Origin of the sequence: Marinicella meishanensis (assembly GCF_019931145.1) — a bacterium.
GTDB lineage: Bacteria > Pseudomonadota > Gammaproteobacteria > Xanthomonadales > Marinicellaceae > Marinicella > Marinicella meishanensis.
Genome location: NZ_JAIOUV010000010.1, coordinates 111780 through 169450 on the forward strand (window position 1 = coordinate 111780; position 57671 = coordinate 169450).

Annotated in this window: 57 protein-coding genes and 1 tRNA gene (2 of these 58 cut by a window edge); 30 read left to right on the top strand and 28 right to left on the bottom strand. The window is 50.3% G+C overall.

Features of this window, described 5'->3' with window-relative positions:
* Positions 1 to 438: the 3' portion of a sigma-70 family RNA polymerase sigma factor gene (locus tag K7G70_RS16055; RefSeq protein WP_348525089.1), read on the top strand. 102 nt of this gene lie to the left of the window's left edge; 438 of the gene's 540 nt are visible here — the last part of the coding sequence; the start codon falls outside the window, past its left edge; its stop codon occupies positions 436 to 438.
* Positions 435 to 1148: a DUF3379 family protein gene (locus K7G70_RS16060; RefSeq protein ID WP_223789674.1), complete on the top strand. Its 714-nt coding sequence runs from the start codon at positions 435 to 437 to the stop codon at positions 1146 to 1148. The genes K7G70_RS16055 and K7G70_RS16060 overlap by 4 nt, the downstream gene beginning before the upstream one ends.
* Positions 1149 to 1190: 42 nt before the next feature.
* On the opposite strand, the gene K7G70_RS16065 is transcribed toward K7G70_RS16060, so the two are convergent.
* Complete coding sequence (locus K7G70_RS16065; protein ID WP_223789675.1) at positions 1191 to 1565, bottom strand: hypothetical protein; 375 nt, start codon at positions 1563 to 1565, stop codon at positions 1191 to 1193.
* Here K7G70_RS16065 and K7G70_RS16070 point away from each other — a divergent pair.
* Both K7G70_RS16070 and K7G70_RS16075 read left to right on the top strand, forming a co-directional pair.
* Positions 1564 to 3876, top strand: a complete 2313-nt coding sequence (locus K7G70_RS16070) for an Ig-like domain-containing protein (RefSeq protein WP_223789676.1) — start codon at positions 1564 to 1566, stop codon at positions 3874 to 3876. The genes K7G70_RS16065 and K7G70_RS16070 overlap by 2 nt on opposite strands.
* A gap of 4 nt (positions 3877 to 3880) precedes the next feature.
* Entirely contained in the window at positions 3881 to 4150 is a 270-nt protein-coding gene (locus tag K7G70_RS16075; protein ID WP_223789677.1) for an Hpt domain-containing protein, read from the top strand.
* An 8-nt stretch (positions 4151 to 4158) separates the two neighbouring features.
* Here the strand turns inward: K7G70_RS16075 and xrtH are convergent, their stop codons facing one another.
* Positions 4159 to 4707, bottom strand: coding sequence for an exosortase H (xrtH, locus tag K7G70_RS16080; RefSeq protein WP_223789678.1), 549 nt, complete (start codon positions 4705 to 4707; stop codon positions 4159 to 4161).
* Between the two features lie 331 nt (positions 4708 to 5038).
* Between xrtH and K7G70_RS16085 the strand changes: the two genes are divergently transcribed.
* From K7G70_RS16085 to prmC, 6 genes are read left to right on the top strand one after another with little or no spacing between them, the layout of a single operon-like run.
* Positions 5039 to 5725 carry a response regulator transcription factor gene (locus K7G70_RS16085; RefSeq protein WP_223789679.1) on the top strand — a complete coding sequence of 229 codons (687 nt, stop codon included), beginning with the start codon at positions 5039 to 5041 and terminating at the stop codon, positions 5723 to 5725.
* Positions 5709 to 7001: a HAMP domain-containing sensor histidine kinase gene (locus K7G70_RS16090; protein WP_223789680.1), complete on the top strand. Its 1293-nt coding sequence runs from the start codon at positions 5709 to 5711 to the stop codon at positions 6999 to 7001. The genes K7G70_RS16085 and K7G70_RS16090 overlap by 17 nt, the downstream gene beginning before the upstream one ends.
* 56 nt (positions 7002 to 7057) lie before the next feature.
* Positions 7058 to 8641: an ankyrin repeat domain-containing protein gene (locus tag K7G70_RS16095; RefSeq protein WP_223789681.1), complete on the top strand. Its 1584-nt coding sequence runs from the start codon at positions 7058 to 7060 to the stop codon at positions 8639 to 8641.
* 5 nt (positions 8642 to 8646) lie between these two features.
* On the top strand, positions 8647 to 9195 hold the full coding sequence (locus tag K7G70_RS16100; protein ID WP_223789682.1) for an RNA polymerase sigma factor: 549 nt from the start codon (positions 8647 to 8649) through the stop codon (positions 9193 to 9195).
* A gap of 24 nt (positions 9196 to 9219) precedes the next feature.
* Entirely contained in the window at positions 9220 to 9753 is a 534-nt protein-coding gene (locus K7G70_RS16105; protein ID WP_223789683.1) for a hypothetical protein, read from the top strand.
* A 23-nt stretch (positions 9754 to 9776) separates the two neighbouring features.
* The gene (gene prmC, locus K7G70_RS16110; RefSeq protein WP_223789684.1) at positions 9777 to 10631 is read left to right on the top strand and encodes a peptide chain release factor N(5)-glutamine methyltransferase; all 855 of its coding nucleotides are present in this window, start codon (positions 9777 to 9779) and stop codon (positions 10629 to 10631) included.
* 8 nt (positions 10632 to 10639) lie between these two features.
* On the opposite strand, the gene K7G70_RS16115 is transcribed toward prmC, so the two are convergent.
* The gene (locus tag K7G70_RS16115; protein WP_223789685.1) at positions 10640 to 10954 is read right to left on the bottom strand and encodes an Mpo1-like protein; all 315 of its coding nucleotides are present in this window, start codon (positions 10952 to 10954) and stop codon (positions 10640 to 10642) included.
* A 129-nt stretch (positions 10955 to 11083) separates the two neighbouring features.
* Here K7G70_RS16115 and K7G70_RS16120 point away from each other — a divergent pair, with 129 nt between their 5' ends.
* From K7G70_RS16120 to metX, 9 genes are all read left to right on the top strand, one after another.
* Positions 11084 to 12889, top strand: a complete 1806-nt coding sequence (locus tag K7G70_RS16120; protein ID WP_223789686.1) for an ABC transporter substrate-binding protein — start codon at positions 11084 to 11086, stop codon at positions 12887 to 12889.
* Positions 12889 to 13860 (top strand): ABC transporter permease, encoded by a 972-nt coding sequence (locus K7G70_RS16125; protein ID WP_223789687.1) that lies wholly within the window; start codon positions 12889 to 12891, stop codon positions 13858 to 13860. The genes K7G70_RS16120 and K7G70_RS16125 overlap by 1 nt, the downstream gene beginning before the upstream one ends.
* The gene (locus K7G70_RS16130; protein ID WP_223789688.1) at positions 13857 to 14747 is read left to right on the top strand and encodes an ABC transporter permease; all 891 of its coding nucleotides are present in this window, start codon (positions 13857 to 13859) and stop codon (positions 14745 to 14747) included. Before K7G70_RS16125 ends, K7G70_RS16130 begins: the two co-directional genes overlap by 4 nt.
* Positions 14737 to 15183: a hypothetical protein gene (locus tag K7G70_RS16135; protein ID WP_223789689.1), complete on the top strand. Its 447-nt coding sequence runs from the start codon at positions 14737 to 14739 to the stop codon at positions 15181 to 15183. The genes K7G70_RS16130 and K7G70_RS16135 overlap by 11 nt, the downstream gene beginning before the upstream one ends.
* A gap of 97 nt (positions 15184 to 15280) precedes the next feature.
* Entirely contained in the window at positions 15281 to 15487 is a 207-nt protein-coding gene (locus tag K7G70_RS16140) for a hypothetical protein (protein ID WP_223789690.1), read from the top strand.
* 1 nt (position 15488) lies between these two features.
* The gene (locus tag K7G70_RS16145) at positions 15489 to 15860 is read left to right on the top strand and encodes a GntR family transcriptional regulator (protein ID WP_223789691.1); all 372 of its coding nucleotides are present in this window, start codon (positions 15489 to 15491) and stop codon (positions 15858 to 15860) included.
* Positions 15857 to 16717, top strand: coding sequence for an ABC transporter ATP-binding protein (locus K7G70_RS16150; protein WP_223789692.1), 861 nt, complete (start codon positions 15857 to 15859; stop codon positions 16715 to 16717). The genes K7G70_RS16145 and K7G70_RS16150 overlap by 4 nt, the downstream gene beginning before the upstream one ends.
* Positions 16714 to 17664, top strand: coding sequence for a hypothetical protein (locus tag K7G70_RS16155; RefSeq protein ID WP_223789693.1), 951 nt, complete (start codon positions 16714 to 16716; stop codon positions 17662 to 17664). Before K7G70_RS16150 ends, K7G70_RS16155 begins: the two co-directional genes overlap by 4 nt.
* 112 nt (positions 17665 to 17776) lie before the next feature.
* Positions 17777 to 18871, top strand: a complete 1095-nt coding sequence (gene metX / locus K7G70_RS16160) for a homoserine O-acetyltransferase MetX (RefSeq protein ID WP_223789694.1) — start codon at positions 17777 to 17779, stop codon at positions 18869 to 18871.
* A 3-nt stretch (positions 18872 to 18874) separates the two neighbouring features.
* Here metX and pth read toward each other — a convergent pair whose 3' ends face one another.
* The 8 genes from pth to K7G70_RS16200 form a co-directional block, all read right to left on the bottom strand.
* The gene (gene pth / locus K7G70_RS16165) at positions 18875 to 19438 is read right to left on the bottom strand and encodes an aminoacyl-tRNA hydrolase (protein WP_223789695.1); all 564 of its coding nucleotides are present in this window, start codon (positions 19436 to 19438) and stop codon (positions 18875 to 18877) included.
* Positions 19439 to 19500: 62 nt separating this feature from the next.
* Positions 19501 to 20178, bottom strand: a complete 678-nt coding sequence (locus K7G70_RS16170) for a 50S ribosomal protein L25/general stress protein Ctc (protein WP_223789696.1) — start codon at positions 20176 to 20178, stop codon at positions 19501 to 19503.
* A gap of 59 nt (positions 20179 to 20237) precedes the next feature.
* Complete coding sequence (locus K7G70_RS16175; protein WP_223789697.1) at positions 20238 to 21191, bottom strand: ribose-phosphate diphosphokinase; 954 nt, start codon at positions 21189 to 21191, stop codon at positions 20238 to 20240.
* Between the two features lie 54 nt (positions 21192 to 21245).
* Positions 21246 to 21321 (bottom strand) — tRNA-Gln (locus tag K7G70_RS16180).
* A 175-nt stretch (positions 21322 to 21496) separates the two neighbouring features.
* A complete protein-coding gene (gene ispE / locus K7G70_RS16185; RefSeq protein ID WP_223789698.1) occupies positions 21497 to 22342 on the bottom strand; it encodes a 4-(cytidine 5'-diphospho)-2-C-methyl-D-erythritol kinase in 846 nt (281 codons plus the stop codon).
* Complete coding sequence (lolB, locus tag K7G70_RS16190; RefSeq protein ID WP_255590462.1) at positions 22336 to 22881, bottom strand: lipoprotein insertase outer membrane protein LolB; 546 nt, start codon at positions 22879 to 22881, stop codon at positions 22336 to 22338. Before lolB ends, ispE begins: the two co-directional genes overlap by 7 nt.
* An 80-nt stretch (positions 22882 to 22961) precedes the next feature.
* Positions 22962 to 23696, bottom strand: a complete 735-nt coding sequence (locus tag K7G70_RS16195) for a hypothetical protein (RefSeq protein WP_223789700.1) — start codon at positions 23694 to 23696, stop codon at positions 22962 to 22964.
* Between the two features lie 214 nt (positions 23697 to 23910).
* Entirely contained in the window at positions 23911 to 26280 is a 2370-nt protein-coding gene (locus tag K7G70_RS16200) for a Lon protease family protein (protein WP_223789701.1), read from the bottom strand.
* Positions 26281 to 26457: 177 nt separating this feature from the next.
* Between K7G70_RS16200 and K7G70_RS16205 the strand changes: the two genes are divergently transcribed.
* The 4 genes from K7G70_RS16205 (at position 26458) to K7G70_RS16220 (ending at position 31070) form a co-directional block, all read left to right on the top strand.
* Complete coding sequence (locus tag K7G70_RS16205; protein WP_223789702.1) at positions 26458 to 28998, top strand: bifunctional aspartate kinase/diaminopimelate decarboxylase; 2541 nt, start codon at positions 26458 to 26460, stop codon at positions 28996 to 28998.
* 136 nt (positions 28999 to 29134) lie between these two features.
* Positions 29135 to 29446 (top strand): hypothetical protein, encoded by a 312-nt coding sequence (locus K7G70_RS16210; protein ID WP_223789703.1) that lies wholly within the window; start codon positions 29135 to 29137, stop codon positions 29444 to 29446.
* A gap of 192 nt (positions 29447 to 29638) precedes the next feature.
* The gene (locus K7G70_RS16215) at positions 29639 to 30295 is read left to right on the top strand and encodes a glutathione S-transferase family protein (protein WP_223789704.1); all 657 of its coding nucleotides are present in this window, start codon (positions 29639 to 29641) and stop codon (positions 30293 to 30295) included.
* Positions 30296 to 30311: 16 nt separating this feature from the next.
* Entirely contained in the window at positions 30312 to 31070 is a 759-nt protein-coding gene (locus K7G70_RS16220) for a MipA/OmpV family protein (RefSeq protein ID WP_223789705.1), read from the top strand.
* Between the two features lie 15 nt (positions 31071 to 31085).
* On the opposite strand, the gene glnD is transcribed toward K7G70_RS16220, so the two are convergent.
* Positions 31086 to 33674 (bottom strand): [protein-PII] uridylyltransferase, encoded by a 2589-nt coding sequence (gene glnD, locus K7G70_RS16225; protein ID WP_223789706.1) that lies wholly within the window; start codon positions 33672 to 33674, stop codon positions 31086 to 31088.
* 3 nt (positions 33675 to 33677) lie between these two features.
* A complete protein-coding gene (gene map / locus K7G70_RS16230; RefSeq protein WP_223789707.1) occupies positions 33678 to 34448 on the bottom strand; it encodes a type I methionyl aminopeptidase in 771 nt (256 codons plus the stop codon).
* Positions 34449 to 34541: 93 nt separating this feature from the next.
* On the opposite strand from map, the gene hemB reads away from it, so the two are divergent.
* On the top strand, positions 34542 to 35531 hold the full coding sequence (hemB, locus tag K7G70_RS16235) for a porphobilinogen synthase (RefSeq protein ID WP_223789708.1): 990 nt from the start codon (positions 34542 to 34544) through the stop codon (positions 35529 to 35531).
* Positions 35516 to 36313, top strand: coding sequence for a shikimate dehydrogenase (gene aroE, locus K7G70_RS16240; RefSeq protein WP_223789709.1), 798 nt, complete (start codon positions 35516 to 35518; stop codon positions 36311 to 36313). The genes hemB and aroE overlap by 16 nt, the downstream gene beginning before the upstream one ends.
* On the opposite strand, the gene nth is transcribed toward aroE, so the two are convergent.
* The 10 genes from nth to K7G70_RS16290 form a co-directional block, all read right to left on the bottom strand.
* Positions 36297 to 36950, bottom strand: a complete 654-nt coding sequence (gene nth, locus K7G70_RS16245; RefSeq protein WP_223789710.1) for an endonuclease III — start codon at positions 36948 to 36950, stop codon at positions 36297 to 36299. The genes aroE and nth overlap by 17 nt on opposite strands.
* Positions 36947 to 38200, bottom strand: a complete 1254-nt coding sequence (locus tag K7G70_RS16250) for a sulfotransferase (protein ID WP_223789711.1) — start codon at positions 38198 to 38200, stop codon at positions 36947 to 36949. Before K7G70_RS16250 ends, nth begins: the two co-directional genes overlap by 4 nt.
* The gene (locus K7G70_RS16255; RefSeq protein ID WP_223789712.1) at positions 38190 to 39551 is read right to left on the bottom strand and encodes a sulfotransferase family protein; all 1362 of its coding nucleotides are present in this window, start codon (positions 39549 to 39551) and stop codon (positions 38190 to 38192) included. Before K7G70_RS16255 ends, K7G70_RS16250 begins: the two co-directional genes overlap by 11 nt.
* On the bottom strand, positions 39535 to 40824 hold the full coding sequence (locus K7G70_RS16260) for a glycosyltransferase family 4 protein (RefSeq protein ID WP_223789713.1): 1290 nt from the start codon (positions 40822 to 40824) through the stop codon (positions 39535 to 39537). Before K7G70_RS16260 ends, K7G70_RS16255 begins: the two co-directional genes overlap by 17 nt.
* Positions 40825 to 40837: 13 nt before the next feature.
* Positions 40838 to 42157: a hypothetical protein gene (locus tag K7G70_RS16265; RefSeq protein WP_223789714.1), complete on the bottom strand. Its 1320-nt coding sequence runs from the start codon at positions 42155 to 42157 to the stop codon at positions 40838 to 40840.
* An 81-nt stretch (positions 42158 to 42238) separates the two neighbouring features.
* The gene (locus tag K7G70_RS16270; RefSeq protein WP_223789715.1) at positions 42239 to 43624 is read right to left on the bottom strand and encodes a hypothetical protein; all 1386 of its coding nucleotides are present in this window, start codon (positions 43622 to 43624) and stop codon (positions 42239 to 42241) included.
* Between the two features lie 64 nt (positions 43625 to 43688).
* Entirely contained in the window at positions 43689 to 44399 is a 711-nt protein-coding gene (locus K7G70_RS16275; protein ID WP_223789716.1) for an ABC transporter ATP-binding protein, read from the bottom strand.
* Positions 44400 to 44401: 2 nt separating this feature from the next.
* Positions 44402 to 45184, bottom strand: coding sequence for an ABC transporter permease (locus K7G70_RS16280; protein ID WP_223789717.1), 783 nt, complete (start codon positions 45182 to 45184; stop codon positions 44402 to 44404).
* A 275-nt stretch (positions 45185 to 45459) separates the two neighbouring features.
* A complete protein-coding gene (locus tag K7G70_RS16285; protein ID WP_223789718.1) occupies positions 45460 to 46548 on the bottom strand; it encodes a PilT/PilU family type 4a pilus ATPase in 1089 nt (362 codons plus the stop codon).
* Positions 46549 to 46566: 18 nt separating this feature from the next.
* On the bottom strand, positions 46567 to 47019 hold the full coding sequence (locus K7G70_RS16290) for a tellurite resistance TerB family protein (RefSeq protein ID WP_223789719.1): 453 nt from the start codon (positions 47017 to 47019) through the stop codon (positions 46567 to 46569).
* Positions 47020 to 47088: 69 nt separating this feature from the next.
* On the opposite strand from K7G70_RS16290, the gene K7G70_RS16295 reads away from it, so the two are divergent.
* Both K7G70_RS16295 and K7G70_RS16300 read left to right on the top strand, forming a co-directional pair.
* On the top strand, positions 47089 to 48384 hold the full coding sequence (locus K7G70_RS16295) for a transglycosylase SLT domain-containing protein (protein ID WP_223789720.1): 1296 nt from the start codon (positions 47089 to 47091) through the stop codon (positions 48382 to 48384).
* Complete coding sequence (locus tag K7G70_RS16300) at positions 48378 to 50150, top strand: ArnT family glycosyltransferase (protein ID WP_223789721.1); 1773 nt, start codon at positions 48378 to 48380, stop codon at positions 50148 to 50150. Before K7G70_RS16295 ends, K7G70_RS16300 begins: the two co-directional genes overlap by 7 nt.
* A 9-nt stretch (positions 50151 to 50159) precedes the next feature.
* Here the strand turns inward: K7G70_RS16300 and K7G70_RS16305 are convergent, their stop codons facing one another.
* The 3 genes from K7G70_RS16305 to K7G70_RS16315 form a co-directional block, all read right to left on the bottom strand.
* Positions 50160 to 51167: a DUF2333 family protein gene (locus K7G70_RS16305; RefSeq protein ID WP_223789722.1), complete on the bottom strand. Its 1008-nt coding sequence runs from the start codon at positions 51165 to 51167 to the stop codon at positions 50160 to 50162.
* A gap of 168 nt (positions 51168 to 51335) precedes the next feature.
* Positions 51336 to 51770 (bottom strand): pilin, encoded by a 435-nt coding sequence (locus K7G70_RS16310; protein WP_223789723.1) that lies wholly within the window; start codon positions 51768 to 51770, stop codon positions 51336 to 51338.
* A gap of 227 nt (positions 51771 to 51997) precedes the next feature.
* Entirely contained in the window at positions 51998 to 52690 is a 693-nt protein-coding gene (locus tag K7G70_RS16315; protein WP_223789724.1) for a hypothetical protein, read from the bottom strand.
* Between the two features lie 232 nt (positions 52691 to 52922).
* Between K7G70_RS16315 and K7G70_RS16320 the strand changes: the two genes are divergently transcribed.
* Positions 52923 to 54563, top strand: a complete 1641-nt coding sequence (locus K7G70_RS16320) for an ArnT family glycosyltransferase (protein ID WP_223789725.1) — start codon at positions 52923 to 52925, stop codon at positions 54561 to 54563.
* Positions 54564 to 54916: 353 nt separating this feature from the next.
* Here K7G70_RS16320 and K7G70_RS16325 read toward each other — a convergent pair whose 3' ends face one another.
* Positions 54917 to 55531 carry a peptidylprolyl isomerase gene (locus tag K7G70_RS16325; RefSeq protein WP_431310028.1) on the bottom strand — a complete coding sequence of 205 codons (615 nt, stop codon included), beginning with the start codon at positions 55529 to 55531 and terminating at the stop codon, positions 54917 to 54919.
* 264 nt (positions 55532 to 55795) lie between these two features.
* Here K7G70_RS16325 and K7G70_RS16330 point away from each other — a divergent pair, with 264 nt between their 5' ends.
* Complete coding sequence (locus K7G70_RS16330; RefSeq protein ID WP_223789726.1) at positions 55796 to 56410, top strand: class I SAM-dependent methyltransferase; 615 nt, start codon at positions 55796 to 55798, stop codon at positions 56408 to 56410.
* Entirely contained in the window at positions 56407 to 57306 is a 900-nt protein-coding gene (locus tag K7G70_RS16335) for a hypothetical protein (protein WP_223789727.1), read from the top strand. The genes K7G70_RS16330 and K7G70_RS16335 overlap by 4 nt, the downstream gene beginning before the upstream one ends.
* Here K7G70_RS16335 and K7G70_RS16340 read toward each other — a convergent pair.
* Positions 57254 to 57671: the final stretch of a glycosyltransferase family 2 protein gene (locus K7G70_RS16340; protein ID WP_223789728.1), read on the bottom strand. Its footprint extends 455 nt past the window's final position; the window shows 418 of its 873 coding nt (coding positions 456-873); the start codon falls outside the window, past its right edge; the stop codon is at positions 57254 to 57256. The genes K7G70_RS16335 and K7G70_RS16340 overlap by 53 nt on opposite strands.

Here is a 57671-nt window from a genome sequence, read left to right on the forward strand (position 1 = left end):
GGAAAAGACGAGCACATGGCCAAAGATCTGGTGCAAGAAACCTATTTGCGCGCCTGGCGGGCGATTGATTCTTTGAAAGACCAAAAAGCCGCCAAAAGTTGGATATTCACCATCCTGCGCCGCGAGTTTGCCCGGCAGTTTGAAAAAAAACTACCGATCATCAACAGTTTGGATGAGATGGTGACCGATGTGGAAGATGCCAATCACCGCACCCCGGATGAATTGATGGACATCAACCTCACGCGGCAGGCCATGATGAAACTCGAGAGCAAATACGCCGAACCCCTGATGTTGCAAGTGATCGGTGGCTTCAGCTGCGATGAAATCGCCCAACAACTGGAGATCAGCCCCAGCGCGGTGATGACCCAACTCTTTCGTGCCAGAAAACAACTGACTTCCCATTTGACCAGGGCAAGTAAAATAGGTAACAAGATATGAATTACTTTGAATTTAAACAAATATTGGATGCCGATCCTTATTCACAAAACCCCGAATTTTTGCATGCCAAAAAGCATGACAAGCGTTGTCGCCAGGCTTACCAAAAGGCCATGGCCCAAGAGCAGATGATCCTGGACGCCTTGCAGGTGCCGGTGCCTGAGCACAACATCGAACACATCAAGTTTCACCAGGCTCAAGACCGCCAATCTCGATTCCGCCAGAATTTCATGGCGCTGGCCGCCTCGGCGGTGTTGGCGGTGGGCGTCGGCTTTTTCATGCTGAACCAAAGCACCGAATCGGATTTGGAAAAATTCATTCACGAAGCATTGGCCATGGAGCCAGCTGTTTATAAGGGTGCAGATGAACTGCCTCAAGAAACCTTGAAACCCCTGTTTGCCAGCATCAACACCGCCATTGAAGGCGAACTGGGTGACGTGCATTTCATGAAGCTGTGCCCCACCCTCAATGGTCAAGGTGCGCGCATGGTGGTGATGAATGAACTGAACCAACCGATCACTGTGCTGTACATGCCCAATTCACCGGTGGAAGAGGCCGTGAACATGCAAATGGACGGCCTCAAAGGCAAAATTGTGGCGCTGGAACAAGGCTCGGCGGCGATCATCGCCCAGCCCCACCAAAGCACCGCACAGATTGAGTCCAACCTGATCAATGCCATCAAACCGTTGAACCAGGGCCACCAGGGCCTGTAAACACCTACTGAAGGGCGACTGCTGGATCGTATTTTTCAGCCATCAAGGAATCAGTCGTGAAGTGTGGTCATTCCACATGAACGAATGGAATGACGCTGAGGGGTGGAAAATACGACCCAGCCCCATGGGTTCAGTCCACAAAGGCCACACCCTGCGTTGCTCATCGCTCGATTGGAATGACCAAACCACGCTTTTCGCGCCTTGATTGTGACCTTTGTAACCTGAACAGTTGTCATTCAGCAGGTGTTTACAGGTCCCACACCCCTTCTCTCCAAATGCCTTGGTCTGCCGTGCCCACCACGCAGGCCAAGGTTCTCTTTTGTCAGCAAAGGTTAAATCGCCCAAATAAGCGATGACTTTGAAATACCCTGTTGCTAAAATGCCCGCAATGTACATTTTTTCATCAGGTTGAACCATGGAACATCACAAACTCAAATGCCTCACCGCGGCCTTGCTGGCCACTTTTGGCGCCGGCGCGCAAAACAATGACAACACCGCCGGTCAAAGCAGCATATCTGGCACCGAAGACCAGATCAATTATGCTTATGCCGGTGACGACACCCGCCTGGGCATTGGCATCGACAACGACGGTGAGTTGATTGGTGATTTCTTGAAATCATTCAACACCGACTGGGACCGCAACTGGATGGGTGAAGTGTGGTTGTCGGACGGCGCCGGTGGTTTGAAACTGGACTACCATCGCTTGTCAGGGGCCAATGAAAAAGGCGATTTGATCCTCAACGAAGACGACATCAAAATCTGGAAGTATTTTGCTGCAATCGACCAAAACACCTTCGATGACCGCAAAGTCACCGTCGGTTTTGGCGCCGAGGCCAAAGACCGTTTCTGGAATGTCAACCTGAGTTCCGCCGTCACCGGTTCACGCCTGGTCAACCAATCTTCGACCTCGGTCACCACCGACATATTTGGTCAGTTAGAAGGCCGCCCTTTTATGCAATCACAAACGGTGGAAACCATCATCCGCAATTACGAGCACCCCTATGAATGGGGCTTGGGCGGTCGCCTGGGCAAGTACTTCGACCAAAGCCTGGTGCGCCTGACCGGTGGTTTGGATTACGAACAAGGTGATTTTGACTCAGACCAGTTCACCGCCAGCCTCAACGTTGAAAAATACTTTGAAAACACCGGTCACTCGGTGGCCTTGTCGGTGGAACAAATCCGCAAAACCGGTGATTTTGAGACCGACAAAGACGACACCCGCGCCAAACTCATGTACCGCTATGACTTTGGCCAATCATTCAAACCCACCACCGTGGAAGAAGAAGTTCAGGTGGTGGACGAAGACCGCTTGGCACAAATGAAACTGGACAACCGCCAGGTGGTGCAAAACCAGGTGGACCTGTCCTCCATGGCCTTTTTCGATTTGGACAAGGATTTCATCCGCGAAGATGCCGCTGTTGAATTGCGCACCCTGGTGGAACAGATCAAAGCCTCTGAATTGGCCAGCAGCATTAATATTGTCGGTCACACCTGTTCGATCGCTTCGGATGCGTACAACCTGGACTTGTCAGCACGTCGCGCAGCCAGCGCCAAAGCTTTTTTTGTGGAACACGGCATCGATGCCGACATCATCATGACCAAGGGCATGGGCGAATCGCAGCCAGCCTTTGACAATGATGGTCCGGACCAACCGAAAAACCGCCGCGTCGAAATTGCCTTCCTAACCATCGAAGAAGACTTCATCGAAGTGGACATCGCCGATGAAGACATGCCGATGAAAAGGATCAAACGCAAAGTCGATGCACCGGCAGCCTGGATCAGCCGCGCTTTGCGCAACCCAGCACAACACAAACGCACCGTGGATGTGTACCGCTACCAGGAAACCGAAACCAACACCACTTTGGGTGAAATCGTGTTCCTCAACGCCTTACCGGTCGCCAATGACGATGGTCTGACCATCAACCGCAATTCGGCCGGCATCGTCATCGATGTGTTGGGCAATGACACCGATGAAGACGTCAATGACGTGCTGGTGATTGAGTCCACCACCGCAGCCAGCAACGGCACCGTGGTGAACAACGGCGACGCCATCACTTATACCCCCAACAGCGGGTTTGTCGGCACCGACAGTTTCACCTACACCGTGTCCGACGGTGAAGGCGGCACCGACACCGCCACCGTGACCGTCACCGTGGTCAACACCGGCCCCATTGCCAATGACGATGCCACATCCCTGGCCGTGGGTGAAACCGTGGTGGTGGATGTGCTGAACAATGATTCGGATCCAGATGGTCAGGTCAGCGAATTGAGCGTCATCGATTTCACCTCGAGCAGCGCCGATTTGACCGTGGTCAACAACGGCGATGGCACTTTGAGCATCACCGCCATGGCCGGTGCTGTGGGGCTGAACACCATCACCTACACCATCAGTGATGCCGATGGCGCCACTGACCAAGCCACCGTCAGCGTGACTGTGGCCGACCCCAACACCGCGCCAGTGGCCGTGGACGATGCCTATTTCACCAACATGAACCAATCGCGCACCATCAACGTGCTGCTCAATGACAGTGACCCCGATGGCGACCCATTGACCTTGGTCTCGGTCAACACCGACGGTTTGATTGGTGAAGTGATTGATGTCAATGCCGACGGCACCATGACTTATGTGCCACCGGCCGATTGGTGTGGCGAGACCAGCTTCACCTACACCATCACCGATGGCACCCAGGAAGCCACCGCCACGGTGGTCATGACGGTGCTCGATTGATCCGATGGATCCATTTGAGCAACTGCAACAACAATTCGTGGCCTCATTTGAGGCCAAAGCCACGGCCCTTGAACAAGCGCTTGCTGAGAACAACGTGCAAGCGCTGACCGTGAAACTGCACCAACTGGCCGGTTCCAGCGGCAGTTATGGCTTTGCTGACATGGCGCAATTGTGTGCTGACATCGAAACCATGGCTCAGCAGGCCACCGACCTCAACCCGGCCATCACCTCCCACACCCAGCGCTTGATTCAGTTGTTGCGGCAGCCCGGCTGAGTCCGGCTTCAAGCTTGTTGGGCGGGGGGGTTGGTCAGTGACTCGGCGTCCAGCTCGGGCGCTGATGGCGGCTTGATCTGGTCTTTGGGCAGGTAGCGCAGCCATATCAACCACACCACCAATGCATCCAGCACAATCAAAGCCTGCCACAGGTAAGTGTGGAAGAAATTGAACCAATTCATGTCCCATTGCAACAAATAGAACAAGGAGATGATGCGCACGGTGTTCAATCCTTGAATCGCCAAGAAACCCCAAAACAAGCCTTTCAGCTTATACAACCAAGGCGAAGGAAACGCGATCACACCGGCCAACAAAATGATCATGGCCTCAACCCCATTACAGCCAGGGGCAATTTGAATCGACAAGCCGGTGGTGGCATCTTCGATGATGTCACGGTAGGTGATGACATTGGAGTCGAACAAGGCAATCAACCAGGTGCAAAAGCTGGCCAAACCCGAGGTGAAAGGTAAAATCACCGCTTGTCGGACGGGTTCATAAATCTCCAACAACAACAGCCCCACCACCAGGGTCAAAAACAAAATCAAAAATCGCAACATGGACGAATCAACTCATGGATATCGGGCTCATTTTAGCAAAGCCCAATTGGCCGCATGATGGCTTCATATTCTGAGCCGTTTGTTTTACAATCAATTAATCAACGCTTAACGAAGTCTTAACACAAATGTTAGTATGATGGATTCCAACGTCAGAGTTCTCCAAATGAATTTGACTATTATCCGGGCATCTTTGATTTCCCAAGGCGTTTTGCAACACCTTGGGATTTTTTTTAGCCACAAAGGGAGGTTGCGACCCTGTTGGTGCGCTCTTGATAGGTGTTGAATTGAGGCAGAACGGAATAAAAACCCAACCCAAAGAGACAGGAATACGATGAAAATACTTGTAGTTGAAGACAACACCGACATTGCCGCCAACATTGTCGATTATTTTGAGGACCGCGATCACATTGTGGATTATGCCGGTGATGGCGTCACCGGCTTGCATTTGGCCGTGACCAACGATTTTGATGTCATCATACTGGACTTGATGTTGCCTGGTATGGATGGCTTGGATCTGTGCAAGAAATTGCGCAAAGAAGCCAAAAAGAGCACCCCAGTGATCATGCTGACGGCGCGAGACACCTTGGAACAAAAGCTCGAAGGCTTTGAGTTCGGTGCCGATGACTACATGGTCAAACCCTTTGCCCTGCAGGAGTTGGAAGCCCGGGTGATGGTGTTGGGCAACCGCAAGAAACAAAACCTGAACCGCATGTTGACGGTGGCCGATTTGGAGTACAACTTGGACAGTTTGACCGTGAAACGTGCCGGCCAGCCAATCAAAATGAACCCGACTGGCTTGAAACTGCTGCAGATCCTGATGGAGTCCAGCCCGTATGTGGTGCCCAGGGAAGAACTGGAAGTCAAAGTCTGGGGCGAAGAAATGCCCGATTCGGATTCCTTGCGGGTGCACATCCACGGTCTGCGCACCAGCATTGACAAACCATTTGGCAAAAACCTGATCCACACCAGACATGGTATCGGCTACCATGTGTCAGACCCGGATGAACTTTCGGAGTAGCATCAAAAGCCGGATTGTCATTGGCTTTCTGGCATTCAGCACCTTACTCACCAGCCTCTTTGCCATCAGTTCATTGAGCATTCGTCAGCGCCTGCAAAATGATTTGATCGCCCAAACCATCCAGGAGGATTTGGATTCGTACATGCTGAAACTCAGCCTCAATCCGAATTTGATCAGTGAGGAGCAGGTGTCTACCAACATCGAAGCCTTCATCACCACCCCAGCCAAACTGCATTTGGACCTGCCGGCCCATTATGCCGATTTGACCGAGGGCACCCATGTCTTGAACGAAGGTAACAAAACCTACATCGTGGCGGTCAACAAACGACACCGACTGAACAACCAACCGGTGTGGGGCTTCATCAAAAACGACATCAGCCACATCGACTCCTCGTCACAACCTTTGATTCTGGTGTTCACCGCCATGTTCCTGGTGTTTTTGCTGTTGGCTTATGTTTTGGCCATTTACGTGTCCAAGCGCGCCCTCAAACCCTTGAGTAAATTGGCGGCCATTTTAGAAACCCTGGATGCCGACACCCATTTGGAACCTTTGGCCCCACAGTTCCATGATGATGAAGTGGGACAGGTGGCGCGGGCGTTGGATAAATACGCCGAAAAACTCACTGATTACGTGATTCGGGACAAAGAATTCAATGCCGACGTCAGCCATGAATTGCGCACCCCTTTGACGGTGATCCGCAGCACCGTGGAATTGATCAAATCCAATCCCAAGATCACCGACAAGGAATTGGACCGCGTTAAACGCATTGAACGGGCGGTGAAACAATCCACCGAACTGACCGAAACCCTGTTGCTGTTGGCCCGAGAAGAACGCAAAGAGCACCCGGGGCATGAACGCACCCAACCCGGTATGATCATCAAAAACATCATTGATGGCTTTGAACCCACTTTAAAACTGAAGCCGGTGAAAACCAAAATCACCGAAAACGACTGGCTGCAAGTCAAGGCCCCGGAATCGGTGGTTTCGGTGGTGCTCAGCAACCTGATTGGCAACGCCATCAAATACACCACCGAAGGCACGGTTCACATCATCCTCAACAAAAACAGCGTCACCGTGCAAGACGAAGGCATTGGTGTCACCGAATCTGAATTGCCGAAACTTTTCGACCGCCACTATCGGGTAGGCAAATCCAACAGCAAAGGCTCTGGGCTGGGATTAGCTATCGTCAAAAGACTGTGCGACCTGTATAATTGGGACATTGAAATTAAACGCAACAACACCACCGGTTTGTCTGCGACTTTGACATTCAACTGAGCAGGGTTGGCCTGCCTGGTTGAATGCTGTGCAGCTGTGTGTAACGGAATAATTGAGTGAATCAGCCCCTTTCAGATGCCGCCAAAAAAATCTTGTCCTGTTGTCGACAAGGACAATTGGACCAAATGTTGAAACTGTTGGACCAAGGCCTGGCCATCGATGAAGTCAAACACCCCGATTTTGCCCCACTGAATGTGGCGCTGAAACACGGCCGCTGGAAAGTGGCCAAGCATTTGTTGGCGAATCAAATGATGCCGCATGAACACCACTGCCCGCCCTTGATCGCTGCCACCCAACACAACAAAGACACCACCCAAGGCTTGGAGCTGGTGTTTGCCCACACCGGTGATTTGGATGTCACCGACCGCAACGGTCGCACCGCCTTGATGACGGCTTGCCTGTTGGGTCACGAAAAGAAAGTCCAATACCTGCTCAAATCCGATCATGACATCGATGTCACCGACCAGCAAGGCATGAACGCCTACTTGGATGCGGTGATCAGCCAATCCAATGTGGTGCTTGACTTGTTGTTGCAGCAAACGGTGGATGTACATCATTGCAATGCCCAGGGCGACAATGCCCTGTTGTTGGCCTTGCAACAAAGAACGCCCAATGCCAAATTGGTCAAAACCTTGCTCGAGCACAAGGTGGACTGTACCCACAAAAACCAACGCGGCAAATCAGCTTTGGCCGTGGCAGAAAAAAAACACCCGAGCATTTTTAAACTGTTCGTGACACAGATTGAGGCCGACAAACAAATGGAACTGCCCTTGTTCACTGATGCCGATCCGGCCGAGGCCTCGGCTGCGCCACCCACTGCAACCATTGCTGTCGACCGCCAACAACCGACGACCGTGCCCACGATCGCAGCCACAACCACAGCCAAGACCAAGCCCTCTGATGAAGTCACCCAACAATGGTTCACGGCCATTGCTGAGGGCAACCTGGGCCGCATCAATAAACTGCTGGTGGATGGGGTCTCCATCGACATCACCGATGACAAAGGCTGTACCGGTCTGATCCACGCAGCCGGCAAAGGGCACCGCGCCGTGGCCTCATTTCTGATCCAAAATCAAGCCGACATCGAACACCGCTCAGCCAATGGCAGCTCGCCCATGTCCAGTGCCATCATGAGCAACTCCCGGGCTTTGGTTGGGCTGTTGTTGAGTCACGGCGCCCAAGCCAATGGCGCCGGTCCGGGCGGCTACCCTTGTTTGTCTTTGGCCGCTTCCCAGTGGAATGAAGCCTGCCTGAGCATGCTGTTGGATGCCGGCGCCGACATCAACACCTGTGATGATACCGGCATGGGTTTGTACCATCACATCGCCCTGGCTGCCGAATATTATGGCAACACCGCCAAAGCCAAAGCCGCTTTGCGACTGGTATACCAATATGGTTTGGACATCAACACCCCCAATCCCCAGGGCAACACCGCCTTGCACATCCTGTGTGGCGCCTTGAAAAGTCGCCAATATGCAGCCGATGACAGCCATGTGGCAAACATCGCCCATGAAATGTTGAAGCTGGGGGCCACCCCCAAATCCACCAACCACCAGGGATTCACTGCGCTACAATATGCCAAAAAGCACGCTTTATTGAATACCAAAGGCGTGATCCTTTCATTCATAGATGCCTGGTAACGACGGTGAAGAAACGCAAACTGGAACAACTTTTTCAGCAACACCAACACCTGATTGAAAAGGCCGTCTACAGCAAAAACATCCAAATCAATGGCGTCACCGCTGACGATGTGTACCAGGAAGTGTGCATCCGCTTGATAAAAATTCTGGAAAATGACCGAGAAATTGAAAACCTTTCGTCTTATATATACAGAACGGCAGCCAATGTGATTGTTGACCTGGCCAGGAAACACAAACGCTACACCCAAGATGTGGCCTTACCTGACCAAGACCCAACAACCCCAAGCCAGGCACCCGATTTGATCAGTGAAGAGCTCGAACCCGAGCAAAGTGTCATTGATCAAGAAGTTCAGAATCAGGTGCTGCAAGCCATTGAGTCTTTGCCAGAGAGTCGACGGATCGCGGTCAAACTGCGACTTCAGGGTTACTCGGTAAAGGAAATGGCTGAAATCACAGGCTGGCCTTATTACAAGGCCGAGAACCTGTCGAAGCGAGCCATGGCCGCCTTGAAAGAACAGTTACAGAAAATGAACATCACTTATGAATTGAATTGAGTGATCCAAATTGAGAAACGAAGCATGAGCATCAAGTTAACCGAAGATCAATTGGCTGGAATTTTCCAGAACCACAGCAAGCAGCACACAGCCACCAGTCAGCCTGGTGACTGCCTGTCAGCCCTGCCAGCCTCTGAGTCACGATTACAGCATGTGGAAGACCTGGCCAATGACCACACGGCGGCCCAAGCCACCAAATTGGCCATGACCTTGCAAGACTGGAGCCAAATCATGGCCCAGTCCATCGAAAATTCTCGCCGTTCATGGTTCAGCCTGTTGGGCATGAACACCCCATTGAAAACCTCATTGGCGACAGTGGCCTTCGCCATGGCCGTGGTGGTCGCGGTGCCGGAGTTCAAGCAACTGGATACCACAACACAACAAACCCTCAGCCATGACATGGCGCATGACGACATCATCACCCGCTTACCATTTCATGGTGATGTGATTAACCAAGTGCCCTTTGACCAAAACGGCGATGCCTTGATGCGCGGTGGATTTGATGCGTCACCGGCACCCGCCGAGCATGACGACTTGTTCAACGGCTCTTTTGGCTGAATTCCTCTTCCCGGATCGACCCATTGCACACCGTCAATGAATGGCTGACTCAGTCCATTCAAAGGCTGTCACAGCCCATTGCCCAACCCCATGATTTGCGGCCCAATGACCTGCGCACGCTGCTGTGTCATCAGTTGCAATGCACCACTGCCTGGTTGTTTGCCCACCCTGACCACCCCTTGTCATCAGCAGATCTGCAGCAACTGAATGCCTGGCGAGACCAGTTGCTTGATGGCATGCCGCTGGCCTATCTCATCGGCAAACAAATGTTTTGGGATTTGGATTTGGCGGTGAATGCCGCCACGTTGATCCCCCGCGCTGACACCGAAACCGTGGTTGAAACGTCCATCGAACTGTTAAAAGATTCAGCACCTGAGCACATCTTGGATTTGGGAACCGGCAGTGGCGCGCTGGCTTTGGCTTTGGCCCGGGTGTTTCCCGCGGCCCAAGTCACGGCCACCGATCGATCATCTGCGGCCTTAAAGACCGCGCAATTCAATGCCCAGCAAAATGACATCCAGAATTGCCAGTTCATCCTGGCCGATTGGTTCAGCCAGGTGCCCGAGCGAGGTTTTGATTTGATCGTCAGCAACCCGCCTTACATCGCAGCCAACGACCCCCATTTGACGGCATTGACCCATGAACCGATCGAGGCCCTGGTGGCCGCTGAGGATGGTCTGGCAGATTTCAAAACCATCTGTGAACAAGCCCCGGCCTACCTGAATGCGGGTGCTTGGCTGGTGTTCGAGCATGGTTGGCAACAAAAAACCGAGGTACAAGCACTGTTGCGGCAAGCCGGGCTGACGGACATCAACAGCCGAGCGGATCTGGCCGGCCATGACCGGGTCAGTTATGGACGACAACCCAGTTCCGGCTGAACCGATTTTCAGATTTTGATTTTGCCGGTGATGACCTGCCAAAACATGACCCAATCTCCGGCCAAACTGTACCAGGGGTGGGAAAAAGTCGCCGGTCGATTGTGCTCAAAGAAAAAATGACCCACCCAGGCAAAACCGTAACCAATCACCGGCAACAGCCACAACCACACCCATTGTTGGGTCAACAACACCGCCGCGGTCACCAACAACACCAAGGCGGATCCAATCACGTGTAATCGGCGGCAGATTGGGTTGCTGTGCTCTTGCAAATAATAGGGATAGAAATCTTTGAAAGATTTGAATTGTGGAGAATGTTCACTCATCCATTCATGATAGCACAGACGGCCGCTCAATGGCTCGCCATAAGCCGCTTAGAACGGTGGCCACTTGGTCCCTTTTGCCATTGCCAGACGCAATCGTTATAATGATTGCCCGACCACAAAACGTCTGTCATGGTGACTCACATAAAATTTACTTTGATTGTATTGACGGCCCTTGGGCTGGTGGCCTGTGGTCAGGATGACCGCAGCGCTTATGGCACCCCAACTTCCTCGATCATCAATGGCACCAAAATTTACCGCCACTCGATTGATGGCAAACCCACCAGTTTGGACCCCATCAAGGCCTCGACCATATACAGCAACTTTTTGGTGGTCAACATTTTTGACACCCTGTACAGCTACAAGTATCTGGCCAGACCCTACCAGCTGAAACCCAATTTGGCGGCGGCCATGCCAACCATCAGCGAAGATGGCCTGCGCTACGAAATCAAACTCAAAACCAACGCCCGCTTTCATGACCACCCGGCATTCGACAACGGCCAAGGCCGGGCGGTGGTGGCCAGTGATGTGGTGTATTCCATCAAACGCTCATTCGATCCCAAGAACAACGCCTCTGGGGCCTGGTTGTGGCAAGGAAAAATTCAAGGCTTGGATGATTGGAAAACCCAAGGTGCCGATTACGACGTCCCGGTTGCCGGCTTACAAGCCATTGATGACCACACCTTGGTCATCCAGTTAACCCAGGCCTACCCCCAACTGATTTATTCCTTGGCCACCGGTTTTTCTGGCATTGTGCCACGCGAAGTGGTCGCAGCCTTGGGCGCAGAGTTTGGTTCCAAACCGATTGGCTCTGGCCCATTCTATTTGGATCGCTTTGATTCAGAAACGGCTTACCTGAAGAAAAACCCCCGGTTCCGATCTGAACCTCTGGACATCTATTTTGAAGGCTTTGATGAAGCCAAACACGGCGCCTTGGGCATCCAAGCCCTGCATGGCCTATCACCGCCCTTTGTTGATCAACTGGAAATTAATTTCATCAAGGAAACCGCTTCCCGTTGGCAGTCATTCACCAAGGGCAATGAAATCCAGTACACCACGGTGCCCAAAGACAAACAAAACACCGTGTTGATGAGCAGAAATCCAATCCGCTTACATCCCCAAATCACCCAAAATTACCACCACAGCTATGGCATCGAAGCGGGTTTTGTCTACCACGGCTTCAATATGCAGGATCCCACATTTGGCCATGCCAGCGATCCTGAGCAAGATGCCAAAAACAAAGCCCTGCGTTGTGCCATCCGCCAGGTGCATGACTGGCAACAAAAAAACCAGGCTTTCTATTTTGGCCTGGGTACCGTGTTTCCAGGCATCATCCCGCCCAGTGTGCCCGAATATGACCCCAACCTCTCTCGCGATTCGATCACCACCGACGTGGCCGCTGCCAAAGCCCTGCTGGCAGCCCATGGCTGGCAAACCGAGGACTTGCCGGTGTTTGAATATCACGTCAATGGCAGTGTCTTACAAAAACAATTTTTTGAGCAATTGCGCGGCTTCTTGAATCAATTGGGTTACCCCAACAACCGCATAGAATACGTACCCTACCCCAGTTTTGGCAACTTCAACCAAGCGGTCAAAAACCGCCAAGTGCCGTTTTTCTTCATGGGCTGGACTTTGGATTATCCCGATGCCGAAAACACCTTGCAGTTGTTTTATGGCCCCAATGAAGCCCCGGGATCAAACAACTTCAATTACCAAAACCCCGCATTTGATGCCTTGTTTGAACAATCCAGCACCATGCAACCATCGCCCGAACGCACCCGCCTGTACCAACAAATGAATCAAATGGTGATCGATGATTGTGTGGTCATTTCCGGTTTGTCCCGGAACAAAATTCACTTGTGGCACAAGAATGTGATCACCTTCCCGGATCGTGAAATCGTGGGTGGATTCCACCTCAGGTACGTTGATGTGAAGTGATGAACACTTGGTTGTTTATCGGCAAAAAACTCCTGGAAGGCATCCCTTTGGTGTTGGGTGTGACGCTGGTCTCATTCATGCTGATGGTCCATTTTGGGCCCGATTTGACCTATTCACTGCTGAGCAAGAACGCCTCACCTGAGGCCATTAATGAAATCCGCTCGGTGTTGGGTTATGACCAACCCTTTTGGCAACGTTATCTGCATTACTTGTCTGAATTGCTGCGCTTTGACTTTGGCTTGTCGATGGTCAAAGACCAGCCGGTCTCGACCATGTTGCAGGAGGCCATGCCGGTGTCCCTGCTGTTGATGCTGCCGGGTTTTGTGCTGGGCAATTTGCTGGCCCTGGTGCTGGCATCCAAAGCCGCTCAGCACCGGGGTCAATGGCAAGACAAAACCATCATGGCCGTGGCGGTGATGGGCATGAGCATTTCTTTTTTGATTGTGATCATCGGCTTCCAGTTGATCTTCTCATCCAGTTATGGCCTCAATTGGTTCCCAGTACGTGGCTGGCAGGTGTTTGATGCCGAAGGTCATTTCTCTTGGTTGGCCTACGCCAAATACGTCACGGTGCCGACTTTGGCCATTGTGTTTGTGTCGTTGGGTTACAACACCCGCTTTTACCGGGCCGTGCTGGTCGAAGAATTGAACAAAGACCACGTCACCACCGCCCGGGCTTTCGGCCATGGGCCAGGCGCCATCCAATACAAATACATGTTGAAAAACGCCTTGGTCCCGATCACCACCCGGGTGTTGTTCTCCATCCCATTGGTGGTCATCAGTGGCTCCTTGTTGATCGAAAGCTACTTTGGCATCCCCGGCATTGGTATGGTGACGTATGATGCCATCGTGGCCGGTGACCAACCGGTGCTCAAAGCCATCGTCGGACTCACCGCGGTGTTATTCGTGGCGGTGTTGACTGGGGCCGAAATTCTGTACCGGTGGTTTGATCCCAGGATAGCCTTGAAATGACTGCGATTAATCCCAGCATCCAGCCACCGCATGCCAGCTTATGGCTGAAATCCTGGCAGCATTTCAAACAAGACCGCATCGGCATGTTGGGCTTGCTGATTGTGCTGCTGTACTTTTTGTTGGCTTGTGGCGTGTGGCTCGGTCTCTGGGGCCAAGGCTGGAGTGAAATTTCAGCCCAATTCAATCAAGGCCCTTCTGCCAGCCATTGGTTGGGCACCAATGCCATCGGTCAAGACGTCGCAGAACGGGGCATTTATGCCACCAAAGTGGCCTTTGAGGTCGGTCTGGTGGTGACCGTGCTGGCCACTTTGCTTGGGGTGTTGTTGGGAGCGGTGGCCGGTTTTTACCAAGGCAGCTGGATTGATGCATTGTTATTGTGGGTCATGGGCGTGCTGGACTCCATCCCGTTTTATCTGTTTGTGGCGGCCGTGGCCTATGCCATGGCCGAGCACGTGTTTGCCATGCACATGGCCATGATTGCGGTGTTTTGGACCACCGTGGCACGCATCATCCGCAGTGAAGTCATCGCCTTGAAACAATTGGAATTCGTTGAAGCCGCACAAGCCATGGGCCAACATCATCGGGCCATTTTGTGGGCCCACATCATCCCCAACACCAGTCATTTGATCATCATCCAAACCACCCTGATTTTTGTCACCGCCATCAAAACCGAAGTGATATTAAGCTTCCTGGGCATCGGCATCAAAAATGGCATCAGCTGGGGTTTGATGATCGCCGAATCCACCAACGACATCCAAGCCGGTTACTTCAACAACTTCCTCACAGCCTCACTGCTGTTGTTCGTGTTGGTCATTGGCTTCAACTTTTTTTCAGACGCATTGCAAGATGCTTTAGACCCCAAAATCAATTCTCACCATGCCAAATAACACCACCAAACTGATCCTGACCGCATTGGTCCTGTCAACCGCCGGCTGCAACTCGGTGCCCCGCACTGAATTACAGAACCTGCCTTCCTTGATTGAAATCGTGTCCTTTCAGGTGCCAGAAGCGCAGCTCAAATTGCGGCTTTCTCACCGCAACAAATCGACCCGGGAGAACAACCAACTGAGCTGTCAATTGGCGATCAAAGACCAACCGGCTTTTGCCTTCAATGCCATCCCTGTGCCGGACATGACCACCTACGCGGTGGAAACCCTGGACATTGATTTGCGCGATCAAACCATGCCAGCCATTGTGCCGGGTTCGGCCGAACTGCCCTATGTGCTGGATTGTTTTTTGTTTTCTGAAAATTTCCGCACCGAACAAATCGTCAAACGGGCCATTTTGTATTTGGTCCCGGGCTCCAATGACGAATACCGCTGAACATCAATGACTTGGCCACCTCATGACTTTTGGCCTACTTGACTATATGAGTAGTGTTGTAGTATAGTAATACACCTAAGGCAAGAGCAGGTGTATCATGAACCAAACCAAACAAAACATCCTGGTGGTAACCATCTTATTTCTGTCGTTATTAACGACCGTGATGTTGGGTTATGCCATCACCCCGTCCAATGATTCAGGGGCAGCAGAACCACCGGCCATCAAGACCAACTTCAAGGCCGCCAAACAACCCCAAAAGAGCCAAATGACCCTTCACTTACTGTTACCCAAATTGGTGAAATAAAATGAGCTTCCAGTGGAACGACAAGGAACCCATCTATTTACAATTGAAGGACCAAATCAAAGACATGATATTGTCAGGCGACATCCGCGAGGGTGACGCCCTGCCATCGGTCAGACAGGTGGCGATTGATTACAAAGTCAATCCCATCACTGTCTCCAAATCCTATCAGATATTGGTGGACGAAGAATTGGTCGAAAAAAGACGCGGCTTGGGCATGTTTGTGCAGTCCGGTGCGGCACAAAAATTACAGGTCAATGAAAATGAACAGTTTATCAAAGAAGATTGGCCTAAAATACTGAATCGAATTCAAACCCTGAATTTGGACACCGAACAATTAATCAACTCGTTAAAGGCAATTGGGAGTAATCAATGAGTCACATCTTAAGCGCACAGAATGTCAACAAGAAGTATGGCAATTTCCAAGCATTGAAAAATGTCAACATCGACATCAGCAAAGGCAAAATCGTCGGTTTGATCGGTCCCAATGGCGCCGGTAAAACCACCTTATTGAAATCTGTACTGGGACTGGATTCTTGTGATGGCGAGTTGAAAGTTTTGGGCATTGATCCCTACAAAAAACGCGCTGATTTGATGAAAGAAATCTGTTTCATTGCCGATGTGGCGGTGTTACCGAAATGGATCAAGGTGTCACAACTGCTGCAATTCACCGAACAAACCCATCCCAATTTCGATGTGGAGCAAGCCAAATATTTCTTGACCAAGACCAAGATCAAGATGAATCACAAGGTCAAAGAACTGTCCAAAGGCATGACTGCGCAACTGCACCTGGCCTTGGTCATGTCGATTGACGCCAAACTGTTGGTGTTGGATGAGCCCACTTTGGGCTTGGACATTTTGTTCAGGAAGCAGTTTTACGACAATTTGTTGAATGACTACTTCGACAATGAACGCACCATCATCATCACCACCCACCAAGTCGAAGAAATCGAACACATCCTGACCGATGTGGTGTTCATCAGAGAAGGCGAAATCGTGTTGAACGCCAACATGGATGAACTGACCAATTCTTATTTTGAAGTGATGGTCAATCAAGACCATTATGAGGAAGCCATGAAACACAAACCCTTGACCATGCGCAAAGTTTTTGGCAAGTACATCATGTTGTTTCATTCCCATTCCCGTGACGTGATTGAAACCTTGGGCGAAGTGCAACGGCCTTCGGTGTCTGATTTATTTGTGGCCCTGATGCAAGAGGAGGAACAAGCATGAAAACGTTCAAGGCATTGTTGATCAGAGAATACTGGGAGCACCGCGGTGCTTTTTTGAAAACCCCGTTGATCATTGGGGCGGTGTTTACCGTGATTTTGTTGCTCGGTTATTTGACCACCGATCGTTTTGATCTCAAACTGAATTCAGGTCAAGCGGTTGAGTTCGGTGTCAAAGCCTTGGAAAACATGGATCCGGCCAAGATCCAAGCCGGCATCGACATTTTCATGTTGTCCACCGAATCGCTGTATCATTTCGTGCTGTTCATCATCATCTTTTTCTTCCTGTTGGGCAGTTTGTATGATGACCGCAAAGACGGCAGCATCCTGTTTTGGAAATCGCTACCAGTTTCTGACACCCAAACGGTGCTGTCCAAACTGGTGACCGCCACAGTGGTGGCACCGCTGATTTTTACCGCCGGTTTGATCGTCAGTCACCTGGTGTTCTTTTTGCTCACCAGCATCCTGCTGTTATTGCATGGGGCGAATCCGTTCACCATATTGTGGTCCAACATCAACTACTTCACCAACTGGGGCGCCTTCCTGGTGGGCTGTCTGGCGCAGGCAGTATGGGCTTTGCCGGTCTATGGTTGGTTGTTGTTTTCATCCTCATTTTCCAAACGCCGACCGTTCTTGCTGGCGGTGTTTGCGCCGATGCTGGCTGGCTTTGCGTGGTACTGGTACAACGCCCTGGTCAACCTGGATGTGATTCGAATCGGGGTCTTCAAAACCATTGGTTTGTTGATGGCCAAAGGCCTGCAACCATTCACTTCGGGTCTGGGCTTCACCGTGGAAGAGATTGATTTTGATCCGTCGGAACGCACCGGCATGGAATTGATTCAATCCATGCTCAGTGGCTTGACCAACCCATCGGTGTATTACGGCCTGATTTTTGCCGTGGTCGCGGTGGCCTTGGCGATCTACGTCAGGCGCTTCAGAAACGCCACCTAAAGACTTCGGCACAGTCCGCCAAGAGGCTTCTTATTACAGGGCCTCTTTGTTACAATGTGACCCAATTTGAACGGCCTTGATTTTTGACGGGCCGTTTGCTTTTGGGAACCCTATGGCCAATTACCTCAAACTGTTTCAACTGCCAGATGCCTTCACCTTCCACCGCGGTGGACAAATCCATGGCGGCTTGTTGGCTTATGAAACCTGGGGTGAGTTGAATGCCGATCAATCCAATGCCATTTTGATCTTGACCGGCTTGTCGGCCGATTCTCATGCCGCCCGGCATTCGGCCAATGACACCGCCGGTTGGTGGGACTTCATGATAGGTCCGGGTAAAGCCATCGATACCGACCAATGGTTTGTGGTTTGTGCCAGTTCTTTGGGCAGCTGCAAAGGCTCCACCGGGCCCTGTTCACCCAAGCCCCATACCGGAAAGCCTTACCGCTTCGAATTCCCTGATTTGACCCTGGAGGACATCGCCAACAGTTCGGTGTTGTTGTGTCAATCATTGGGCATTGAACAATTACACGCAGTGATCGGTCCTTCCATGGGCGGCATGTCGGCGCTGGCGCTGTTGTTGAATCACCATAACTATTGCCGACACTTGGTACACATCGCCTCGGGCATGGCCTCACCACCCTTCAGCACCGCCATCCGGTCATTGCAACGGGAAGCCATCTTGAAGGATGAAAATTTCAACCAAGGACACTATTCGGCCACCAGTTGGCCGGAAGAGGGCATGAAATTCGCCCGCAAAATCGGCATGCTCTCCTACCGCTCCGCGCTGGAATGGCGTGATCGTTTTCCCCGCTCTCTGAAGCAAGTCCCCGAACACCCTTTTGGCATCGAATTTCCGGTGGAAAGTTACCTGGAACACCATGCCAATCAATTCATTCACCAATTTGACCCGATCAGTTACCTCTATTTGTCCCGGGCGATGGATTGGTTTGATGGTTATCGTTATGCCAAAAATCGGGCTGACAACCCGCTGCAGCACGTCACATTGGACTCGGCCTTGGTGATTGGTGTGACCACCGACTTGTTGTTTCCCACCGATTTACAAGAAAAATTGCATGCCTTGCTGCTGGACATGGGTTGTGACAGTGAATTGGTGATCACCGATTCCATCCAAGGTCACGATGCTTTTTTGGTGGATCAACCGGTGTTCACCCGGCTGGTTGAAGATTACTTGCAAGGAACGCAATAACAATCAAGGGGTGTGGATGTTTTTCATGGCCCGATCCCAATCTCCTTTGACCAAGTTTTCGGTTTCTTTGACACATTTGTCGATGCACCGCTCGATGACCACTTGATCATCCAGTGATGGTTTGCCCAACACCCAAGGGGTGACTTTCGATTTGTGTCCGGGGTGCCCAATGCCGATGCGCAATCGCCGAAAATCTGGGCCCAAACCTGGCATGATGTCGCGCAAGCCGTTGTGGCCGCCATGGCCACCGGTTTTTTTCAGTTTGGCGGTGCCCGCCGGAATGTCCAGTTCATCATAAGCCACCAGAATTTCACTGGCAGGTATGCGGTAGAAATGGGCAAAAGGCAAGACGCTTTGCCCGGAACAATTCATGAAAGTCTGGGGTTTAACCACCCACACTTTGTGGCCTGCCACATTGATCGCCGCCACTTCGGCTTTGAATTTTTTTTCGGTTTTGAAACGCCCACCATGGGCCTCGACCAAGGCATCGGCATACCAAAAACCCGCATTGTGTCGGGTGAGTTGGTATTTTTCGCCTGGGTTGCCCAAGCCTATGATGACTTGCATGATGGATTCAGAAAATGGGGTTGAAGGGAAGCCTGGAGTGGCCTCCCTTCGAAAGACGGGAGTTACTCAGCTGAGTCGTCTTTGGACTGTTCAGTGGCTACCACTTCATTTGGAGCGACGGTCTCTTCTTCGCCTTCGGTTTCAGCAGGCGCCTGACCGATGGCTGAGGTGGTTACCACAACGGCGTCGTGGGCCTCGTCATCACCATGGGTGAAAGCGGTCAAAGTCACGCCTTTGGGCATGGTCAAATCACTCAAGTGCAAGTTATCACCAGCACTGAACTCAGCCACATCCACTTCAATGAATTCTGGCAAGTCTTTGGGGAAACAGGTGATTTCCACTTCGTTCATTTGGTAATCGATCATCACACGAGAAGATTTGCCGGCCGGTGAAGATTCGCCACCCAAGAAGTGCAAAGGCACCGACATGGTGATTTCGTGCTTGTCATCCACACGCATGAAATCCATGTGCATGATGACGTGCTTGGACGGATGTCTTTGCATGTCCTTAACCACCACTTTTTGGGTTTTGCCGCCATCAGCGACAAACTCAATGATGCTGGAGAAGAACGCCTCGTCTTCGATCAAACGCAAGACTTTGTTGTGATTCAGGGTCAAGGTGGTTGGTTGTTTCTCACCGCCATACAAAACCACAGGAACCAAACCTTCGTGACGCAAGCGGCGGCTCGCACCTTTCCCCACGTCTTCACGCAATTTGGCTTCTACTTTAAAAATTGACATAATGTTTTCCTATAATAATACTCATGCCCTTGCGACCAGGGCATCTTTCACCGATTGCTTCAATCGATGTACATCGAGCTGACAGATTCTCTGTTAGCTATGCGCCGAATGGTCTCTCCGAGCATTTCTGCGACAGACAATTGGCGAATCTTTTTACAATCCAAGGCTTCTTGTCTTAATGGGATGGTGTCAGTCACCACCAATTCAGTGAGCCCCGAATTTTCAATGTTCTTGATGGCATCCCCGGATAACACAGGGTGCACACAATAGGCATGGACCTCTTTGGCCTGCCATTCTTTCAATGCCGTCGATGCAGCACACAAAGTCCCGGCGGTGTCGATCATGTCGTCCACCAGGATACAAATTTGACCGGTCACATCGCCGATGATGTTCATCACCTTGGCCATGTTCGGTTTGGGCCGTCGTTTGTCGATGATGGCCAGTTCACAACCCAAGCGTTTGGCAATGGCCCGGGCCCGCACCACGCCACCGATGTCGGGTGACACAATGGTCACATCCTTGCTGTCAAAGCGTTGCCACATGTCAGCCAAAGTCAATGGTGAGGCATACACATTGTCCACCGGGATGTCAAAAAATCCCTGGATTTGATCGGCGTGCAAATCCACCGTCAACACCCGATCCACACCAACCGCAGCGATCATCTTGGCCGCCACTTTGGCGGTGATGGGCACCCGCGAAGAACGCGGTCTGCGGTCTTGTCGGGCATAACCAAAATATGGAATCACGGCAGTGACCGTTTTGGCCGAAGCCCGCTTCAGGGCATCAACCATCACAACCAGTTCCATGAAGTTATCGGCGGTGGGGCGACAGGTGGGTTGAATCAGAAAGATGTCTTGTCCGCGGACGTTGTCTCTGATTTCAACCGAGACTTCGCCATCGCTGAATCGACCGACTTTGGCACGTCCCAAAGGAACGCCTAAGTTATCTGCAATTTTTTGACCCAATGCTGGATTGGCATTGCCCGAAAATAACCTGATTCCCCGGTCGAACATTTGTCAGCCTCAGACATAAGTATGCCCGTGCTGTACACGGGCATCACAATAATATGGCTGGGATGGCAGGACTCGAACCTGCGAATGCCAGGATCAAAACCTGGTGCCTTAGCCACTTGGCGACATCCCAATTCGCAACTCGTTGAATTTCAACGCCTCAGAAACCCAACCAGCTTAACTTTGCCGCAGTATAATCTGCGTCAAAGGCGGCATATTATAACCAGTTCTTTTTTTATTGCAAAGGCAAAAACCCAAAATTTTGAGGTTTTTTCCAGCCCCCAGCCCGACCCAGCAAAACCGCGGCTTTATGCAAACGAATCGGTGTTTGTCATGCCAGCCAAGGGACGCACCAGAATGGCGCGGCAATGCGCGCTGGCCAGCTGACTGGCTTTGGCCGCATCAGCGGCATCGGCAAACACCGCAAACAGCGTTGAACCGGTGCCTGAAAGGCGCACAGGCATGTGGTCTTTGAGTGCTTCATACAAGCGCTTAACCGCCGGTTGCAGTTGCAACACCAAGGGGAAAAAATCATTGATCCAAAACGCCGAATCCTGCAACCAGGCCTCAGGCAATGGCACTTGATCGCGGGTCAAATCGGCATGCCCAAACAAGGCCGCCGTGTTGATCTGACAATCTGGCATCAACAACAGCACATGCGGCGTGTCAAATGACCGCGGTGTGATCACCTCGCCAATGCCGGTCGCCAAGGCACTCTGCCCGCTCACAAAAATGGGCACATCAGCACCCAATTGAGCGGCCAACGACAACAATGCTGGCGGCGACAGTCCACAACGCCAATGTTGATTCAAAAATTTCAAAGTGGTGGCCGCATTCGAGCTCCCGCCACCCAAACCACCCCCCATGGGAATGCGCTTGTCCACCGACACCACCCAATCAGAAGGCACCTGTGCCAATGGGCGCAAGGCGTCTGCCGCAAGGCTGATTAAATTGTTCGCGGCTGCCACTTGCGGCATGCCCTGAACCGTGATTTTCCCATTGCCTGCTTGTTGCTGGCAGTCAAAGGTCATCTGATCACCCCAGTTCAACAACTGGAAACAGGTTTGCAACAAATGGAAGCCATCGTCGCGGCGCCCCACAATCCGCAACATCAAATTGATTTTTGCCGGGCTGAGCAGCTGGGCGGTCACCATTGCCAGTTTCTCACCGCCAACTTGATGGCGTACTCGCCTTTGCGGGCCACCATCTTGTGTGGTAAGGAGCCACCTGGATAAGGTTTGAATTTACTGTACTCAATGCGCCAGCCGGCTTCTTCAATGGTTAAGGCATCTCCTTGCCACTGCACCCTGGCTGCTTGGGTTTGATGGGGTTGGGCCACCACCCAGTGTTTTAATGCCTGCCAAGGCACTTGCCAACCCAATTGTTGACTGATCAACCAACCGGCATCCACAGAATGCAGCTGGTCACCGCCATTGGCGATCAAGGTGGCACCCTGTACCGACTCGATCAATTGCCAGCTTTGGCTGCCCAAAGGCGCTTTGAGTGAGGCATCGATCAGCCCTTGATTGGATTGCCACGTGACCCGACCAGTTCCACCATCCTGACCGTCTGAAAAAGACATTTTGCCATTGAACTGGTAGGCGCTGTGGTGGTCAAGCGACAACAGGTCGACCGCCACAGTGGGCTTGATCTGGGTGGATTTCTGACAAGCCGTCAACAGGATGGTTAACATGAGCACCAGAATTAACTGAGAATACGGGCGGGGAATCACGGACGTCATGGTTGATATGGATTCGGCCTCACGGCGAGGCTTCAAAGGTTGTGCTTGAATTTGATGTATGGCACGGTGCCGCGCAATTGTTCCAAAGAAGCGGAGGTGGTGTTGTCATTGACACTGCGTCGGGCGCCAAATGAGATGGTGCCGTCTTTGGTGAAATGCCAATCCACCTGCAAATCCATGGTGGCTTGTTCAAAGGCATTGTCAGAGGTGCGGTTCATGATGTCAGACTGGAATGTGGCGCCGAATTTTTGGTTGCGAATGCCGAAACCCAAACTGGTGGTGTGCAACTGGTCCTGATAGAGACCGATCAAATCACCACCGACCCGGCCTCGACCCAAATCGAACCCCAGCCGCCAATTCTCACTGATGTTCATCACCGAACTGACACCAAACTGGTAACCCACCAAGTCACTGCCGTTGTGCAAGGAAACCGGTGCGCGGTTGGTGGCAAACAAATCCATCGATTCACTGTCGTCAATCACGTTCAAGCGCAAGGTCAACCAATCGGCAAACTTCATACCCACCACCAACTCGTCGCCGAACAAGCCTTGTTTGTTGGTGGACATCAGATAGCCCCTGTCTTGTTGGCCCAGGAAGTCGAAGCCATTGTCGCTGTCAATCCAGGAACTGTTGAGGGTCCCACCGGGAAGAAATTGGCTGGATTGCAGCGTGCCTGGCATGTTGATGGACTGGGTGTTGGGGGTGCCGGCAATGTCGAAAGGTTTGAAAGGTTGAACCGGTTCAGCGGCGTGGGAATGGGCGCTCAAGAACAACATCATCAATCCTGTTATTTTTATGGTTGTTTTGATCGACACCGTCCGAATCCCCAAAAATTTATCTACGCTTTTCTGACCACTTGAAATGGTTTTGGTTTCAACTGATAATTACCTTAGCAAATAAAATTAAAAAGTTCAAGCAAAATCATAAAGATAAGCCGATTTCTTAAAAATTTGCTTAACCACTGTGAAATGGGTCACAATTCTACCTGCTGGCCTGGGTGTTTTGCCAGTATTTTTTTGCCATTTTCATGGCTTGATCCATCAAGGTATTTTCGGCATATTCACCGTCCATCAAGATCCCGGCAGGTTGCCCCATCAACACCTCCATTGCTTCGGTGATGTAAGACACGGCATGGATGCTGAACAAGCCTTTTTTGCACGCCTCTTGCACGTCAGCCCGCAACATCAGTTCTCCGGCATTGGAGCGGGGAATGATGACCCCTTGCTGGCCGGTCAGACCGCGGTATTGACAGGTGTCGAAAAAGCCTTCGATTTTCTCGTTGACCCCACCAATGGCCTGGACCCGACCATGCTGATCTATGGCACCGGTCATGGCAAAACCCTGGTTGATGGGCACCTGAGTCAAAGCCGAAATCAAACAACAAAACTCAGCTCCTGAAGCCGAGTCGCCATCGATGCCACCGTAACTTTGTTCAAAGGCAATGGAAGCCGAAAACGTCAGTGGATGATCCAGCGGCAACATGTACCGCAACAAACCACCCAAAATCTGAAAACCCTTGGTGTGGATGGAACCGGATTTACCGGCCATGCCCTCAATGTCAATCACCCCAGCCCGGCCAGGACCAATGGTGGTGGTGATGCGCGAAGGAAAGCCATAGACAATGGGACCGGCATGAATCACCGCCAAACCATTGATTTGGCCGATGGTGCCACCCTCGGTTTCCAGGTTGATGGTGCCGTCTTGCAACCGTTCCTGAAATTTTCTGGAGGACAAACCGGCCCGTTTTTTGGTTCTGGCCACCGCGGCATGGACGTGGGCATCGGTCACCACTGAGTCCTTGGCCTTGGCTGCCAGGTAGTTGCCTTCCCGCGCCAAATCGGCAATCCGGGAAAACTTGGCGGTTAACTTATTGTCTTGCGAACAAACCCGGGCCCCGTGTTCAATCAAACGCGCCACGGCAGAGGCTGCAAATGGCATCAGCCCATCTTCTTGGATGATCTTGGCAATGATTGCGGCATAATTTTTGAACCCTTTTTTGTTGCGTTCAATCACCGAATCAAAATCCGCCAACACTTTGAACAGTTCTGGAAAATCTGGATCCTGATTGTCCAAAAAGTAATAGATGTTGGCATCACCAATCAAAATCACCCGCATGTTGACCGGAATCGGCTCGGGTTTCAAAGACGGCTGCCCAAATGGCCAACTCATTTCCGCCGGCACGATCTCCAACAGTTCATTTTTGATGGTCCTGATCAGGGTTTTCCAGGCTCCGGGCTCAGCCAGCACATCACGGGCATCCAGCACCAGATAACCCCCGTCTGCCCGCAACAAGGACCCACCGACAATGCTCATGTGATCGGCCAAAACCGGTCCGTTTTCGCCCCACTTGCTCTCGATGGTGCCCAATAAATTTTGCAAGGACGGTACCCGCTCAACCAGCACCGGGCAATCGGTGCTGTCATCTTGGGCCAACAGCAAGTTCACCGCATAACGCTCGGTGGGGTTGATGTTGCTTTTTTTGTGGTAGAAATACTGATCAATCAAGTCGGTTTTGACGGCCGCCAAGAAATCAAACACCTGTTGGCTGTCGAACACCCCCTTGAATTTGGCCACTTCGGCATCAATCAGGTTGCCAATGTGTTGTTCCAACATGGTTTTGATTTCGCCCATGCCCTGATCACGTATCTCATTGATTTTCCTGCCCAATTCCTCCAGCTTCTTGCTGTATTTCTGCTGCAAATCGAGCAAGGATTTTTGCTGTTCCTCGTTGATTTCACCGGCCGCCACTTTTTGTTGCCAGACATTGGGGTCGATCACCTGTCCATCGAGCATCGGGGCAACAATGGTTTGCTGACCTTGGGGGGTGTTGACATTGATCATGGTCATGCCATTGGCCGCCAATTCTTTTTCGAACGGCTCAGTCAGGGCTTTGATTTGATCTTGCAACTTGTCTTCTGCGGCACTTTTGTCTGCCACCAACGACTCAGACTCCATGGCTTTGGGCAACTCTTCTGCGAAGTACAAACTCAAGGCTTCCATCATGTCTTTGAATCGGTCACCTTGACCGGCGGGCAGGCTGATCAATTTGGGCCGATCGGGCTGGGTGAAGTTCGCCACATAGCAGTGCTCCACTTTGGCTTTGACTTGGGGTTTCACATCGCGCAATATTTTCGACACCATGCTCATGCGTCCGGTGCCGCTGAGTCCCCTGACATACACATTTTGGCCAAAGGCCTGACATTCGATGGCAAACTGCAATGCTTCCAAAGCATCATCCTGACCCACAATCACATCAGTGGGTTTGACGTCTAGGGTGGTTTTGAATCCCAGTGCTTTGGCATCGCATTGCCACCTGACTTCTTGCCATTTAAGCCGCGTGTTTTCGATCATAAATTTACCTGTCCTGTGTTGATTGCTTGGCCTGAAAAACCGGCGGGTTGATCCAGGTTCCGACGTGGTCTGATGTGGACCACTTATAACATTGAAACATATTAAACGATAAAACTTGCAACATGCTTCCTTTTTCCCTAAAGTTTGCCTTTTTTAACCGCAAAATCAGGTGAAATTTTGAGTTCTTGGGTGGTGTTGAAGTTCGGTGGCACATCGGTTTCCAGCGTGGAAAAGTGGCAAACCATCGCCGCGATCGTACAACAAAAAATCCAACAAGGACAGCGGGTGTTGTTGGTACATTCGGCGGCTTCTGGGATCACCAACCTGTTGACCGAAAAAACCACCGCCAACCGCTCCATCCAACAAGCCGTGACCGAAGTCTTGACCACATTGGCAGCGCAATTGGGCGTGGACCCACAGCAGCTGGAACCGTCTTTGGACTTGTTGAGATCTTTGGATGACCGGGATCATTTGGACACCTGGGAACAAGCCCAACTGCTGTCCATGGGGGAACAGTGTACCCATGTGTTGGCCATGGCCTATTTGCAGCAACACCTTGACATCCAAAGCCTCAATCCCAAAGACTGGTTGATCAGTTCGGATCACGACAAACGCGCCACCGACGCCCAAATCCTCACCGCCAAATGCGACATCAAGCCTGATCCCGCCAAACAACAAAGCTTGACCGGTGCTTGTTATGCCATGCCAGGTTTCATGGCCGGTGACTCACAAGGCCGCACGGTGCTGTTGGGTCGTGGTGGGTCTGACACTTCGGCGGCTTACATGGCGGTGTTGTTGGGCGCCAGTCAATTGGAAATCTGGACCGATGTGCATGGCATTTTTTCGGCCAACCCCCACAGCATTCCCAATGCCCGCTTGTTGCTGAATTTGAGTTATCAGGAAGCCCGTGAAATCGCCGCCAGTGGTGGCAAAGTCTTGCACCCCCGCTGCATTTTGCCGGTGGAACAACACGGCATTCCGCTGCTGATTAAAAACACCAATGAGCCGGCGGCCATTGGCACCGTGCTGGCTGCCGCGCACACCCCCAAAAAACCCCGGGTCTCGGCCATCAACAACCGCCACCAAATCACCCTGGTGTCGATGGAGTCGATCAACATGTGGCATCAGGCGGGCTTCATGGGCGATGTGTTCAACATTTACAAACAATTGGGCTTGTCGATTGATTTGGTGTCCACCGCCCAAACCAACATCACCATATCGTTGGACAACATCGACAACGTAATCACCGATGCGGTGTTGCGTGAATTGAAACAAGCCTTGTCGCCTTTGTGTGAAGTTGAGGTCTTTCGCAATTGTTCAGCAGTGACGCTGGTGGGCTATCGCATCCGCGCGCTGGCCGATAAAATCGCGCCGGTGTTGTCAACTTTTGCCGATCAACGCATTTACATCACCACCCAATCTTCCAACGACTTGAATCAGACCTTCGTGGTGGATGAAGACCAAGCCGACAAACTGGCCCGGGCTTTGCATGAGGTGTTGATCATAGAAGACAAGGAGCTGGATGATTTTGGCCCCACTTGGGCTGAGTTGATCCACAATCAGACCAGCAAATCCGAGCGCATTCCAGCCTGGTGGCAGGATCACCGGGAGTCCTTGTTGGACCTGTCCCGAGACCATGCACCTTGCTACGTGTATCATTTGCCAACGATCCAACACCAGATTGAACAACTGCAAAAAATCACTGCAGTGGACCGGTTTTACTATGCCAGTAAGGCCAACTCCCACCCCGCCATCTTGGCCCACATGCAAGCCCATGGGGTGAACCTGGAAACCGTTTCACCGCAAGAAATCAACCAGGTGGAACAAGCCTGTCCTGGCATCGCAGCCGCCGACATATTGTTCACACCCAATTTCGCCCCCCTCAAAGAATACCAAGCGGCCTTGGCCAAAGGCGTGCAGGTGACCATCGACAACCCCAGCCTGCTGTTTGATTACCCCGAGGTGTTTCGAGGCCACGCGGTGATCTTGCGGCTGGATCCTGGCCATGGCAGCGGTCACCACCGGTATGTCCGCACCGCCGGCACCCATTCCAAGTTTGGCATCCCTGCCAGCGAAGTCGAGCCCGTGGCCAAGTGGTGTCAGCAACATGACATCGAAGTCAAAGGGCTGCATGCCCACGCCGGCAGTGGTATTTTGGATCACAACAACTGGTCCCGCATCGCCGAATACCTCGGCAGTTGTCTGGAATTGTTCCCAGCGGCGAAGATCATCAATGTCGGCGGCGGCCTCGGCATCCGCGAAAATCCCGGTGATTTTGGGCTTGATTTGGCGCAACTGAACCACGCCTTGACGGCTTTCAAACAACAACACCATGGCATCGAATTGTGGATGGAGCCGGGGCGCTTTTTGGTGGCCCATTGTGGGGTGTTATTGGCCCGCGTCACCCAGACCAAATGGAAAGGCAGGCAAGGTTACATTGGCATCGAAACCGGGATGAATTCACTGATCAGACCGGCTTTGTATGGTGCCTGGCACAACATCGTCAACCTCAGCCAACTGGATCAAGCCACTGAATACACGGCCAACGTCGTGGGACCGATGTGTGAAACCGGTGATGTGCTGGGCGTTGACCGCAAAATGCCATTGACCCAAGTGGATGACGTGTTGTTGATTGCCAACACCGGCGCCTATGGGGCCGTCATGGCCTCCCGCTATAACTTGCGTGAACCGGCCCAAGAAATCATTTTCCCCGATTGACCCCAACCGCATCGATGCTGGGGTCGACACCAGCGCGGCCCTGATCCAGCAAGGAAGCGGTTTTTTGTTTGCATTTGTACGAAAATACAGGTATATTGATCAAGCTTACTACTAACTATATCGTACGGAGAACATCATGAAAAAAATATTGATCCTGTTTGCTTTTGTTTTGTTGGTCGCTTGTGGATCCAATCCCAACAAAGTGGCCGCCATCAAAGTCGGGGATGAGTTGTACAAACCTGACAATGCGGCAGCCATGGCGATAGACACGGGCAACAAAGATGAAATTGTGTGTAAACGCCGCATCGTGACTGGCTCTCACCGCAAACAAAAAGCCTGCACCACCCGCACCGAGATGGAGCGAGAGCGCGTGGCGGCCCAGGAGCGCATCACCAACAACGACACCATGAATGTGCGAAAAGACACTGCCAGTAAAGGCGGTAACTGAACCGTCAACCGACCTAGAATCAGGGACGATTCTTACCGGGTGGGTCATCCCCCTCTGCAATTCCACACATTTTTCACCACCGCCACCGTATTCTGCAGATAGGCAGTGACTTAAACCGTCACATCCAGCGCCGCAGATCATGACCCGTTCTGCCATTCGCGCTAGAATGGGTCCATCACACAGAGACTGAGCATGATCACACTGTACACGGCGGCCACCCCCAATGGCTGGAAAATTTCGGTGATGCTGGAAGAAATGGGTGTCGAATACCAAGTCCATCCAGTCAATTTCGCTGAACATGAACAAAAGGGCAGCGCTTACTTGGCACTGAATCCCAATGGACGCATCCCCACCATTGTGGATCACGAAGCCGATGATTTTGTGGTGTTTGAAAGCGGCGCCATCATGGTGTATCTGGCAGAGAAACACCAGCAATTGATGCCCGCCGACGCCCGCGGTCGTTCCGAAGTTTTGCAGTGGCTGATGTTTCAAATGTCAGGTGTGGGGCCGATGATGGGTCAGGCCAATGTGTTTTATCGCTATTTCCCTGAAAAGATTCCAACCGCCATTGAGCGCTATCAAAACGAAGTCAAACGCCTGTTTGGGGTCCTGGACCAGCGCTTAGAACACCACCCATACTTGGCGGGTGATTATTCGATTGCCGACATCGCCCATTGGTGCTGGGTACACACCCACAATTGGTCGGGGGTCGAGCTGGCGCCCTTTACACACTTAAAACGCTGGAATGACCAAATCGGTCAACGTCCTGCCGTGCAACGGGGCATCAACATCCCTGGCAAAGCCAGCAAAGCCGACATCAAAAAAGCCGGCCAACAACTCATCAAATAACCCAACGGAAACCACCATGAAAACGACCACCTTGATCTTTTGCACATTGTTCACCCTCACCGCCCAAGCCCAACCGGTGCCTGACTCACCGCCCAAAGACCATGAATTGAAATTGGGTCTGGCAGCGGTCACCAGTGGCTCCATCTACCGCGGTGGCAGCAGCCAATCCCGCATCTTTCCAGCCATCGACTACCAATACAAGCGGTTTTACTTCCAAGCCGGGGATCTGGGATTCAACCTGGTGGACGAAGAAAAATGGGAAGTGGACTTTGGTTTTGGTGTCAATCTGGTTGGTGACGTGGATCGCGGTGACAGCCGTTTGTTGCGCAACTTACCTGACTTGAGCTTTCCTGTGAATGCCTTTGTCTCGGCCCAATACAAAAGCAAAATCGGCTTGTTTAAGGTCAAACACAACCATGAAATCAACAACAAACACAACGGCCATTCAACCAGTTTCAGTTACTCGGCACCAATCTTTCATGGTCGCTGGCTGATCATGCCCCAGCTGTCTTACGAACTTCACAGCGAAGAAGTGGTGAATTACTTTTTTGGGGTCAGTCCGACTGATGCCACCGCAGACTATGGGGCTTATCAAGCAGACGCAGGGCATGCCTATCAATTGAGTGTGCTGGCCTTGTATGAAATCACTGAGCGATGGTCGTTTGTTGGCAACCTGCAAAATGAATTCTACAGCGATGAAATCAGTGACAGCACCCTCGTTGATGACGACCAAAGGTTGTCGGTGTTTGCTGGTTTTCTGTACACTTTTTTCTGAGACCAAGCAGCCGCATCAATCCTGCACCAACAGCGTGTTCAACGCCTGTTTGATACCGGCCTGAGCGGCCTTACTCAATGCCTGCCCCTGGTGGGACAACCAAAACACATCTTCGGCGCGGTGCCCGAACGTGGCAATTTTGGCGGCATGAATGTCCACCTGTTGGTCAACGAATACGCGGGTGATGTTGACCAACAATCCGGCGTGGTCTGAACAACGAATTTCAAAGCGGGTTTCCTGGTCATGGCGCCCCTGATTGAAGGTCATTTGTGGCGCTTGTTGGAACAATTTTTGTCGCCGACTGGCCACCCATTCACGCGACTTGGTGGGCTGGTCCGCAGAATTCAACACCGCCAACAAGGCCTGGTGTAAACGCTGTAATGAGGCCTCATCATACGCCCCCAAACAATGGAAATAATCCAACACATGGCCCTTCTGACCACTGTAAATTCTGGCGTTGGCCACACTGATGTTGTTGCTGGCAAACACCTCCACCACATGGTGGAACAAGCCCGGCTGATCTTTGCCATACAACATCAATTCAAAGCCATCGTCATGCAAGTCGGTGACACAGACGGTCGCCTGGTGGTTGTTTTTGGTGATGGCCTGACTGACTTTGGCGATGTGTTCGGCGGAAAAGTAATCAAAAAACCGGTCTTGGATGTGCTGCCACAATTCAGCCACTTCAGCCCGGTGCTCTGCGGCCAACAGGTCCATGGCCTGATCCTTGGTGGTTTGCACAAAATCAGCCTCATCGGCGGAAAAATATTGGGTGGTGCGCTGGTACAATTCCAACAACAAACTGTCTTTATATGAATTCCACAACTTGGGATCGGTGCCGGCAATGTCAGACACAGTCAACACATACAGGTGATCGAGGTAGTGCTGGGAGCCCACCAATTGGGCAAATTGGGCGATGACTTGGGCGTCACTGATGTCTTGTTTTTGGGCCACCACCGACATGATCAAATGGTACCTGACCAGCCATGCCAACAACTCCCCTTCAGCCTGGGGCAAATTGAATTGTTCTGCAAAAACCGCTGCTTCTTCGGCCCCCAATTCGGCATGATCACCACCACGGCCCTTGGCAATGTCATGAAAAAAACCGGCCAAATTCAGCACATAAGGCGCTTTGATGCGCTGAGCAACTTCGTGTACATGCGGCAAATGGTCGCCTGTCAGGAAATGTTGACGGATGTTGCGCAACACAAACAGGGTGTGCTGATCCACGGTGTACATGTGGAACAAATCGTATTGCATGCGCCCGACGATGCGGCCAAACACCGGTAAATAAGCCCCCAAGATTCCCAGTGCATTCATCAGTTTCAACTGACTGAAGACCAGGTTGCGGTGCTTGAAAATGGCCAAAAATAAAGTCTTGATGTGGGCATCTTGTCGAAATGCATCGTCGATCAAGTACAGGCTTTGGTTGATGTACCGCAGGGTGTTGGCCCGGATGCCGTGAATTTGAGGGTTTTGTTGGTAATGATGAAACACTTCAAACAAAGCAGCCGGTCGGTCAATGAACACCTGTCTTGAACGCACCTCCAGGTAGTGGTTGATGATCTGAAAATCATCATTCAATTGGGTGACTTGTTTGTCTTCATGGTTTTGCAGGATGTTTTCCTTGAACAACTGCAACAAGCGCATGTTCAACTGTTCCAACTGCATGGCATTGCGGTAGTGACTTTGCATGAATTTTTCCACTCCCAAAGATTCGGCATCATCGGCGTATGAAAAAATGCGGGCCAACTCTTTTTGGTGCTCGAACAACAACCGGTCTTCTTTGCGACTGGCCAACAAATGCAGGGCATAACGAATTTTCCACAATTTGCGCATGCCTTTTTGCAGCTGGATGTACTCAGCCGGCAATAAAAAGCCCACATCCACCAGCCCGTGCATCGATTGCACATGGAAATGTCGTTGCGCCACCCAGGTCACCATCTGAATGTCGCGCAAGCCCCCTTGCCCTTCTTTGATATTGGGTTCAAGGTTATAAGCCGTGCCACCACATTTTTCATGGCGGTCTTCCTGTTCTTTGAACTTGGCCTGGAAAAAATCACGTCCTGACCACATGTGGCGGTCATTGGTGCGTGCATACATGTCGTTGTACAAGGCATGTTCGCCCTGCATGAATCGGCTTTCCATCAAATTGGTGGCCACCGTGATGTCCTGGGCCGCGAGGCTCACCGATTCCTCAACAGTGCGCACCGCCGAGCCCACATCCAAACCCAAGTCCCATAAATTTTGAATGAATGTGCTGACCGCCGATTCAGGCAGTTGTGTATGGTGCAAAATCAACAAATCCACATCGGAATGCGGTTGTAAGTCGCCGCGACCAAAACCGCCCACTGCCACCAAGGCCAGCTGCTCCTGATCCAGACCATTGCGGCGCCACATGGCCAACACCAACTGTTCCACCACCCATGCCCGGGTTTTGACCAGGCGAGAGATGTTGTGCCATTGGTAAAATGCTTGATTCAGACGCTCACTGGCTTGCTGATACAGGTTTTTATGAACAGCGACCGGTTGGTCTGCAATGGCCGCCAGTTCATTCAGATTAAAATAATCATCGGCATGGTCTGGCGGTGCCAACAAGGCCATGGTTTACAGCGGGTAATTGGGGGATTCGGTCAACACATCAAAACCGTCTTCTGTGACTGCAATGGTGTGCTCAAATTGGGCCGATAAACTGCGGTCTTTGGTGACCACTGTCCAACCATCGCCCAACAATTTGCTGTGGCGTTTGCCCAAGTTAATCATCGGCTCGATGGTGAAGGTCATGCCCGGTTCCAACACCACACCAGTCCCAGGACGACCGTAGTGCAATACCTGCGGGTCTTCATGGAAAGTTTGACCGATGCCATGACCACAATACTCATACACCACCGAATAGCGGTTTTTGTATGCCAAGGCCTGGATGGCCGCGCCAATGTCACCCAAACGAACCCCAGGCTTGACCATTTCGATGCCGGTTTTCATGGCCTCATAGGTGACTTCCACCAAGCGTTTGGCCCGTTGCTTGGGCTCACCAACAAAGTACATCCGCGAAGTATCACCATGCCAGCCGTCTTTGATCACGGTGACATCGATGTTGATGATGTCGCCGTCTTTGAGGATTTTTTTCTCATCGGGAATGCCATGACAGATCACCTGGTTGACCGAAGTACAGATGGACTTGGGAAAGCCTCGGTAATTCAGTGGTGCAGGAATGCATTTTTGCACGTCCACGATGTGGCGGTGACAAATTTCATCCAGTTCCAGGGTGGAGACACCGGGTTTCACATGCTCACCGATCAAATCCAACACTTCGGCGGCATTCTTTCCCGCTTCGCGCATTTTTTCAATTTGTTCCGGTGTTTTGATGATGATGGCCATGGGCAGTTTTGTTTTGTGGTTAGGTAAAAGGTGAAATTTTAGCTCATTTTAACTAAACTATCACCTGTTCATCCGGATGTCAGTGATTCACCCATGCAATACCCGTTCACCCGAAAACGAAGACTGCGCGCCTCGGCCGCCTTGCGCAACCTCAGCCAGGAGCATCGCCTCACGATCAATGATTTGATTTGGCCGGTGTTTGTGTTGGATGGTTTCAACCGGTCAGAGCCGATCGAGTCGATGCCCGGTGTCAGCCGCCTGAGCGTCGACTTGCTGTTGGACAAGCTGATCCCGCTGCACGAGAAAGGACTCAATGCCATTGCCATCTTTCCGGTGGTGCATGCCGAATACAAATCGGATGACGCGGCTGAAGCCTGGAACCCCGAAGGCCTGGTGCAAAAATCCATCAAAACCATCAAATCGGCACTGCCCAATTTGTGTGTGATCTCCGATGTGGCCCTGGATCCCTATACCTCACATGGACAAGACGGCATCATCAACGAACACGGTGACATCCTCAATGACGTCACCATCAAGGCCCTGATCATGCAGGCCCTGTCCCATGCCAAAGCGGGTGCCGATGTGGTGGCCCCCTCAGACATGATGGACGGGCGCATTGGGGCGATCCGCGAAGCCCTGGAGAACAAAAAGCATCACAACACCGGCATCCTCGCCTATTCCGCGAAATACGCTTCGGTGTTTTATGGTCCGTTTCGCGATGCGGTGGGCTCAGCCGGCAACCTGGGCCAATCTTCCAAGGACACCTATCAAATGAATCCGGCCAATGCCTTGGAAGCGATTGATGAAATCGCCATGGATCTGGATGAGGGGGCTGACTTGGTGATGGTCAAGCCAGGCATGCCCTATTTGGACATCATCAAAACCGCCAAAGACCATTTCAATGTGCCGATCTGCGCTTATCAAGTGTCCGGTGAGTATGCCATGTTGCAAAGCGCCATTGAAAATGGTTTTCTGGATGAACAAAAAGCCGTGATGGAAGCCCTGCTGTGTTTCAAACGCGCCGGCACCGATGCCATTTTGACCTATTACGCCGATCGCGTGACCGAATGGCTGAATCCTTAAAGCAACACCAACTGGGCCTGTTTGGTCACCCAGTCAAGCACAGCCAGTCACCGCAAATTCATCAGGGTTTTGCCGCTCAGTTTGGCATCGACCTGACTTATGTGTTGATTGATGCCAGCCCAGCTGAATTGCCATCCCAGTTCAAAGTTTGGATCCCAACCGCCCATGGCTGCAATGTCACGGTGCCGCACAAAACCCACATTATGCCCCTGCTCGATCATCACACCGAACGGGCCCATCAATGCCAAGCCGTGAACACCGTGTTCTGGCGTGATGGCGAGCTGTGGGGTGACAACACCGATGGTGATGGGTTGGTGCTGGATTTACAGGCAAAGGGCATCCACCTCAGCGGCATGAAGGTGTTGATCATCGGGGCCGGTGGCGCCACTCAGGGCATCATACCCAGCTTATTGGAACAGGGTGTCACGGACATTGAAATCCAGAACCGCAGCCATGACAAAGCCAATCAATTGGCTGCCCAGTTCAACTACGACCGCGTGGCCACTGCTGGCCCGAAGATGCACAGCCCATATGACTTGATCATTCACGCCACTTCCATGGGGCATCAAGGCCTTTCACCTGAACTCAAAGAACATTGGTTTCACCCAAACACCATCGCCTATGACCTGAGCTATGGCAACGCGGCCCAACCATTTCTGGCAACGGCCCAAGCTTGCGGCGCACAGCAAGTGCATGATGGTTTGGGGATGTTGTATGGCCAAGCGGCTTTGGCCTTTGAGATTTGGTTTGGGCAACGACCTGCGGTCATTTTGACTCAGTGACTTCTGGCAACCCCTTTTTATTGAACTCACACAAATCCACAATCACGCATTCACCGCACATGGGCTTGCGGGCCTTGCACACGTAACGGCCGTGCAGAATCAACCAATGATGGGCATCAACCAGAAATTCCTTGGGCACCAGCCTCAGTAAACGCTTCTCCACTTCCAAGACATTTTTACCGGGGGCGATCTTGGTGCGGTTGGAGACCCGATATATGTGGGTATCAACGGCCATGGTGGGCTGCCCGAAAGCGGTGTTCAAAATCACATTGGCGGTTTTGCGTCCCACACCGGGCAACGACTCCAGATCTTCACGGTTTTCAGGCACCACGGAGTCAAACTTCTCAACCAAAATCCGACAGGCTTGGATGATGTGTTTGGCTTTGGAGTTAAACAAGCCAATGGTTTTGATGTATTCCTTCAAGCCTTCCTCACCCAAGGCCAAAATGGCCTCCGGCGTGTTGGCCACTGGAAACAGCCGCCGGGTGGCTTTGTTGACCCCCACATCGGTGGACTGGGCCGACAGGGCCACCGCCACCAGCAATTCAAAGGGCGATGAAAATTCCAATTCAGTGGTGGGCTTGGGGTTGATGTCCCGCCAACGGCTGAATATCTCGGTTCTTTTGGCTTTGTTCATGAATTTGGGGGCTCTTGTTCGGTGTTGGCAGCCGCTGCATCGGCTGGGGCTTTCAAACCATAAAACACCCGATTCAGGTAATCATTGATCGCCAACAATTGGGTCATGGCATTGTCCAAGCGGTTGCTGTGGGCCAACAGCTCATCCACCGCAAGCACCTCGGGCAGATGGCTGGACACTTCAATCACCGTCTCCGGCATCCCATCCAGGCGATGTTGACCCTTAGATAAGGTGTCAATCTCTCGCAAGTAGTATTGATTTTCCTCAGCCACTCGCTGCACCTCTTTGGCCAGGTCTTGTACCGCAGTTTGCAAGACCGCCACGCCCGATTCATCCGTTGACCATTGCCGCCAAAACGCCGAATGATGAAATTGAATCGCCACCAGTGCCCGCCGCCCCAGGTATTCAACCAGGCCAGCTTCGACCAAATGCCCATCCACCGTGTCCATGATGGCTTGCAACTCGGTCAATTGTTCGGGGTCAATCGGATGGGGTTCTGGCACATGCTTCAATGTCTGGATGGCTTGTTCTTCTGCCGCAGACAGGGACCTGATCGGCTTGAGTTTGGTCAGGTAGGCATCGCTGCCAAACACGTCATCATCCAGGTTGATGGTCACATCCGCATGCACCTGAGCCACCAATTGAGACAAGCGATGCAAAGCATACACCCGATAAAAGGCATGGCTGCCATAGGTTTCAGACAACAAAAAAGGAAAGGTTTCACGCAAGGCGTGACACCACGGCATCAATTCATAGGCATCCCAATAATCAGCCTGATCCCGCTGCTGGGCATCGATGTGTTTTCGTTGTGACAGGTATTCCTGAATGGGGTCTCGTTCGATGTGGATGATGCGGGCCTGGGGGAAGTTCGCTTTGAGCCAACCCAAACGCAAATCCACCCGATTGAACTGCAACACCGGGGTGTCGCCGCCCGATTGCGCCATTAAATGCTTGATGTAAGCGGCCAATGTGCGGTACTTGTGCTTGCCTTCGAGGTACAAATCACGGGTGGCAAAGTCACTGGAATAATGCAGGCGAAAACCGGGGTTTTGGCGGTAGGCCGTCCAGTAATCAGCCAACCCCACATGGTCGGCTTTGGGCGGGGTGTATTCAATCGCCGTCAACAACTGTGGGTGCAAGGGTTCATACCAAGTACAACAACCTTCCAGCTGGTCGAAGATTTGCCACAAAAACGAGGTGCCCGAGCGGAATCGGCCGGTGATGAATATGGGGTACTTGTCAGTTGACATGATTGAATTTTATCCAATGAACGGCCACGCCGACAAGCCTTTCATCGTCGCTGTCAAACGCCGCTTGGTGGCTGATCATGTTGGAGCACTCGATGCCCAGTCGCAACAGACCGTTGGGTTGAAAGTGTTCGGCAGTGCAAGTCAAGGTCAACACCCGCACCACGCCCGCATCGGTGGTGTGCCATGACACGACCTCACCATTGAGGCTGAGCTTGAGTTGATCCAGCCGCTCTTCACTGGTGGCATTGATCAGGCGCATGCGCACCTGATAAGCGCCTGGTTGCAGCCAAAAGTCGATGGTGGCCAGTGCCCCCGGACCGGTCCAGCGAAACCACTCTTGCTCCGGTTGCATGCATTCCCGGCGGTGCCACTGGCTGCCCAACAACACTTGGTCAAAGCCATAATGCATGGCATTGGGCATCTGCGCTGCCACCAGTTGGGCATGGTGGTGTTGATAATGCAGATCCAACAATGCATCGGTGTCTTGCTCAAGTGTCTTGCGGTGCTGCTCCAAGTCCGCGTGCATGGATTGCAGGCGGTGCTCAAACCAAGCATTGGCCTGCTCATACAAGCGCAAATCTTCATGATTGAGCCGTTCCAATTGGTCCGTTTCAGCCGCCGTGAACGGCACGGACTGACGGTGGGCATTGAGCTTTTGTGTGGCCCCAAAAGGTGGCCAGCACATGGCATAACTCAGTAACTGCAGGGATTCGTCAAAGCGCTCCAACAGACCAAACCAACGACAGTCCCGAACCAGCTTTTGCGCCCGTTGCAACCGCTGATGATCATCGATTGCTGCTTGTTGCTGTTGTATGATCGGTTGTAAATATTCGATGGTCTGGGCCGAAAGAAACACCTCCTGGGCTGCCGGATCGGCCACGAAATCAAACGAGAGGTTGCGAATCAAACGGTTTTTGACCAACGGTGCCGTCATCGGATGCTGCAAAAATTCGGCCATATCCATCGCTTGTTGACTGACCAACTCGTGGACCTTGGTGTTGGGTTCTCGCAGCACGTATTGATAGGTTGATCTGGCCAGGGTGCGTGGATCACGCAAGATGGTCAGAAACTCTATGGGGCGGTCGGTCAGTTGCGCCACCCCACCACCACCAAAATGACCACGGAACAATTCAAAATGGGCATTGGCCTCGGTATCAATGTCGCCCACTTCGCGCCACAATTGATGGGGGAAAATGTGGTCCACGGCAAAAAACCGATCCAACAAGACGATGAAACTGGTGCCGGCGGTTTTGGGAATGTGCACAAAATAGGTCACTGGCTTGGGCCCTTGACGCCCGCTTTTGAGCCATGTGCGCAGCTTGGAAAACCAGGATTCAGATGAGGCCTTCATAGGCCTCATGCAAGCGGCGCGCATAGTTTTCCGGGCTGAAGAATTCAACGCGTTGTTGACCCTTTTTGATCATCTCTGCACGCAATTCGGGTTGGGCGATCAATTTGTCCAACTGATCCCTGATGTCAGTGAACTGGTAGGGATCCACATACAAGGCCGCATCGCCGGCCACTTCGGGCAACGATGAGCGGTCAGAACAAATCACCGGACAGTTGTTCTGCATGGCTTCCAGCACCGGCAGGCCAAAACCCTCGTACAACGAAGGGAAGACCATACAAAAGGCATTGCCATACAACATGGCCAATTCTTCTTCGGTGACGTAATCCAACATCACATATTCTTTTTTCTTGAGGTAACTTTTCAAACCAACCAATTGGGAATCAGACATCCAGGCTTTGTGGCCTACGATGGCCAGCTTGTAACCTTTTTTGATGTAGGCAAAAGCCCGGATCAATTGCTTGATGTTCTTCTTGGGTTCGATGTTGCCCACAAACAGGATGTATTTTTCTGGTTCCAACTGCTTCGATTTGAGGTACACCGCTGCATCTTCTTTCTTCACTTCTATGTGGCCACCCTTGTAGGACTGATAAGTCACTTTGATTTTGTTACCGGGGATGCCATATATTTCCATGATGTCTTGTTTGGTGTGTTCTGAGACGGCCAAAATCAAGTCGGCACTGTGCGCCGCCCATTTGAACAGTTCATAAAAGTGCACCTTCAAGTCCAAAGTGGTGAACGGCACTTTCAAGGGAATCAAATCATGGATGGTGACCACCGTTTTGGCGCCTTTGACTTGTAACGGCCATGGGGTGGTGAGGTGAAAGATGTCCGGTTGTTTCTTTAACTTCAATTGGGTGATTTTTTTGGTCACCGCAAACAAACGGTTGGCGGTGTTGTAAACATCGCCGATGTTTTCAATGTATTGGTATTTTTGGCCACCAACGTGAGACAGGTAGTTTTCAGGGTCTGGTTCGGTGATTTTGGGCACCACAAAATTGCCTTTGCGCTTGCGGAAAAAATAACTGAGGGTTTTGAGGTGATTCAGCAGCCGAAAATTGAACATGGCCTTGGGCCTGATCTCATCCTGATCAAACAAGCTGACTTCATCCAACAACTGGTCCTTACCGGTGAGGAATTGGTTGTCCAGCAGCACACCCACTTCATGGTCCAGTATTTCATAGGCATCCAGCAATGTCATGCCATAGGTTTTGATCCCAGAACCTTTCTTCAGGCCCAGATTAAACCCATCCACCAAAATCCGTGCTTTTTTCATTGCTACCTCTTGCTCATGCTGCTGTCATGGTTATTTGTGTGACCGCCAAGCCCACCATCCGGTGATCATCTGTTTGAAACACATCGTGGTGTCTGGCCATCAACTGGTTTGTTATCTTTAGACGGATCAAACCCGACTCATTGGTCATGTGGGGTTCAATGTCCAGCGTCAATGTGCCGTGTTGCTGGTGATGATCCAACGCCCAATTCAACTCATGGTCATTGACTGACAAGCTCAGATCCGACCAAAAATCATCACTGACGACATTCACATAATGCAATTGCAGCCGGTAACGACCCGGTGCCAGCCAAAAATCAATGACCGTGTCGGTGTCAGGGCCAGTCCACCGAAAATGGCTTTGGTGCGCTTCACTCCACTCACGGTCATGCCAGTTTTGACCCAACAGGGATTGCGAAAAATCATAATTCAGGGCGTGCTTCTTGGGTGATTGTCTGGCCCAAATGGACTGTTTTCGATAGTGCTTATCCACCTTCAATTCTGCGGCTTCAAAGTCGTCAGAATTCACCCCCAATGCCTCACAAAACACCGCTTTCCTCTGTTCGAATTTCATTTTAGCACAGTCATAAAAAGCCAGGTCTGAGGCATTGTTGGACTGAAAAATGGCTTTGGCCTGCGGCGAAATTTCTGCCCCTTCAGGGTGGCGATTTAATTTGGCAGTCGGTCCGATTGGCGGCCATGACAGTTGATGACAAAGCATCAACAGGGACCAGTCAAACGCCTCCACCAGCCCAAACCAAAGTCCGCCTTCCAACAACTGCATGGACTGGGCCAACCAGTCATCGGCAGACCATTGTTTTCTGCTTTGATTCCAAAGCCGCTTGGTCGCCCGGTAATTCTTGGTCTCTATGGTGATGTCGGTGTTTTGTAGATCAACATCCCACCCAAAAGTCAGGGATTTGATCAATCGATTGCGGGTCAAATTCCGGGTTTGGTCATCGGTGAGGAATTGTTCAAATGTCATGCCTTGGTTCACCACCAGGTCATGCACCGCGGTGTTGGTTTCCCTTTTGGCATATTGATAGGCCGAGAAGGCCAAAGCCATGGGCTCCCTGAGTAAAGTGATGGTCTGTAAAGGGGCTTCACTCAACAACGCCGCAGCCACCCCAAAATGGCCCCTGATCAATTGGTGTTTGGCGCGTCTGGCGGCTTGCACCGAACCCACATCCCACCACAGCTGTGCAGGAAAAATGTGGTCCACCGGAAAAAACCGGTCAATGATGGCGGTGAAACTGGTGCCCGCGGTTTTGGGGATGTGTGAGAAGTACAACACCGAGTCTTGGAACTGTTCAATTGGTGGCGAAACAGGACTCAAAACCCTGCCTCAAACGGGTGTGCATGAACCACCATCACTGGCTTGCTGTCGACTGCAACAGATGCCTTGCACCACCCCATGTCAGGCGCTCCGCAATGTCACACGGTCCACAGCAAACCCCACCAAGCGACTGTCTTCAGAGCCAAAATGCTGATGATGCATGCCCAGACCAGTGGCCTTGAACTGTAAGCGGAACAAACCGTTGGCATTGACCATGCTGGCCTCAGTGGTGGCGGTGATGGTTCTGGATTTGCCACTGCCTTGGTGGGTGATGACCAGCGGTTGGTCATTGACCGAAATGGTCAAACCATTCAACAACTCAATGCTGATGGCATCGACCACCGAGATTTCCAGTTGGTAGTTTTTGGCTTGCACCCAAAAGTCGATGAATGATTCTTCACCGGGTCCGGTCCAACGGAAATAACTTTTGTTCAGCGCATTCCATTCCCGGCGGTGCCACTGCCCGCCCAATAAAATTTCAGAAAAATCATAACGCACACCATCACTGAGTGGGCGCTGATATCGGGTCAAATGCTGCTGTTGATAATGGGCATCAATCAAATCATCCAGGGCGTCCCCTGAAATCGAATCATTGGCCCCCAGATCGGCTTTCATCTGCGCCACTTGTTGCTCAAAATGAGTCACGGCATGCTGATACAGTTCGGTGTCCAGTCGATTGCGCTCCTCGGCCTCAGCCCGGGCTTCATCACTGATGGTTGGCTTGATCTTGTTGATGTTCAGCTTTTGTGATTTGCGCAACGGCGGCCAAGCCATTTTGAAGCACAACAAGCGCATGGAGTCGTCAAAATTTTCCAACACCCCAAACCACAAACTCTGTTCAAGGAACGCCTTGGCCATCCGCAAACGATCGTCATCTTGCAGCACTTTTTGGCCGGCATTCATGTGTTTTCTGAAATCAGCAAATGTCTGGTTGGTCAAGTGCAATTGTTTCACTGCCGGATCATATTGATAACCAAAAGTCAGGTTGTGTACCATGCGATTGGTGATCAAGTGCTGGGTTTTGGGGTGGGTGAGGAACGTTTCAAAAGACATGCCCTGCTTGATCACCATGTCATGTAAGGCCGTGTTTTTCTCTCGCCGCACATACTCATAGGTTGAGTATGCCAATTTCACCGGATCCCGCACGATGGTCAGGTATTCGATGGCTTTGTCTGAAATCACATCCACCGCACAACCACCAAAATGGCCGCGGATCAAATGGTATGCAGAGCGATTGATGGCTTTGAAATCGCCGATGTCAATCCACAGCTGATGAGGGAAGATCACTTTTGCTGGGAAAAAACGGTCCAGAAACACAATGAAACTGGTGCCACCGGTTTTTGGCACATGGGTGAAAAAATAGGCCTTGTCATAAGGCATGTGCTTGGGTTCAAAGCGGGCTTGATTGGCGGCTTCTGAAGCGGATGGGACCAACTTGCCCCACAAATTTCTGATCAAGTGTTTCATGACATCGGGGTGCTTTTGAAGGGTTTGATTGCAGACATGGATGGATCGGACGCTGGTGAGGAAATCATTTCTTCAAATGGTTGTATTGATGCAACACCGGTTCAAACTCGCCGAAGGCCAACACCTTGCCCCGGTCCACCAACAAGGCCTTGTTACAGAATTGTCTGAGCAATTGATTGGAGTGATTGGCAAACAACAAAATTTTGGAATTATCCAACAAGCCATTGATGAAGTTTCTGGCTTTTTCTAAAAAGAACTGGTCTCCGGCTCCCAAGCCTTCATCAATCAACATGATATCGGCCTCAATGAACATCAACATGCCAAATGTCAGGCGCGCGCGCATGCCCATAGAATAGGTTGACACCGGTCGATGGATGTCATCACCCAATTCAGTGAACTCAATGATTTCTTGGACCTTCTGTTCGATTTCTTCATCAGGCAAATCCATCAACAACCCCCTGACCGTCAGATTATCATACCCAGACAATTGGGGCATGACACCCACGTTGCGGCCCAAAAATGAGTACACCCGGCCCACAGTGGTGACCACGCCTTGTTCGGGTCGATAGATGCCGGCAACGATTTTCAGCAGGGTCGATTTTCCAGAACCATTGGTGCCCAATAAGGCCACCCGATCACCGTGGTTGATTTCAAGGCTCACCCCCGACAGCGCCGTTTGGCTTTTCAAACCGGCATTGCTCTTCAACAAACCACCACTGATGGATGGAAAGTACTTATATGAAAAAGTGATGTTATCCAGGCAAATACGCGTCATGCTCACAACCACAAAACCAATCGGTGTTTGACTCGGCGGTAAAACAAGCCACAAGTCAACACATTAAAAACCAACAAGCCCATACTCACATACCACGACACCACAGGGACCACCCCTTGGAGGATGGGGGATCTGATCAACTCCAGTAAGTGATAAAACGGATTGAGTTGAAAATACAAACTGCCGGCAAATTGTTCGGGCGGTGGCCACAAAATGGGGGTCACGAGAAAAATGATCATCACCACGCTGGCCAACAACGATTGGATGTCCCGAAAACGCACCGACAGCCAGCCCAGCCACATGCTCACAAAAAATGCATTGGCAATGATCATGAGGTAGCCCAGGAATGACCACAGCCACACCCAACTGACAAAATCCCAGCCTTTGATGATCACCAACAATGGCAAAACAAACAATTGGTACATCAGCAAGGAAACGATTTCTCGGTACACATTCTGATAAACAAAGATGGAATGTGGCAAGTCCATTTGTTGGAGGAAATTGGCGGCTTTTCTGAAAATGGTGCCACTGGTCACGATCACGGCTGAGATGAAATTCCAGGTCAACAACCCCAAGGCCAAAAACAACACATAGTCCTTGATGTCTTTTTCCAGCACCATCGAATAGATCAGTGACAACATGCCCACTTTGATCATCAAGGCCAAGACGATCCAAAAAGCCCCGATGAAGGCGCCTTGAAAACGGCTTTTCAATTCCAACACGGCCAGCTTCTTCCACAAGCGTTTGCGTTGAAAACCCTGATAAATGTCTTTGAAAAAATCCATAAATTGATGTTGTTTGTTAATCAGTCAGCCGGTCAACCGGGCCAACACAATGAATCAGTTGATGGCGTGGTTGCCCGCTGATCATGGTATTCTCTTGCTGTGGCCAACCGCATGAGGCACGGGTTGAACGGCAAAACTGGCGGTATTTTACTCGACCAGAGCACCCTTTTGGGAATTTCAAGGAGAAAGCTGGTGGCGCGGTGGCACCAGCAACGGTCAGATCATCGGTCAAGTCGCCCCGGATCAGTCAACCAAGGCAGTTGCCAAATGCCATTTTAAAAATAGTCATCGGCCCCAGAATCGTCCTCACTGGACAAATTGATGCGCACTTCCAGGCCTTGCGCGGAGTCGGCATTGCTCAGAGCTTCTTCCAGGGTGATGATGCCTTCTTTGTACAAGTCATACAAAGCCTGGTCAAAGGTTTGCATGCCGTCTTCGAGGGATTTTTCCATGGCCATTTTCAGCTCATTGATTTCACCCCGTCGAATCATCTCCCGGATTTGCGGGGTGTTCATCAACACCTCACAAGCGGGCCGGCGCTTGCCATCCACATCAATCACCAGCCGTTGTGAAATCACGGCCCTGAGGTTCAAGGCCAGATTCATCAGCACGTTGTTGTGCATGTCATTGGGGAAAAAGTTCAGTACCCGCTCCATGGCTTGGTCGGAGTTGTTGGCATGCAGGGTGGCCATACACAAATGCCCGGTTTCGGCGAAAGAAACGGCGGCTTCCATGGTTTCGGCGTCATTGATCTCACCAATCAAAATCAAATCCGGCGCTTCTCGCAACGCATTTTTCAAAGCCGGTGCATAACCCAAGGTGTCGATCCCGATCTCCCGTTGGTTGACCACCGACATTTTGTGCTTGTGCACATATTCAATGGGGTCTTCAACCGTCAATATGTGACCCGTTTTACTGGAATTGCGGTGATCAATCATTGAGGCCATGGTGGTTGATTTACCTGACCCGGTGGCTCCCACCACCAAAATCAAACCGCGCTTTTCCATGATCAAATCATACAAATGTGGCGGCATGTTCAATTCTTCCAGTTTGGGAATGGTGCTTTTGATGGTCCGGATCACCATGGAAACTTCACCCCGTTGCCGAAACACATTAACCCGGTATCGCCCCACCCCTTTGATTGAGACGGCCAGGTTACACTCCATGGTGTCTTCAAATTCTTTGATTTGTCGTTCATCCATCAACGAATAGGCAATGCGCTCCACGATGCCAGGAGGTAAGCCGGTACTGGACAATGATTGCAACACGCCTTCGGCTTTGACGTTGATGGGTGCACCGGTACTGAGGTACATGTCCGACCCATTCATTTCCCGCATGGTTTTCAAAAAATGAGTTAAATCCATAATATTTGCTCGATTGGGTTAGGTGTTTTGGGACTGACAAATCTCGTCAAGTTGTGTCTTTTTGATGCCCAGTAATTGTCCCGCCTTGTAAAATAAGTGATGTTCCAACAAATGCACTTCGTTGTCAGCAACTGCCAAAGCCCACATGTGTTGCATCAATTCCAGCTTTTGTGAAATACCCAAGTAATTATTGATGACATTGGTTTGAGTTTCAAGCGAAATCGAGAAGTCGGTGCGCAATTCAGCCTCCTCAATGTACCGTGTCACGTCCTCTTTGGACAAATTCAGCTCTTTTGACAGGTAGTCAGACAGGGCGGTTTTTTCCGCGTACAACTCCACGAAATCGGCTTTGACCATCTCCAGCATCAACTCCACAATGGCGTGATTCAACTCTTTTTGTTCAGCTTCATTCAACGACTGGTTTGACTCACCAGTCTTGAGCAAAGCTTTGAGCGCACCAAATAATTTCATGCCGGAAGGTTGCTGAAGTCTCTAAAATACCGATAATACACAATACGTGTGACTGCTGCAATTAACTTTATGCGACTGCTTTTGATCTTCTTTGCTTTGTTGATATTCTCGGCCTGCCAACAAAAGGCCGTCAAACCTGAGGCCAATCCCGCCCCCAAACCGTTGGATACGGCCCAGCTGATCGCCGGCATTGAACAATGTCAGGCCGAGCCGCTGTGTCTGGATACCTTGAACGAATATTTTGCTGAATTGGCCCAACAAGAAAAAATTGAAGCCCAACTGGCCCAGGATGAGCCTCCTGAAGCCGCCGAAAGCAGTGACACGGCGGCCGAGCAAGCCACTGCATTGCCCGCAGCCATGATCGACATGAATCAACCGCTGCTGCAAAATGTCCGGGTGCAAGCGGCACTGAATGAGTGGCTGACTTGGAAACGCCCCAAGTTGATCGAAACCTGGCAGAATTACCAGTTTCTGCGCAACAAAATTTGGCCGCCGTTTGAGGTCAAAAACATCCCCGAGGCTTTGTTGTTGGCGATCATCACCCAAGAAAGTGGTGGTCGGGTCCACTCCATGTCTTCAGCCGGTGCCAGCGGTCTGTTTCAATTCATGCCAGCCACCGCCCGCCGTTTTGGGGTACAAGGCACCATCGGCGATTACGATGCCCGCTATCATCCCGAGTCAGCCGCCAAAGGCGCGGCCAACTACATCCAGGAACAGCGCCAATTGTATGGAGACAATTACGCCAAAATTTTGGCCGCCTACAACGCCGGTGAAAATCGCTTCAAGCGACTGAACAAAAAACACCAAAATCAGTCCATTTGGAACAGCCCGTTCTTTTATGACCTGCCCAGTGAAACCCAGGACTACATCGCCATTGTGCTGTCCGCCATGTTGATTTATGAAAATCCTGGCGCCTACAACGTGACCTTGGACCCAGTGGACGGGGCCACGGCGTTGATTCGGGCCAAGGCCGACACCTCCTTGAGTGAATTGGCGGTGTGTTTTGGCCAACACAACAAAACCATGGGCTGGTACCGCATTTTGCGCAATTTGAACTCCAGCCTCAAAGCCCAACGGGTGATCAAACAAAATGCCGTGGTGGTGATCCCGCAAGAACTGAAAGGCATCTATGAAAACAACTGCCACGACAATGATCTGATGACCCTGGCCAAAACCATTCATGACGCCGACTTCCCTGATCGCCCGGTCTACACCTATTACAAAATCAAAAAAGGCGACTCTTTGAGCAGCATCAGCCGCAAATTCAAATGTTCCAGCAAACACGAGATTGCTCAATTGAATGCCATCAAAGCCCCCAGGTATTTGATCAACGCCGGGAAAAAACTCAAAGTCCCTAAATGCTGACAAGCGACCAAACCAAACGCTTGTTTTGGTTGGTTTATGCCATCACGGCGGTCCTGCAACTGTTCGCCATCAGCCGCAATGAGTTGTTCGGCGATGAAGCCTTTTACTGGCTGGAAGGCCAATGGCTCAGTTGGTCCTACAGCGAAGTACCGGGTTGGACCCCTTGGACCTTGGCAGCCGCTGATTGGCTGTTCCCCGCCCAACATGGTTACCTCCGACTGCCTGGCTTGTTGGCGGCTTTGAGCCTGCCCTGGTTGGCGCGTCGTTTGGCTCTACATCTGGGTGGCCAAGCCCAGACGGGGTGGATCGCGGCTTTGTTCATGTTGTCACTGCCGTTGTTGGCGGTGGCCGGCACCTTGGCCATTCCCGATATTTGGCTGGTGTTTTTCACCCTGTTGGCGGTCGTTTGTTTGCACCAAGCAGTCAGCAACCAGCTGGCCCGGAATTATCTGTGGCTGGGTGTGGTGCTGGCGCTCGGGGTCAATGTCCACCTGCGATTCTGGATCATTGTGTTGCTTGCTGGCATCGGTTTGCTGTGGCATTTTAGACAGGACGCTCAGGTGGTGCAGCGCTTTCTGAGCCTCAGTCTGCCGGTCCTGGTCCTGGGCTTTTTGCCCATCGTTCTGTTCAATTGGCAGCATGATTTCCCCTTGTTGGCGTTCCAGTTACAGGACCGCCATCCCTGGACCTTTCAAGCGGCACACCTGGGCTTTTTTGTGGTCCAGGTGGTGCTCACCACGCCCTTGGTTTTTGCCTTGTGCCTGGCGGTGTTGCGCCAGCCTGCCGCCATTTCAGCTCAGCAAAAATTGGTCTCTGGGCTGCTGTTTCTGGCGGTGAGTCATTGGTTGTTGTATGCCGTGGCTGGATTCTTTTCGGACAACTTGCGGTTCAACTGGCATTGGACTTTGGTCTCTTATGTGTTGTTGTTGGTGTTGGCGGCCGGCTCACCCCACATCCGTGAGCGATTCAAACACGCGGCTTGGATGACCGGCGTGCTGGGTAACTGGCTGGTGCTGGGCACGTTGTTGTATTGGCAGCACGCGCAGTCCCCACCCTCGGCCTTGAACACACGGATCACCAACAACGCGGTGGGCTGGCAAAGCTTGGCTGAAAAAACCCGCTCGGTGTTGGCACAACAAGGAAGCAAGCATTTAATTACTGATCAATTCATGACCCTGGCCACCATGGCATTTTATGCCCCACAAATTGAATCGATCCAATCCTTGTCACACCCCCTCAATCGCAAACATGGCCGACAACAACAATTGGCCCTCATGAACCGACTGTACTCTGGCAGTGAAGAACCACCACGTGTGTTGCTGGTTGAACAAACCGCCATGGATCTGACCCAACGCATTGACCTCTATCGCACTTGGTGCGAGCAACTCGGTGGCTTGCGGTGGTTGGATCATTGGACGATCAAAGGCGGCATGAAAACCTTTCATTATTTGCAAACCCAAGCCGGGGTATGTCAGACGCCACCGGCCATGTACCTGGAACAAAACCAAGGCCTGATACAGGGATGGGTGTTGGAACAAAGTGCTTGGCCAATTACCGCCATCAGCGCCATTACTCCGGCCGCCACGGCGTTGACAGTGACCACCGAGCGGGTTGCTTTGGGGCAGGATGATTTGTTTGCTGACTTACCTGAATCTGGCTATCGCTTGCTGCAGTTCAGCATCCATAGCGATCAAGACTTGTCTGCGGTGCAGATTCAGTTGAACTGGCAAGGCGGCACCATTCGCAGTCAACTGCATCACTTTTGAAGCAAGACATCAACCATCTTCAAGCAATTGGCGCAGGTCAATGACCCCGGCATTGGCCCGTGAAATGTACGAGGCCATCACCAATGAATGGTTGGCGAAAAATCCAAAACCCGAGCCATTCAAGATCATCGGCGTCCAGATGGTGTCTTGAGCGGCTTCCAGTTCACGAATGATTTGCCGCAATGAAACCAGGGCATTTTTCTTTTCCAGCACGTTTTTGAAATCCACTTCCACGGCTTTCATGAAATGAATCAATGCCCAAGTGGCGCCGCGGGCTTCATAAAAGTTGTCATCGATGGCAAACCAGGAGGTTTGCACCCGCAGCTCACTGGGTTTGTAGGTCGAGGTGGTGGCCACCTCATCACCACCGGTGTCGGTGTTAACCCGGTCTTGTCCGACGCTGGCACTGAGTTTTTGTGACATCGCACCCAAGCGTTTTTCCACCAAATTCAACCAAATCACCAAATTGTCGGTGCGCGCGTAAAACTGGGCTTCGGGATCACTGGTGTCGGCCAGACGGGTCAGATAACTGTGAAAGTACTCCTGGCCCTCGCGGTAGCGACCTTCGGTCTGCGGCCAAATCCATTTGTCATGGTCATTGTGAAATTTGGGATCGGCTTCCCTGAGATCGATGTCCTCCTCTGACTGACTCTGTGAGCGGCTGATGTCATTGCGCATCACCCGGGCAAAGTCCCGGACCTGGACCAACACCCCGAATTCCCAACTGGGCATGTTGTCCATCAACACGAATGGCGGCAACACGTCGTTGGACATGTAGCCACCGGGTTTATTCAACAACACATCGGTCACTTCCATGAAGGTGGCACCACTGACATAGCCGGTGACCATGGCATGGTTGTGCTCAGCGGCCCTGAGCTCGGCGTTCTGCTGCACATCAAAAAAGGCCGGTTCCTGGTCAAAGTACATGGCCATCAACAGCTGTAACATCAAAAATATCATCAGACCATACAGCCACCAGCGTTTTTTGTTGGACTTATTGGTATACCTGTGTTCCATCAGTAAACCTGTTATTTAAGATTAATGAGTATAGCCCATTCTGAATTTCAACACATGTGCTGAAAGTTCAACATGAATATTGAAGCATCCTGCCGCCCACAAAAAAACCGCTTGCAGAATCCGATTGCCTCTGCATGCGGTTTACTCAATATGAGCCAGGCAGGCGTGTCAGGGCGTCCTGCAATCCACTGGTAAATACCTGTTTTGCAGGGATGAAGTACAGTCCCAACCCAAACTGCCTGGCACCCCCAGGATCGGTGTCAAAGTCAAGGTTTGACCGGCCAGAACGACATCGTTGGCAAATGTGACTTCAATCTCACCATCGGTGACTGAGATTTGAGACACGTTGGCTCCAGTAACCAACGGCGCAGCAGGCAATCCATTGGTGCCACTGTTAACGCCAGATAAATCTCCAGTATTGACCCAAATCTCCGATATGGTCGATTTGATACTGGCAGACAAATTCAGTCCTTCACCTGCTTTCGCTCTGACGGTGTAATCTCGATAAGCAGGGATGGCGTATGACATCAGGATCGCGATGATCGCGATAACGATCATCAGTTCAATCAAAGTAAACCCCTTGTTTTTTCTTATGCTTTTCATAATTCAATTGTTCAAGATCAACTACTCTAAATATTCTGATGGGATTGTGAAATAAAGTAAATAAATCAGAATTTTTTTGCAGCATAAGTAATGAATGCATCAAATTTTTGATTCAATTGAAAGAATGAGTCACTTTGACTGACAATTTTTGTCCTTTCCAGGCTTTTAAATTTCTTCCTTAACTCAATGAAACGAGAGAGTCACTTTGAATGACCATTTTTGTCCTTTTATGGCATTAAAATTTCTTGCATATTTAATCCACTCCTATTAATTATCAATACGCCGAACAATTTGCCATAATTCAACTCATAAAAAATGTATTCATCACTTTCATCAAGCAAAGAATCGATGCGATTTTTAATTTCTGATGTTGAATTTTCAAAAGTCTTTTTAATTTCTGATGGTGATAAGAATTCCGAAAAACTGGATATTTGATTCCTGTCAAATGGAGTCACAAGATATAGATAATCTTTGGCGTCAGAAATGGGGGTCAAATCACCACCTTCGATCTTGCCGTAAATGGGTCTAAACCAATAGTTTTCCAACTTCATTTCATCACTTAGTTCGGCATAATTAATGTCATTTTCTGAAATGACCTCTAAATAACCTGTTCTGTGAATGACCAAGCTGGGCTTACCCAAATAAACACTGTGAGCACCATAAATGAATGCCATAATTTGAAACAGAACAATCATCATCAAATCGAATTTTAAATTTTTCTTGCCTTCTTTGTAGATAATAAAAGTCAGCAATGGCCCCAATATCACATCAACAATCAGCAACAGTTTCAATGGTTCGATCACACCAGAAATCTTAAAAAAAACTTGCTGATACCAAATGAAGTAAGCAAACAAAAAAAACGTGGTGATGAACAGCGCACTTAAAAGGAAATGTGTCAATGATGCTTTAATTTTACTCAAAAGTATTCCCTCAAAATTTCAACACCATGATTTTAAAAAATTAACCAATACATTTCAATTCACTGGATAAGCATCGAATTGTGACCAGGGCCGGTAAACACCCAATAAATGATGTTAACAAGACTTAATAATAAATGAAGTCAATAAGCAGAGCAATCACACAAAAAAATGATTTCATTTTGGCTTATAAAATCTTTGCTACAATAGATGGCACATTTAATTCTGAATAATAATGAAGAAAACACAGAGACTGCTTTTCACTGTCGCATATGCATTAATTATTGTCTTCATTATTATCATATCCACTGTCCCTCCCGTCAGCAGAGACGCCCAAACTCACCACTTAGCCCTCCCCAAAATTTGGCTGTCTGAAGGTGTTTTAAGCGTGGTTCCAGAAATGGAGTTTTCTTATTACCCACAATTAATTGATTTGCTGTACATACTGCCTGTGGCGATGAATTATGACATTGCAGCAAAGTACATTCACTTTTCTTTTGCACTGGGCACTGCTTTATTGATTTTTTTATTCATCCGCAGGTTTATTGGTGGCTTCTGGGGGCTCATGGGTGGGGCCATGTTTTTAACATTGCCCATTATTTTGAAGTTATCGGTAACGGTCTATGTGGATTTGGGGCTGTTGTTCTTCTTTACAGCTTCGTTGTTTGCTGTATTAATTTGGCTGGAAAACCCAGACAAGTTACGTTGGTTAATGATTGCCGGAATCAGCAGTGGTCTGGCACTGTCCACAAAATACAACGCCATACTTGCGGTGGTCATTCTCACGCTATTGTTGGGGTATTTTTATTTTAAAATTCATAAAAATAAAGAAAATTCTCAGATCAAATTTTTTAAACATATTTCACTCTTTTCAATCATTGCAATCTTGATCTTTTCCCCTTGGGCCATCCGCAACGTCAAGCTCACAGGAAACCCCATTTATCCATTACATGATTCATTCTTTTCACAATTGACTGATAACAGCCATGCAAAACAAGAGACATTGAATACACAACAAGAGGAAAAACTTAAACCCCTCACATTGCGGCGGGTCATGTATCAAGAAAGCCCATTGTATACATTGGCGCTGCCTCTCAGGGTATTTTTCGAAGGCGAAGACAACAAGCCTCAATACTTTGATGGCAAATTAAATCCAATGCTGCTGCTGTTTGCTTTGCTGCTATTCATTAAGACGAAAAACAGCGATGATTGGCGTTATCAGTTTCTCACTGGCTTTGTGGTGATTACCTTGCTGTATACCATGTTTGTTACAGACATGAGAATCAGGTACATCATCACCATTGTCACTCCCATGATTGTATTGTCAGTTTTTGGCTTACATCGATTTAGCCAATGGTTAAAACGCCTCTCAACACCATTGGCTGTCAAAAGTGTTACCACCATGTTGCTCACAACCTATTTCGCCTTCAATCTGGTATACGCCAAAAACTTGTATCATGAAATCGACCCCTTACCCTACTTGACCGGAGAGGTCAGCAGGGAAGCATACATTTCAAATAAGTTACCCTATTACTCATTGAATCAACTGGCGAATCAAGTTGTGCCAGAAAATGGCAAACTATTGGGCATATATACCGGCTTCAGACGTTACTATCTGGATATACCACACACCCTGGAAAGTGAACTTCTCATCAAGCTGGCTCAAAAAACCGCCAATGCAAGTGAACTTGCCTCAGCACTTTCTCAAAAAAGAATTTCACACATGTTGATCAGAATGGACTTATTGAACAACAGGTTACTGCAAGAAAATTCTGACGTCAGAGCTCGGATTGGCCAGTTTTTTGAACATCACATGAAGCCCCTGGCTGCAAAAGATCAATTTGCACTTTATGAAATCAACAAATTGCTTCCTTAAAAAATTAGGGCCTGTTAGCATTCAATAAATTGAGTCTGTTTAGACTGAAAATACCTCAATCAAGGCGCGAAGAGCGCCATTTGGTCATTCCAATTAATTGATGAGATTCGCAGGCGTGTGGGATGAACAGCCAAAACCCGAAGGGCTGGGCCGTTTTTCTTATCCACCTGCGTTATCAGTCATTCATGTGGACTGACCACACATCATGACTTCTGCCTTGTTGGATAAGAATAATGGCTCCAGCAGACACCATTTATTCAGTGTTATCAGGCCCAAGAACTTAACAGTTGGGTGAAATTCAACTCGCAGTTCTGAACAACCGCATTGGCCAGAATCCAAAACCTAAGTCAAAATTACTCGGCCACCACCGGCAGTTGATCTATGACAGTCACGGATTTAATGACTATGTTATTGATGGGGACGTCTTGACTGAAAGGCATTTTGCCCACTGTATTGGTGTGTCTGATTTTATCAATCACATCCATGCCTTGAACAACTTGGCCAAACACAGCATACCCCCATGATTTGTTGGTTTGTTTACCGGTGTGGTTTAATTTGGGGTTATCTTGGACATTGATGAAAAATTGTGCAGTGGCTGAATGTGGGTCAGGCAACCTGGCCATGGCAATGGTGCCTTTAAGGTTTTTTAAACCATTATTGGCTTCATTTTTAATGGGCGGTTTGGTGGGTTTTTCTACCAAAGATTCGGTGTATCCACCTCCTTGAATCACGTAATCACTGATGACACGATGAAAAACAGTGCCATTGTAAAACCCTTCATTGGCATAGGCCAAAAAGTTAGTCACCGACAAAGGTGCTTTGTCATCATATAACTCCAAATAAACGCTTCCTTTGGAAGTCTCCATTTTAATCAAGGTGTTTTCAACGGTGTCTGCTAAAGCAAAAAAATAAAATGTAATGACAAATGCCACTAAAATAAAAAATTGGACAATGACTGATTTATTCATGCTTATCTCTTGTCAGGTTTTGGTTTTAAGTGTGTATCATAATTGAAGTCAGCGCAAATCATGACCCATTTGAGCTGTCTACATTGTACTCAGACTGTGACCCAATTCTGTCATAAAATGGTTCTGACAATTAACCGGCGAATTCCAGTGGGTTTAAACCCGACATAATGGACACATCTGAAAAGGTTATTATTAACTATTTTCTGTATGCACCGTGGGATAAGCCTTTTAAAATACAGACAGCTGATAAATGTGACCAATTAAATGCCTGAGAATATGAAGCACCCTCATCACGAGAAGTATGACTCAAAAAACCCCATTGCCCAGAAAATGCTCAATGGCTTTATGGGTTGCATAAGCCATCTGTTGGGACAAATTCCAACAGAAATTAAGACAATCACAGAATGTGGTTGTGGACAAGGTCATGTCAACAGACATTTAGAAAGTCTTTTTCCTCAGGCCAAAGTCAAAGGTTTAGACATCAATGAATCCGATTTAACAATTGCAAACAGTCAAGTATTAAGCCAAGACACTCAATTGTACTGCAAAAGCATTTATGACATTGACGCACATGAAAAAGCAGATTTGGTGGTGTGTTGTGAGGTGCTTGAGCATTTAGAAAACCCTCATTTGGCTTTACAAAAGATGGCGGAATTAAAGGCTGAATACTACCTATTCAGTGTGCCCAGAGAACCCATCTGGAGGATGCTTAACTTCATGCGTGGTAAATACATGAAAGATTGGGGTAACACGCCTGATCATCGCAATCATTGGAGCACCCGTGGCTTTATCAAATTTGTTAATCAAGAACTGGACGTTGTCAAGGCCAGAAAGCCCCTGCCTTGGACCATGATTTTAGCCAAACCAAATTCAGAATGAAGCCAAAGTCCTGGAAAAAATGGCTCCTCACAATCATTAAAATCAGCTTGTTCCTTTTGGCTTGTTATTTTATCTATGAAATCATTGAGAAAAATTTAACCGCTTTAAAGTCGATTGAAATTAAGAACAACGCCTTTTTTGTCGGGATACTTTTGGCATCAATCTTGTTCTATGTGGCTCTGATGATGGTTTTGGTTTTTGCCTGGGTGGTCTTATTGGGTTTTCAAGAACCCCAGCGCTCTGCCAAGGTTTATTTCAAAAGCCAGATAATGAAATACCTCCCCGGTAATGTGTTTCACTTCGCTTACCGCCACCATCAAACCAAAAGTGCCAACATCAGTCACAAACAACTCGGCATGACAACGGCCTATGAATCCATTGTTTTGGTGATATCGGCATTACTTATCAGTCATTTGTTGTTTCTTTGGCCAGAACAAATCACCTGGCTGACAAACCACCTACCCATTCCTATTTGGGCATTGTTATTGATTGAGGTTGTTGGCTGTATGCTTTTGCTGAAAATGCTGCCAGGCTTTGGTTTTTTAACCACTTTGTTCAGCTATTTCGTTTATTTTGCTGGCATGGGTTTAATCAATTACTTACTTATTTCCGCATTGGGCTTTGAATCACAACCCTATTTGTTTATCACGGCTTGTTTTGCGTTGGCTTGGCTGGCTGGTTACCTCATTCCTGGTGCACCAGGCGGAACCGGAATCAGGGAAATTGTTTTTATCATGTTATGCGCACCCAAAATGGCCGAGTATGAAGCACTGTTGATCATTGCATTGACTCGACTCATTTCAATTGTGGCCGAATCCTTGATCTACTTTATGGCTTCAAAGCTCAGTCAGCCTTATCGTCACTTCTCGACCTGGTCTGGTAAAACAATGCCGTAATCTGTTCAGAAATCAAACCCAACAAGAAAATCAAAATGGAAGTGCTGAACAACAAGACCCCCATGTTGGTGAATCTTCCATCTGAAAAAAATGTATAAATGTAATAGATAAGACCCGTCAAGAAAAACACCAAGCTCGAGGGGAAAAACAGCTTCATCGGTGAATATAGAGTCCCAATCTTAAAGATTATCAGAAAAAATCGCATGCCATCTTTGACCAAATTAATGTGACTTTTCCCGATCCGTTCAGGTGCTATTATCGGCTCATATGCCACACCATAGCCAGCACGGAAAAAAGCCATGGTGATGGTGGTTGGATAAGAAAAACCATTCGGCAAGAGATATAAAAATTGCTTGAATTTTTCA

Bases quoted from the DNA above. Each gene is read 5' to 3' on its own strand.
- K7G70_RS16200 (WP_223789701.1), bottom strand. From the start codon at position 26,280: ATGATCGAAAACACGCGGCTTAAATGGCAAGAAGTCAGGTGGCAATGC.
- K7G70_RS16270 (WP_223789715.1), bottom strand. From the start codon at position 43,624: ATGAAACACTTGATCAGAAATTTGTGGGGCAAGTTGGTCCCATCCGCT.
- pth (WP_223789695.1), bottom strand. From the start codon at position 19,438: ATGCAAGTCATCATAGGCTTGGGCAACCCAGGCGAAAAATACCAACTC.
- K7G70_RS16175 (WP_223789697.1), bottom strand. From the start codon at position 21,191: ATGTTCGACCGGGGAATCAGGTTATTTTCGGGCAATGCCAATCCAGCA.
- K7G70_RS16215 (WP_223789704.1), top strand. From the start codon at position 29,639: ATGATCACACTGTACACGGCGGCCACCCCCAATGGCTGGAAAATTTCG.
- K7G70_RS16250 (WP_223789711.1), bottom strand. From the start codon at position 38,200: ATGTCAACTGACAAGTACCCCATATTCATCACCGGCCGATTCCGCTCG.
- K7G70_RS16105 (WP_223789683.1), top strand. From the start codon at position 9,220: ATGAGCATCAAGTTAACCGAAGATCAATTGGCTGGAATTTTCCAGAAC.
- K7G70_RS16300 (WP_223789721.1), top strand. From the start codon at position 48,378: ATGCTGACAAGCGACCAAACCAAACGCTTGTTTTGGTTGGTTTATGCC.
- K7G70_RS16260 (WP_223789713.1), bottom strand. From the start codon at position 40,824: ATGAAAAAAGCACGGATTTTGGTGGATGGGTTTAATCTGGGCCTGAAG.
- K7G70_RS16155 (WP_223789693.1), top strand. From the start codon at position 16,714: ATGAAAACGTTCAAGGCATTGTTGATCAGAGAATACTGGGAGCACCGC.
- K7G70_RS16130 (WP_223789688.1), top strand. From the start codon at position 13,857: ATGACTGCGATTAATCCCAGCATCCAGCCACCGCATGCCAGCTTATGG.
- K7G70_RS16170 (WP_223789696.1), bottom strand. From the start codon at position 20,178: ATGTCAATTTTTAAAGTAGAAGCCAAATTGCGTGAAGACGTGGGGAAA.
- K7G70_RS16145 (WP_223789691.1), top strand. From the start codon at position 15,489: ATGAGCTTCCAGTGGAACGACAAGGAACCCATCTATTTACAATTGAAG.
- ispE (WP_223789698.1), bottom strand. From the start codon at position 22,342: ATGGTGACCGCCCAGCTGCTCAGCCCGGCAAAAATCAATTTGATGTTG.
- map (WP_223789707.1), bottom strand. From the start codon at position 34,448: ATGGCCATCATCATCAAAACACCGGAACAAATTGAAAAAATGCGCGAA.
- K7G70_RS16125 (WP_223789687.1), top strand. From the start codon at position 12,889: ATGAACACTTGGTTGTTTATCGGCAAAAAACTCCTGGAAGGCATCCCT.
- metX (WP_223789694.1), top strand. From the start codon at position 17,777: ATGGCCAATTACCTCAAACTGTTTCAACTGCCAGATGCCTTCACCTTC.
- K7G70_RS16065 (WP_223789675.1), bottom strand. From the start codon at position 1,565: ATGGTTCAACCTGATGAAAAAATGTACATTGCGGGCATTTTAGCAACA.
- K7G70_RS16060 (WP_223789674.1), top strand. From the start codon at position 435: ATGAATTACTTTGAATTTAAACAAATATTGGATGCCGATCCTTATTCA.
- aroE (WP_223789709.1), top strand. From the start codon at position 35,516: ATGGCTGAATCCTTAAAGCAACACCAACTGGGCCTGTTTGGTCACCCA.
- K7G70_RS16115 (WP_223789685.1), bottom strand. From the start codon at position 10,954: ATGAGTGAACATTCTCCACAATTCAAATCTTTCAAAGATTTCTATCCC.
- nth (WP_223789710.1), bottom strand. From the start codon at position 36,950: ATGAACAAAGCCAAAAGAACCGAGATATTCAGCCGTTGGCGGGACATC.
- K7G70_RS16280 (WP_223789717.1), bottom strand. From the start codon at position 45,184: ATGGATTTTTTCAAAGACATTTATCAGGGTTTTCAACGCAAACGCTTG.
- glnD (WP_223789706.1), bottom strand. From the start codon at position 33,674: ATGGCCTTGTTGGCACCGCCAGACCATGCCGATGATTATTTTAATCTG.
- K7G70_RS16075 (WP_223789677.1), top strand. From the start codon at position 3,881: ATGGATCCATTTGAGCAACTGCAACAACAATTCGTGGCCTCATTTGAG.
- K7G70_RS16220 (WP_223789705.1), top strand. From the start codon at position 30,312: ATGAAAACGACCACCTTGATCTTTTGCACATTGTTCACCCTCACCGCC.
- xrtH (WP_223789678.1), bottom strand. From the start codon at position 4,707: ATGTTGCGATTTTTGATTTTGTTTTTGACCCTGGTGGTGGGGCTGTTG.
- K7G70_RS16090 (WP_223789680.1), top strand. From the start codon at position 5,709: ATGAACTTTCGGAGTAGCATCAAAAGCCGGATTGTCATTGGCTTTCTG.
- K7G70_RS16275 (WP_223789716.1), bottom strand. From the start codon at position 44,399: ATGACGCGTATTTGCCTGGATAACATCACTTTTTCATATAAGTACTTT.
- K7G70_RS16070 (WP_223789676.1), top strand. From the start codon at position 1,564: ATGGAACATCACAAACTCAAATGCCTCACCGCGGCCTTGCTGGCCACT.
- K7G70_RS16290 (WP_223789719.1), bottom strand. From the start codon at position 47,019: ATGAAATTATTTGGTGCGCTCAAAGCTTTGCTCAAGACTGGTGAGTCA.
- K7G70_RS16150 (WP_223789692.1), top strand. From the start codon at position 15,857: ATGAGTCACATCTTAAGCGCACAGAATGTCAACAAGAAGTATGGCAAT.
- K7G70_RS16295 (WP_223789720.1), top strand. From the start codon at position 47,089: ATGCGACTGCTTTTGATCTTCTTTGCTTTGTTGATATTCTCGGCCTGC.
- K7G70_RS16325 (WP_431310028.1), bottom strand. From the start codon at position 55,531: ATGAATAAATCAGTCATTGTCCAATTTTTTATTTTAGTGGCATTTGTC.
- hemB (WP_223789708.1), top strand. From the start codon at position 34,542: ATGCAATACCCGTTCACCCGAAAACGAAGACTGCGCGCCTCGGCCGCC.
- K7G70_RS16285 (WP_223789718.1), bottom strand. From the start codon at position 46,548: ATGGATTTAACTCATTTTTTGAAAACCATGCGGGAAATGAATGGGTCG.
- K7G70_RS16120 (WP_223789686.1), top strand. From the start codon at position 11,084: ATGGTGACTCACATAAAATTTACTTTGATTGTATTGACGGCCCTTGGG.
- K7G70_RS16330 (WP_223789726.1), top strand. From the start codon at position 55,796: ATGCCTGAGAATATGAAGCACCCTCATCACGAGAAGTATGACTCAAAA.
- K7G70_RS16320 (WP_223789725.1), top strand. From the start codon at position 52,923: ATGAAGAAAACACAGAGACTGCTTTTCACTGTCGCATATGCATTAATT.
- K7G70_RS16310 (WP_223789723.1), bottom strand. From the start codon at position 51,770: ATGAAAAGCATAAGAAAAAACAAGGGGTTTACTTTGATTGAACTGATG.
- K7G70_RS16210 (WP_223789703.1), top strand. From the start codon at position 29,135: ATGAAAAAAATATTGATCCTGTTTGCTTTTGTTTTGTTGGTCGCTTGT.
- K7G70_RS16135 (WP_223789689.1), top strand. From the start codon at position 14,737: ATGCCAAATAACACCACCAAACTGATCCTGACCGCATTGGTCCTGTCA.
- K7G70_RS16255 (WP_223789712.1), bottom strand. From the start codon at position 39,551: ATGAAGGCCTCATCTGAATCCTGGTTTTCCAAGCTGCGCACATGGCTC.
- K7G70_RS16140 (WP_223789690.1), top strand. From the start codon at position 15,281: ATGAACCAAACCAAACAAAACATCCTGGTGGTAACCATCTTATTTCTG.
- lolB (WP_255590462.1), bottom strand. From the start codon at position 22,881: ATGTTAACCATCCTGTTGACGGCTTGTCAGAAATCCACCCAGATCAAG.
- K7G70_RS16305 (WP_223789722.1), bottom strand. From the start codon at position 51,167: ATGGAACACAGGTATACCAATAAGTCCAACAAAAAACGCTGGTGGCTG.
- K7G70_RS16085 (WP_223789679.1), top strand. From the start codon at position 5,039: ATGAAAATACTTGTAGTTGAAGACAACACCGACATTGCCGCCAACATT.
- K7G70_RS16335 (WP_223789727.1), top strand. From the start codon at position 56,407: ATGAAGCCAAAGTCCTGGAAAAAATGGCTCCTCACAATCATTAAAATC.